The 55,124-nt window shown below is 61.1% G+C and carries 50 protein-coding genes and 1 pseudogene (2 of these 51 cut by a window edge); 23 read left to right on the plus strand and 28 right to left on the minus strand.

Annotated features, from left to right (window positions below):
• The 3 genes from AB8B31_RS21730 to gyrB form a co-directional block, all read left to right on the plus strand.
• Positions 1 to 286, plus strand: partial view of a Smr/MutS family protein gene (locus AB8B31_RS21730; protein ID WP_131605752.1) — the 3' portion only. It extends 281 nt beyond the left edge of the window; only the last 286 of its 567 coding nucleotides appear in the window; its start codon lies off the left edge, out of view; its stop codon occupies positions 284 to 286.
• On the plus strand, positions 283 to 660 hold the full coding sequence (locus AB8B31_RS21735; protein WP_018244167.1) for a helix-turn-helix domain-containing protein: 378 nt from the start codon (positions 283 to 285) through the stop codon (positions 658 to 660). Before AB8B31_RS21730 ends, AB8B31_RS21735 begins: the two co-directional genes overlap by 4 nt.
• A gap of 135 nt (positions 661 to 795) precedes the next feature.
• A complete protein-coding gene (gyrB, locus tag AB8B31_RS21740; RefSeq protein ID WP_047622505.1) occupies positions 796 to 3,231 on the plus strand; it encodes a DNA topoisomerase (ATP-hydrolyzing) subunit B in 2,436 nt (811 codons plus the stop codon).
• A gap of 63 nt (positions 3,232 to 3,294) precedes the next feature.
• Here gyrB and AB8B31_RS21745 read toward each other — a convergent pair whose 3' ends face one another.
• Both AB8B31_RS21745 and AB8B31_RS21750 read right to left on the minus strand, forming a co-directional pair.
• Entirely contained in the window at positions 3,295 to 3,894 is a 600-nt protein-coding gene (locus tag AB8B31_RS21745) for a nitroreductase family protein (protein WP_112905595.1), read from the minus strand.
• 46 nt (positions 3,895 to 3,940) lie between these two features.
• Positions 3,941 to 4,225, minus strand: coding sequence for a DUF2218 domain-containing protein (locus tag AB8B31_RS21750; RefSeq protein WP_018448416.1), 285 nt, complete (start codon positions 4,223 to 4,225; stop codon positions 3,941 to 3,943).
• A gap of 275 nt (positions 4,226 to 4,500) precedes the next feature.
• Between AB8B31_RS21750 and AB8B31_RS21755 the strand changes: the two genes are divergently transcribed.
• The 10 genes from AB8B31_RS21755 to AB8B31_RS21800 all read left to right on the plus strand — a co-directional run bounded on the left by AB8B31_RS21755 (position 4,501) and on the right by AB8B31_RS21800 (position 14,716).
• A complete protein-coding gene (locus tag AB8B31_RS21755; RefSeq protein ID WP_131605753.1) occupies positions 4,501 to 5,460 on the plus strand; it encodes a glutathione S-transferase family protein in 960 nt (319 codons plus the stop codon).
• 143 nt (positions 5,461 to 5,603) lie between these two features.
• Positions 5,604 to 6,446 carry a fumarylacetoacetate hydrolase family protein gene (locus AB8B31_RS21760; RefSeq protein ID WP_018448418.1) on the plus strand — a complete coding sequence of 281 codons (843 nt, stop codon included), beginning with the start codon at positions 5,604 to 5,606 and terminating at the stop codon, positions 6,444 to 6,446.
• A 204-nt stretch (positions 6,447 to 6,650) separates the two neighbouring features.
• The gene (locus AB8B31_RS21765; protein WP_018244173.1) at positions 6,651 to 7,928 is read left to right on the plus strand and encodes a polyhydroxyalkanoate depolymerase; all 1,278 of its coding nucleotides are present in this window, start codon (positions 6,651 to 6,653) and stop codon (positions 7,926 to 7,928) included.
• A 145-nt stretch (positions 7,929 to 8,073) separates the two neighbouring features.
• Complete coding sequence (locus AB8B31_RS21770) at positions 8,074 to 8,508, plus strand: DUF2852 domain-containing protein (protein WP_017962639.1); 435 nt, start codon at positions 8,074 to 8,076, stop codon at positions 8,506 to 8,508.
• 107 nt (positions 8,509 to 8,615) lie between these two features.
• A complete protein-coding gene (locus AB8B31_RS21775; RefSeq protein ID WP_131605754.1) occupies positions 8,616 to 9,374 on the plus strand; it encodes a M48 family metallopeptidase in 759 nt (252 codons plus the stop codon).
• A gap of 177 nt (positions 9,375 to 9,551) precedes the next feature.
• A complete protein-coding gene (locus AB8B31_RS21780; protein ID WP_027689457.1) occupies positions 9,552 to 10,220 on the plus strand; it encodes a phosphoribosylanthranilate isomerase in 669 nt (222 codons plus the stop codon).
• A 2-nt stretch (positions 10,221 to 10,222) separates the two neighbouring features.
• On the plus strand, positions 10,223 to 11,443 hold the full coding sequence (gene trpB, locus AB8B31_RS21785; RefSeq protein WP_018244176.1) for a tryptophan synthase subunit beta: 1,221 nt from the start codon (positions 10,223 to 10,225) through the stop codon (positions 11,441 to 11,443).
• Positions 11,444 to 11,446: 3 nt separating this feature from the next.
• Complete coding sequence (trpA, locus tag AB8B31_RS21790) at positions 11,447 to 12,286, plus strand: tryptophan synthase subunit alpha (protein ID WP_018244177.1); 840 nt, start codon at positions 11,447 to 11,449, stop codon at positions 12,284 to 12,286.
• A gap of 144 nt (positions 12,287 to 12,430) precedes the next feature.
• The gene (gene accD, locus AB8B31_RS21795) at positions 12,431 to 13,336 is read left to right on the plus strand and encodes an acetyl-CoA carboxylase, carboxyltransferase subunit beta (protein WP_018068910.1); all 906 of its coding nucleotides are present in this window, start codon (positions 12,431 to 12,433) and stop codon (positions 13,334 to 13,336) included.
• Positions 13,337 to 13,363: 27 nt separating this feature from the next.
• Positions 13,364 to 14,716 (plus strand): bifunctional folylpolyglutamate synthase/dihydrofolate synthase, encoded by a 1,353-nt coding sequence (locus tag AB8B31_RS21800; protein ID WP_205921836.1) that lies wholly within the window; start codon positions 13,364 to 13,366, stop codon positions 14,714 to 14,716.
• A 70-nt stretch (positions 14,717 to 14,786) separates the two neighbouring features.
• On the opposite strand, the gene trxA is transcribed toward AB8B31_RS21800, so the two are convergent.
• From trxA to AB8B31_RS21860, 12 genes are all read right to left on the minus strand, one after another.
• On the minus strand, positions 14,787 to 15,107 hold the full coding sequence (trxA, locus tag AB8B31_RS21805; RefSeq protein WP_008528748.1) for a thioredoxin: 321 nt from the start codon (positions 15,105 to 15,107) through the stop codon (positions 14,787 to 14,789).
• A 75-nt stretch (positions 15,108 to 15,182) separates the two neighbouring features.
• Positions 15,183 to 18,734, minus strand: a complete 3,552-nt coding sequence (gene addA / locus AB8B31_RS21810) for a double-strand break repair helicase AddA (RefSeq protein WP_131605756.1) — start codon at positions 18,732 to 18,734, stop codon at positions 15,183 to 15,185.
• Entirely contained in the window at positions 18,727 to 21,918 is a 3,192-nt protein-coding gene (gene addB, locus AB8B31_RS21815) for a double-strand break repair protein AddB (protein WP_168298860.1), read from the minus strand. The genes addA and addB overlap by 8 nt, the downstream gene beginning before the upstream one ends.
• Before the next feature lie 3 nt (positions 21,919 to 21,921).
• Complete coding sequence (locus AB8B31_RS21820; protein WP_018448424.1) at positions 21,922 to 22,653, minus strand: nucleotidyltransferase family protein; 732 nt, start codon at positions 22,651 to 22,653, stop codon at positions 21,922 to 21,924.
• 13 nt (positions 22,654 to 22,666) lie between these two features.
• Positions 22,667 to 24,184 carry a tRNA (adenosine(37)-N6)-threonylcarbamoyltransferase complex ATPase subunit type 1 TsaE gene (tsaE, locus tag AB8B31_RS21825; protein WP_130769226.1) on the minus strand — a complete coding sequence of 506 codons (1,518 nt, stop codon included), beginning with the start codon at positions 24,182 to 24,184 and terminating at the stop codon, positions 22,667 to 22,669.
• Positions 24,181 to 26,766, minus strand: coding sequence for a sensor histidine kinase (locus AB8B31_RS21830; protein ID WP_131605758.1), 2,586 nt, complete (start codon positions 26,764 to 26,766; stop codon positions 24,181 to 24,183). The genes tsaE and AB8B31_RS21830 overlap by 4 nt, the downstream gene beginning before the upstream one ends.
• Before the next feature lie 203 nt (positions 26,767 to 26,969).
• Positions 26,970 to 28,370 carry an adenosylhomocysteinase gene (gene ahcY, locus AB8B31_RS21835; protein WP_011649859.1) on the minus strand — a complete coding sequence of 467 codons (1,401 nt, stop codon included), beginning with the start codon at positions 28,368 to 28,370 and terminating at the stop codon, positions 26,970 to 26,972.
• A gap of 155 nt (positions 28,371 to 28,525) precedes the next feature.
• The gene (locus AB8B31_RS21840) at positions 28,526 to 28,801 is read right to left on the minus strand and encodes an HPr family phosphocarrier protein (protein ID WP_003544133.1); all 276 of its coding nucleotides are present in this window, start codon (positions 28,799 to 28,801) and stop codon (positions 28,526 to 28,528) included.
• Between the two features lie 9 nt (positions 28,802 to 28,810).
• Positions 28,811 to 29,212 carry a PTS sugar transporter subunit IIA gene (locus AB8B31_RS21845; RefSeq protein WP_003544139.1) on the minus strand — a complete coding sequence of 134 codons (402 nt, stop codon included), beginning with the start codon at positions 29,210 to 29,212 and terminating at the stop codon, positions 28,811 to 28,813.
• Between the two features lie 150 nt (positions 29,213 to 29,362).
• Complete coding sequence (locus tag AB8B31_RS21850; RefSeq protein WP_018448427.1) at positions 29,363 to 29,815, minus strand: HPr kinase/phosphorylase; 453 nt, start codon at positions 29,813 to 29,815, stop codon at positions 29,363 to 29,365.
• Complete coding sequence (locus AB8B31_RS21855; RefSeq protein WP_018244185.1) at positions 29,812 to 31,602, minus strand: sensor histidine kinase; 1,791 nt, start codon at positions 31,600 to 31,602, stop codon at positions 29,812 to 29,814. Before AB8B31_RS21855 ends, AB8B31_RS21850 begins: the two co-directional genes overlap by 4 nt.
• A gap of 131 nt (positions 31,603 to 31,733) precedes the next feature.
• Positions 31,734 to 32,468: a response regulator transcription factor gene (locus tag AB8B31_RS21860; RefSeq protein WP_003544146.1), complete on the minus strand. Its 735-nt coding sequence runs from the start codon at positions 32,466 to 32,468 to the stop codon at positions 31,734 to 31,736.
• Positions 32,469 to 32,808: 340 nt separating this feature from the next.
• Between AB8B31_RS21860 and AB8B31_RS21865 the strand changes: the two genes are divergently transcribed.
• The 3 genes from AB8B31_RS21865 to AB8B31_RS21875 all read left to right on the plus strand — a co-directional run bounded on the left by AB8B31_RS21865 (position 32,809) and on the right by AB8B31_RS21875 (position 35,677).
• Positions 32,809 to 34,419: a phosphoenolpyruvate carboxykinase gene (locus AB8B31_RS21865; RefSeq protein ID WP_018244186.1), complete on the plus strand. Its 1,611-nt coding sequence runs from the start codon at positions 32,809 to 32,811 to the stop codon at positions 34,417 to 34,419.
• Positions 34,420 to 34,626: 207 nt separating this feature from the next.
• Positions 34,627 to 35,064: an alternative ribosome rescue aminoacyl-tRNA hydrolase ArfB gene (arfB, locus tag AB8B31_RS21870; protein WP_018244187.1), complete on the plus strand. Its 438-nt coding sequence runs from the start codon at positions 34,627 to 34,629 to the stop codon at positions 35,062 to 35,064.
• A 1-nt stretch (position 35,065) separates the two neighbouring features.
• Complete coding sequence (locus AB8B31_RS21875; RefSeq protein ID WP_130653345.1) at positions 35,066 to 35,677, plus strand: alpha-ketoglutarate-dependent dioxygenase AlkB; 612 nt, start codon at positions 35,066 to 35,068, stop codon at positions 35,675 to 35,677.
• Positions 35,678 to 35,690: 13 nt separating this feature from the next.
• Here the strand turns inward: AB8B31_RS21875 and coaA are convergent, their stop codons facing one another.
• The 9 genes from coaA to hisB all read right to left on the minus strand — a co-directional run bounded on the left by coaA (position 35,691) and on the right by hisB (position 41,191).
• A complete protein-coding gene (coaA, locus tag AB8B31_RS21880; RefSeq protein WP_018244189.1) occupies positions 35,691 to 36,686 on the minus strand; it encodes a type I pantothenate kinase in 996 nt (331 codons plus the stop codon).
• Positions 36,683 to 37,006: a phosphoribosyl-ATP diphosphatase gene (locus AB8B31_RS21885; protein ID WP_017995608.1), complete on the minus strand. Its 324-nt coding sequence runs from the start codon at positions 37,004 to 37,006 to the stop codon at positions 36,683 to 36,685. Before AB8B31_RS21885 ends, coaA begins: the two co-directional genes overlap by 4 nt.
• Before the next feature lie 17 nt (positions 37,007 to 37,023).
• Entirely contained in the window at positions 37,024 to 37,812 is a 789-nt protein-coding gene (gene hisF, locus AB8B31_RS21890; RefSeq protein ID WP_011649867.1) for an imidazole glycerol phosphate synthase subunit HisF, read from the minus strand.
• On the minus strand, positions 37,812 to 38,558 hold the full coding sequence (gene hisA / locus AB8B31_RS21895; protein WP_131605759.1) for a 1-(5-phosphoribosyl)-5-[(5-phosphoribosylamino)methylideneamino]imidazole-4-carboxamide isomerase: 747 nt from the start codon (positions 38,556 to 38,558) through the stop codon (positions 37,812 to 37,814). The genes hisF and hisA overlap by 1 nt, the downstream gene beginning before the upstream one ends.
• 6 nt (positions 38,559 to 38,564) lie before the next feature.
• Positions 38,565 to 39,122, minus strand: a complete 558-nt coding sequence (locus AB8B31_RS21900) for a hypothetical protein (RefSeq protein ID WP_018244191.1) — start codon at positions 39,120 to 39,122, stop codon at positions 38,565 to 38,567.
• The gene (locus AB8B31_RS21905; protein WP_018244192.1) at positions 39,119 to 39,301 is read right to left on the minus strand and encodes a hypothetical protein; all 183 of its coding nucleotides are present in this window, start codon (positions 39,299 to 39,301) and stop codon (positions 39,119 to 39,121) included. The genes AB8B31_RS21900 and AB8B31_RS21905 overlap by 4 nt, the downstream gene beginning before the upstream one ends.
• Before the next feature lie 120 nt (positions 39,302 to 39,421).
• A complete protein-coding gene (gene hisH, locus AB8B31_RS21910; RefSeq protein WP_018244193.1) occupies positions 39,422 to 40,072 on the minus strand; it encodes an imidazole glycerol phosphate synthase subunit HisH in 651 nt (216 codons plus the stop codon).
• A 2-nt stretch (positions 40,073 to 40,074) separates the two neighbouring features.
• On the minus strand, positions 40,075 to 40,560 hold the full coding sequence (locus tag AB8B31_RS21915) for a DUF2628 domain-containing protein (RefSeq protein ID WP_131605760.1): 486 nt from the start codon (positions 40,558 to 40,560) through the stop codon (positions 40,075 to 40,077).
• 22 nt (positions 40,561 to 40,582) lie between these two features.
• Positions 40,583 to 41,191, minus strand: coding sequence for an imidazoleglycerol-phosphate dehydratase HisB (gene hisB, locus AB8B31_RS21920; RefSeq protein WP_018448434.1), 609 nt, complete (start codon positions 41,189 to 41,191; stop codon positions 40,583 to 40,585).
• 290 nt (positions 41,192 to 41,481) lie between these two features.
• Here hisB and hslV point away from each other — a divergent pair, with 290 nt between their 5' ends.
• From hslV to AB8B31_RS21950, 6 genes and pseudogenes are all read left to right on the plus strand, one after another.
• The gene (gene hslV / locus AB8B31_RS21925) at positions 41,482 to 42,009 is read left to right on the plus strand and encodes an ATP-dependent protease subunit HslV (protein WP_018244195.1); all 528 of its coding nucleotides are present in this window, start codon (positions 41,482 to 41,484) and stop codon (positions 42,007 to 42,009) included.
• A gap of 30 nt (positions 42,010 to 42,039) precedes the next feature.
• A pseudogene (locus tag AB8B31_RS21930) lies at positions 42,040 to 42,132 on the plus strand (GNAT family N-acetyltransferase); the annotation flags it as partial.
• Entirely contained in the window at positions 42,129 to 43,436 is a 1,308-nt protein-coding gene (gene hslU / locus AB8B31_RS21935) for an ATP-dependent protease ATPase subunit HslU (protein ID WP_011649875.1), read from the plus strand. The pseudogene AB8B31_RS21930 and the gene hslU, both read left to right, overlap by 4 nt.
• 189 nt (positions 43,437 to 43,625) lie before the next feature.
• On the plus strand, positions 43,626 to 44,573 hold the full coding sequence (locus AB8B31_RS21940) for a DUF1402 family protein (RefSeq protein ID WP_131605761.1): 948 nt from the start codon (positions 43,626 to 43,628) through the stop codon (positions 44,571 to 44,573).
• Between the two features lie 47 nt (positions 44,574 to 44,620).
• Entirely contained in the window at positions 44,621 to 46,033 is a 1,413-nt protein-coding gene (locus AB8B31_RS21945) for a cytochrome P450 (RefSeq protein WP_112905611.1), read from the plus strand.
• Positions 46,034 to 46,118: 85 nt separating this feature from the next.
• Entirely contained in the window at positions 46,119 to 48,290 is a 2,172-nt protein-coding gene (locus tag AB8B31_RS21950) for a malate synthase G (RefSeq protein ID WP_131605762.1), read from the plus strand.
• A 77-nt stretch (positions 48,291 to 48,367) separates the two neighbouring features.
• Here AB8B31_RS21950 and AB8B31_RS21955 read toward each other — a convergent pair whose 3' ends face one another.
• Complete coding sequence (locus AB8B31_RS21955; RefSeq protein WP_018244199.1) at positions 48,368 to 49,051, minus strand: L,D-transpeptidase; 684 nt, start codon at positions 49,049 to 49,051, stop codon at positions 48,368 to 48,370.
• 179 nt (positions 49,052 to 49,230) lie between these two features.
• Between AB8B31_RS21955 and AB8B31_RS21960 the strand changes: the two genes are divergently transcribed.
• A complete protein-coding gene (locus tag AB8B31_RS21960) occupies positions 49,231 to 49,725 on the plus strand; it encodes an MmcB family DNA repair protein (RefSeq protein ID WP_131605763.1) in 495 nt (164 codons plus the stop codon).
• Positions 49,726 to 49,748: 23 nt separating this feature from the next.
• Here the strand turns inward: AB8B31_RS21960 and AB8B31_RS21965 are convergent, their stop codons facing one another.
• The 4 genes from AB8B31_RS21965 to AB8B31_RS21980 all read right to left on the minus strand — a co-directional run.
• On the minus strand, positions 49,749 to 50,327 hold the full coding sequence (locus AB8B31_RS21965) for an ActR/PrrA/RegA family redox response regulator transcription factor (protein WP_025396545.1): 579 nt from the start codon (positions 50,325 to 50,327) through the stop codon (positions 49,749 to 49,751).
• Between the two features lie 67 nt (positions 50,328 to 50,394).
• On the minus strand, positions 50,395 to 51,723 hold the full coding sequence (locus AB8B31_RS21970; protein WP_018448440.1) for an ActS/PrrB/RegB family redox-sensitive histidine kinase: 1,329 nt from the start codon (positions 51,721 to 51,723) through the stop codon (positions 50,395 to 50,397).
• Between the two features lie 23 nt (positions 51,724 to 51,746).
• Positions 51,747 to 54,212: an ATP-dependent helicase HrpB gene (hrpB, locus tag AB8B31_RS21975; RefSeq protein WP_131605764.1), complete on the minus strand. Its 2,466-nt coding sequence runs from the start codon at positions 54,210 to 54,212 to the stop codon at positions 51,747 to 51,749.
• Positions 54,209 to 55,124 carry the 3' portion of an ornithine cyclodeaminase family protein gene (locus AB8B31_RS21980; RefSeq protein WP_028734071.1) on the minus strand. It continues 32 nt past the right edge of the window, so the window shows 916 of its 948 coding nt (coding positions 33-948); the start codon falls outside the window, past its right edge — the gene reads right to left on this strand; it ends in the stop codon at positions 54,209 to 54,211. Before AB8B31_RS21980 ends, hrpB begins: the two co-directional genes overlap by 4 nt.

The raw sequence follows: 55,124 nt of genomic DNA on the forward strand, positions 1-55,124 counted from the left end.
CGAAGCGCGGATCGACCTGCACGGGATGGTGCAGAGCCAGGCTCATGCCATCCTTCTCGATTTCCTGATCCGCGCCCACGAGCGCGGCATGCGCCACGTGCTCGTGATCACGGGCAAGGGCAGCTCGATGGGCAGCGAGGGCGCGCTGAAGCGGGCCGTGCCGCTCTGGTTCTCGAAGCCCGAATTTCGCTACCTGATCTCCTCCTATGAGCCGGCCGCACAGCATCATGGCGGTGAGGGCGCGCTCTACATTCGCCTGTCGCGGCGGCATGGGGAGAGGCCATGACACCCTTCGGAGAGGCGGTTCGCAGGCTACGGGCGCGCAAGGGCGTCTCGCAGAAGGAGATGGCGGAAGCGCTGAATGTCTCTCCCGCCTATCTTTCGGCGCTCGAACATGGAAAGCGTGGTTTGCCGACCTTCGATCTGCTGCAGCGCATCGCCGGTTATTTCAACATCATCTGGGATGAGGCCGAGGAACTGTTCCTGCTCGCCCGCTCGTCCGACCCGCGCGTCGTGATCGACACCTCCGGCCTGCCCCCCGAATATACCGAATTTGCCAACCGGCTGGCCCGGCAGATTCGCAACCTTGACAGCGCAGAGATAGGCCGGCTATCGGCTCTTCTCGAAAATGGCGGCAAAGGCGACGGAAAAGCGTCATAATCCCCTGTTTTATGCCTTGTTTTAGGGGCTTGCCATTGGGAAGTGGGTTCAAAAAACCTATATACGAGAGTGAAGAAAGCCGGTGATTCGCAAGGCGCGCCGCAGCTTTACGACAACAGGGAAAATCTCAACAGAATGAGCGATACATCCGCGACGGAAAACGGCGTAAGCACCGAATATGGCGCAGATTCCATCAAGGTTCTGAAGGGCCTCGATGCGGTGCGCAAACGCCCCGGCATGTATATCGGCGATACCGACGACGGCTCCGGCCTTCATCACATGGTCTATGAAGTCGTCGACAACGCGATCGACGAAGCGCTTGCCGGCCATGCCGACATCGTCACCGTCACCCTCAATCCGGATGGCTCGGTGACCGTCACCGACAACGGTCGCGGCATCCCGACGGACATTCACACCGGCGAAGGCGTGTCGGCTGCCGAAGTCATCATGACGCAGCTTCATGCCGGCGGTAAGTTCGACCAGAATTCCTACAAGGTTTCCGGCGGCCTGCACGGCGTCGGCGTCTCCGTCGTCAACGCGCTGTCCGTATGGTTGAAGCTGAAGATCCGCCGTCAGGACAAGATCCATGAAATGAGCTTCACCCATGGCGTCGCCGATGCTCCGCTGAAGGTTACGGGCGACGCGCCGAATGAGACCGGCACGGAAGTGAGCTTCATGCCGAGCACCGACACCTTCACCATGACGGAGTTCGACTACGGCACGCTGGAGCATCGCCTTCGCGAGCTCGCCTTCCTGAATTCGGGCGTCCGCATCCTGCTGACCGACAAGCGCCATTCCGATATCAAGCAGGAAGAGCTGCGTTATGACGGCGGCCTCGAGGCTTTCGTCGCTTATCTAGACCGCGCCAAGAAGTCGCTCGTCGACAAGCCGGTTGCCATCCGCGGCGAAAAGGACGGCATCACCGTCGAAGTCGCGATGTGGTGGAACGACAGCTATCATGAGAACGTGCTCTGCTTCACCAACAACATCCCTCAGCGCGACGGCGGCACGCATATGGCCGGTTTCCGCGCGGCGCTGACGCGCCAGGTCGTTTCCTATGCCGACAGTTCCGGCATCACCAAAAAGGAAAAGGTAACGCTGCAGGGCGAAGACTGCCGCGAAGGCCTGACGGCGGTTCTGTCGGTCAAGGTACCCGATCCGAAATTCTCCTCGCAGACCAAGGATAAGCTCGTTTCCTCGGAAGTCCGTCCTGTTGTCGAAAGTCTCGTCAACGAGGCGCTGAGCACCTGGTTCGAAGAACATCCAAGCGAAGCCAAGATTCTTGTCGGCAAGGTCGTCGAGGCCGCCGCCGCCCGCGAAGCAGCCCGCAAGGCACGCGAGTTGACCCGCCGCAAGGGCGCGCTCGATATCGCTTCGCTGCCGGGCAAGCTCGCCGACTGCTCCGAGCGTGATCCGACAAAATCCGAAGTCTTCCTCGTCGAGGGCGATTCTGCCGGCGGCTCGGCCAAGCAAGGCCGCTCGCGCGAGAACCAAGCGATCCTGCCGCTGCGTGGCAAGATCCTGAACGTCGAACGCGCCCGTTTCGACAAGATGCTGTCGAGCCAGGAAATCGGCACATTGATCACCGCGCTCGGCACCGGCATCGGCAAGGACGAGTTCAATGTCGAAAAGCTGCGCTACCACAAGATCATCATCATGACGGACGCCGATGTCGACGGCGCCCATATTCGCACCCTGCTGCTCACCTTCTTCTTCCGGCAGATGCCGCAACTGATCGAGCGCGGTCATCTCTATATCGCCCAGCCGCCGCTCTATAAGGTTTCGCGCGGCAAGTCGGTGCAGTATCTGAAGGATGAGAAGGCGCTCGAAGAATACCTCATCAGCCAGGGCCTGGAAGATGCTTCGCTGAGGCTTGGTAGCGGCGAGGTTCGCGCCGGCCAGGATCTGCGCGAGGTCATCCTCGATGCCCTGCGCATGCGCGCCCTGCTCGACAATCTCCATTCGCGCTACAATCGTTCCGCCGTCGAACAAGCGGCGATTGCCGGAGCGCTCAACGCCGAGCTCGCCAGCGACCCGGCTAGAGCGCTGGCGCTGGCAAACGAAGTGGCAGGGCGGCTCGACATCATCGCCGAGGAAACCGAGCGCGGCTGGCAGGGCGATGTGACAACCGATGGTGGGCTGCGCCTGGAGCGCATGGTCCGCGGCGTCAGGGAAATGGTCGTGCTCGACATGGCGCTGATCGGTTCCTCGGATGCCCGTCACATCGACCAGCTGACGGCACGACTCAAGGAAATCTATCAGACGCCGCCGTCGCTGCATCGCCGCGAAGGCGACGTCGAAATCTCTGGTCCGCGCGCCTTACTCGACGCGATCTTCGCAAGCGGCCGCAAGGGCCTCACCATGCAGCGCTACAAGGGCCTTGGCGAGATGAATGCCGAGCAGCTCTGGGAAACGACGCTCGATCCGAATGTTCGCTCGCTGCTGCAGGTCAGGGTCAATGACGCCACGGACGCCGATGGCCTCTTCGCCCGCCTGATGGGTGACGAAGTCGAACCCCGGCGCGAATTCATCCAGGACAATGCGCTGAGCGTTGCAAACCTTGATATCTAATTGATATTTCGAAAGTAAAAGCCCCGCCGCCCCTGGACGCGGGGCTTTTGTTTGCCTGAGGGCTCAATTCGCGACGAAGCGGCCGTTGAAGGCGACCTCGGAGAGCGGCTTGCGTTGGCTGGGGAATTCGCGCGCTTGATTGCGTTCGGAAAGAACGCTCTTGTCCGCCAGGCGGCCGACAGCGACGCCTGCTTCGACCCGGTATCCCTCGGGAACGGCGAAAGCCTGCCTGATCTCATCATGCTTGATGCCGCCCATGCCATGGGCGTAAAAGCCGGAGAGGCGCGCCTGGATCGCCAGATGCCCCCATGCCGCACCGGCATCGAAGGAATGGGTGTAGCTCGGCTTTTCCTCGGCTGAGCCGGCAGCCCCGGTGAAGGCGCGCGACACGACGAAGATCAGCGCCGATGCATTCCTGGCCCAGTCCTGATTGGAATCGTTGAGCAAGGCAACAAATTTCTCCCAATGCTCCGAACCCTTGAGGCCATAAATGAAGCGCCAGGGCTGGTGGTTGGCCGAGGACGGCGCCCAATGGGCGGCGTCGAGCAGACCGAGCAGCTGCGTTTCCTCAATGATTTCGCCGGTGAAGGCGCGCGGCGACCAGCGGTCGAGAAACATCGGATCGACCGGATATTCGGATTCGCGGTGATTGCTCTTCGTCATGCTTGTTCCAGGGTTTGGGGCAGAAAATTTGGATCGTGGGCTGGGCTTAGTCCGTCCAGACGATGTCGAGTTCTTCGCGGAAGGCGAAGCGCTTCAGATGATCGTCGATGACGTGCTGCATCCTTTCCTGTTGCGAGGGATCGGCGACGGAAAGCGTCATGGTCAGAGCCGCATCGTCGGCCGCAAACGTCACCTCGGCCGTATCGCTGAACGGCACCCGCCCCTTCAGAGGATCAAAATCGACGCTGAACTTGTGGCTCCAGTGTTTGCAGAGCTGCTGCAGGTAGCGGCTTGCATGTTCGGTCCGCACGATGGCCTTCGAGAGATGCATTTCGAACTCCACGTCATCTTGACTAAAGCATGTCGCGCAAGAGTGTGTAGCGGTTTTGCGATAACGACATGCGGCGAAATAAAAAACTAAAGCGCGAGGAGCGAAGCTGAAAGATTGCGACACGCTTTAGCGCAGTCATATTTCCTGCTTCACCGGCTTGGCAAGCGCAGCATCGTCGCAGTTTGGGTGTACAGACTGTCTTCATAAAAGCGGCCTCACGCCGGCGTCGAAGCAGGATAATGAACCGTTTTAGTCAATTGGTCGGGGAGTTGTGCATGCTGGTGAACGGAAAGTGGACGGAAGACTGGCAGCCCGTTCAGGCAAAGGACGAGAAGGGCGGCTTTGTCCGTCAGACCTCGAGTTTCCGCAATTGGGTAACCCCGGATGGCAGCGCCGGGCCGACGGGCGAAGCTGGCTTCGAAGCCAGCGCCGGCCGTTACCATCTCTATGTCGCCTATATCTGCCCCTGGGCCTCGCGCACCCTGATCGGCCGCAAGCTCAAGGGCCTGGAAGATGTCATCTCCGTCTCGGTCGCTGAACCGCTGCTGGGCAAGCAGGGCTGGCGCTTCGGTGATTATCCTGGCGCGACGGAGGATCACGTCAACGGCGTAACCTATATGCATGAAATCTATACCAGGGCGGCGCCGGATTTCACCGGCCGGGCCACCGTGCCGGTTCTCTGGGACAAGCAGAGAAACACCATCGTCAACAATGAATCCGCCGATATCCTGCGCATGCTGAACGGCGGCTTTGGCGCCCTGGCAAAAAGTCCGATCGATCTTTACCCGGCGGAGAGGCGCACCGAGATCGATGCTTTCAACGACCGCATCTATCCCGATCTCAACAACGGCGTCTACCGCGCCGGTTTCGCCACCACGCAGGTCGCCTACGAAGAAGCCTTTGCCGATGTCTTTTCCTGCCTCGACTGGGTCGAGCAGCAGTTCGAGGGCCGGTCTTTTCTCTTAGCCGATCATCCCACCGAGAGCGATATCCGGCTTTTCGTGACGTTGGTGCGCTTCGACGTCGCCTATCACGGCATCTTCAAATGCAATCTGCGCCGGCTTTCCGACTACGCCAAGCTGCGCGCCTTCTGCCGCCGCATGCTGGATTGGCCGGGCATCGCCGAAACGGTGAACCTCGATCACATCAAGCGCGGCTACTATTCGATCGAAAGCCTCAATCCGACGAAGATCGTTCCCGTCGGCCCTGATCTGGCGGAAATTTTTAGAGCTTGATGCCGAAAGATACGGGCGGTTTTCGGCAGAAAATCACCCAAATCGCGGAAAAGCCGTACCGCTTCCCGGCAAAGCCGTAATGACACCGATGAATAATTCGTTCATAGGTGGTTGCAAATCCGTTTTCGATGAGGAGGAATTCCATGAAGCTGATGCGTGTTGGCGAAGCAGGCAGTGAAAAACCCGCACTTCTCGATGCCGATGGCAAGATCCGCGATCTCTCCGGTCATGTCGCCGATATCGGCGGCGAAGCGATCACACCTGCCGGCCTTGCAAAGATAGCGGCCATCGATCCGAAGAGCCTTCCGGAAATCGCGCCCGGCCGCATTGGCGCCTGCGTCGCGGGCACTGGCAAGTTCATCTGCATCGGCTTGAATTATTCGGATCATGCTGCCGAAACCGGTGCGACCGTGCCGCCCGAGCCGATCATCTTCATGAAAGCAACATCGGCAATCGTTGGACCGAACGACAATGTCATCATTCCCCGCGGTTCGGAAAAGACCGATTGGGAAGTCGAGCTCGGCGTCGTCATCGGCAAAACCGCCAAATATGTGACAGAAGCCGAAGCGCTGGATTATGTCGCCGGTTATTGCGTCTCCAATGACGTTTCCGAGCGCGCTTTCCAGACCGAGCGCTCCGGTCAATGGACCAAGGGCAAATCCTGCGACACCTTTGGCCCGATCGGCCCCTGGCTCGTGACCAAGGATGAAATTCCGGAACCGCAGAACCTCGGCATGTGGCTGACGGTCAACGGCCAGAAGATGCAGAACGGCTCATCGAAGACGATGGTTTACGGGGTTGCGTTCCTCGTCTCCTATCTTAGCCAGTTCATGTCGCTGCATGCCGGTGACGTGATCTCGACCGGCACGCCTCCGGGCGTCGGCATGGGCCTCAAGCCGCCGCGTTATCTCAAGGCGGGAGACGTGGTCGAACTCAGCATCGAAGGTCTCGGCACGCAGAAGCAGACCTTCGTAGCGGATCGTTAACGACGCTTCTTGCTGAGAAACTTAAGTTTTCAGCTCGATTATGATGCCGGAGGTCAATTCTCCGGCATTTCTTGTGTGGGTTTGGTTCGTCCATGTTGCTGTGCAACAGAAACCTGTTAGTCTGCGTTACGTGCCCGCATTACGGAAAGACTCGATGCCTCTCAATCAGCGTCATCTTTTCGATAGAGAAAGGTGGCGCCTTCCATGTTTTATCAGCTTTATGAATTGAACCATGCCGCCATGGCGCCGTTTCGCGCCGCGGCCGATATCATGCGATTTGCCTATGCCAATCCGCTGAACCCGTTCTCCCATACGCCATTCGGCCGGACGATGGCGGCAAGCCTCGAAATGTTCGAACGCACGACACGCCGCTACGGGAAGCCGGAATTCGGACTGAAGCAGACGACGATCGGTGACCGGACGGTGTCCGTCCGCGAAGAGGTCGTCTGGTCGCGACCCTTCTGCAATCTCCTGCATTTCGCGCGCAGTGTTCCCGCCGCGCGCGGCAATGATCCGCGCATCCTGATTGTCGCGCCGATGTCCGGCCACTATGCCACGCTGCTGCGCGGCACGGTCGAGGCGCTGCTGCCGAGTGCGGATATCTACATCACCGACTGGATCGACGCCCGCATGGTGCCGATGACGGAAGGCACGTTCGATTTCGACGATTACGTCGACTATGTCATCGAGATGCTGCATTTCCTCGGTCACGACACCCATGTCATCGCCGTCTGTCAGCCTTCTGTTCCGGTGCTGGCAGCCGCTGCGGTGATGGAAGAAGCCAGGGATCCGCTTTCGCCGGCGTCGATGACGCTGATGGGCGGCCCGATCGACACGCGCATCAACCCGACGGCAGTCAATAAGCTCGCCCAGGAGCGATCGCTGCAGTGGTTCTCCGACAATGTCATCATGAACGTGCCCTGGCCGCAGCCGGGCTTCATGCGCCCGGTCTATCCGGGATTCCTGCAGCTCTCGGGCTTCATGTCGATGAATCTCGATCGCCACCTCGTCGCGCACAAGGAATTCTTCATGCATCTCGTGAAGAACGACGGCGAGCCGGAAAGACATCGCGATTTCTACGACGAATATCTCGCCGTTATGGATCTGACCGCCGAATTCTATCTGCAGACGGTGGAGGAGGTCTTCATCAAGCATTCACTGCCGAAGGGCGAACTGATGCATCGCGGCAAACGCGTTGATCCGGCGGCAATTCGCAATGTGGCGCTTCTGACCGTCGAAGGTGAGAATGACGATATCTCCGGGGTCGGGCAGACAAAGGCGGCTCAGACCATCTGCGTGAACATTCCCGAAGATATGCGCATGCACTATCTTCAGCCGGATGTCGGCCATTATGGTGTTTTCAATGGTTCGCGTTTCCGCCGCGAGATCGCGCCGCGCATCATCGATTTCGTCCGCCAGCATTCGCGTTCTGCCATTAAGCCTCCGGTCCCGCGTGTCATCAAGGGCGGCCGGGCGGGCTGAATCAGGGATAGCTGAATTAGCAAAACGGATTCAAGGCCTTGTCCGATTTCGCGGGCAATCGTCTTGAAGGCGGTTATTGTGGTAACCACATCGATTTCAGCGTTCGGTATTCTGCCGGGCGCGGAAAGCGAGGGATACCCGCACGATGAACCAGTCAGCATTGCTTCGACCGGATTGGACTCCGGCTACCATTGCCCTGATGATTCTCGGCTTCATGGTTTTCTGGCCTCTGGGTCTTGCCATGCTTGCCTACATCATCTTCGGCGACCGTCTGCGCGGCTTCAAGCGTGACGTCAACCAGGCGACCGATGGCTTCTTTGCCTCCTGCCGCCGCCCGCATGGCCGTCACCGCCCGCACTTCTCGACCGGCAACGTCGCCTTTGACGACTGGCGCAAGGCCGAACTCGACCGGATGGAGGAAGAGCGCCGCAAGCTTGACGAAATGCGCGAGGAATTCGACTCCTATCTGCGTGAGCTCCGCCGCGCCAAGGATCAGGAAGAGTTCGACCGTTTCATGCGCGACCGCAGGAACGCCAAGCGCGATGATAACGGCCCGGTCGCTGAATACCAGACGCCGTAAACACCTGAACGATGAATTGATGACCGGCATCTCGCGATGCCGGTTTTTCCATGTCCGCCCTTCCGACGATCATTTAGATCTGCCGGCGAATCGTATAGAAAACACGCATGTTCTCGCTTCTGAAAACAAGGTCGAAGGCGCGAAAGCCGGCTCCGCCCGAAATGCGGACGCTCGACGTCGCTGGCCGGCTCATGCCGCTGACGATCAAGCAGCATGACCGGGCGACACGCATCACGCTGCGCATCGAACCGGGTGGCCGCGCCTTGAAGATGACGGTGCCGAAAGGCCTTGCGGCGCGTGAGGTTAATGCCTTCCTCGATCGTCACCAGGGTTGGCTCCTCACCAAGCTTGCGAAGTTTTCGACCGATGCCGGCCTGCGTGACGGCGCCGAAATCCTTGTTCGCGGCGTTTCCCATCGCATTCAGCATAGCGGCAGCTTGCGCGGGCTGACCGAGGCGGTGTCCATAGATGGCAGGGCGGTGCTGCGCGTCAGCGGCATGCCGGAACATGTCGGACGGCGCATTGCGGCCTTTCTCAAGAAGGAGGCGCGCTCCGATCTCGCAAGACTGGCGACGATGCATGCCGCAACGATCCGGGCGCCGATCCGCTCGATCTCGATGAAGGATACACGCAGCCGGTGGGGCTCGTGCTCGTCGGAAGGAAATCTGAGCTTTTCCTGGCGTATCGTCATGGCGCCACCTTCGGTGATCGATTATCTCGCCGCCCATGAGGTCGCTCATCTCAAGGAAATGAACCACGGTCCGCACTTCTGGGCCCTCTGCCGTAAGCTTTGCCCCGGTATGGAGGAGGCGAAGTCCTGGCTCAAACGGCATGGAAGCCAGCTGCATGCCATCGATTTCGACTAGCGCACAACCCGAAAACCGGAATCGATTTTTCGGAAAGGATTATGCGCAGATTTAAAGTGATAGAGCGTCCCTAGCGCGTCGTTTGGACGCGCGGCGCTCTAGCCGAGAGCCGCGCTAAATTCAGTGTCCGTCGCAAATTGGCTCGACTCTTTCCGCATTTCGTGTCACTTCGCTGCCATGAGACCGGATATCAAGATCTGTGGCTTGAAGACGCCCGACGCAGTCGATCGCGCGCTGAAACGCGGCGCGACCCATATCGGTTTTATCTTCTTCGAAAAGAGCCCGCGCTATATCGAGCCGGACCTGGCGGCAAAGCTTGCCGAACCTGCGCGTGGCAAGGCGAAAATCGTCGCCGTCGTCGTCGATCCGACCAATGACGAACTCGACGAGATCGTGTCGTTGTTGAAGCCGGATATGCTACAGCTTCACGGCAACGAGAGCCCCGAACATGTGCTGACCATAAAGGCGGTCTATGGTCTGCCCGTGATGAAGGCCTTTTCGGTCCGCACGGCAGACGACCTGAAGCGCGTCGAGGCCTATATCGGCATCGCCGACCGTTTCCTCTTTGACGCCAAAGCGCCGAAGGGTTCGGAACTGCCTGGCGGCAACGGTATTTCCTTCGATTGGAGCCTTCTCAGCTGGCTTGACGGCAACGTCGACTACATGCTTTCCGGCGGGCTGAACAAGGACAATGTCGCAGAAGCGCTTTTCATCACCAAGGCACCGGGTATCGACGTCTCGTCGGGAGTCGAAACTGCGCCTGGCGTGAAGAGCGTCGCGAAGATCGATGAATTTTTTGACGCGGTCGAAAAGGCGAATGCGCCGATGATGGCCTCAGGGAGTTGAGAGTGAACGAGACGCCTAAACCGAATTCCTTCCGTTCCGGCCCCGATGAAGATGGCCGTTTCGGCATTTATGGCGGTCGTTTCGTCGCCGAAACATTGATGCCGCTGATCCTTGATCTGCAGGACGAGTGGAACAGGGCAAAGAACGATCCGGCATTCCAGGCCGAATTGAAGCATCTCGGCGCGCATTATATCGGCCGCCCGAGCCCGCTCTATTTCGCCGAGCGGCTGACGGCCGAACTCGGCGGCGCGAAGATCTATTTCAAGCGCGAGGAGCTGAACCATACCGGCTCGCACAAGATCAACAACTGCATCGGCCAGATCCTGCTCGCCAAGCGCATGGGCAAGACCCGCATCATCGCCGAAACCGGTGCCGGCCAGCACGGCGTCGCCTCCGCAACCGTTGCCGCCCGCTTTGGCCTTCCCTGCGTCGTCTATATGGGCGCCACCGACGTCGAGCGTCAGGCGCCGAACGTTTTCCGCATGAAGCTGCTCGGCGCGGAGGTCAAACCGGTCACGGCAGGCAGCGGCACGCTGAAGGACGCCATGAACGAGGCGCTTCGCGACTGGGTCACCAATGTCGAGGATACCTATTACCTGATCGGAACGGCAGCCGGTCCGCATCCCTATCCGGAGATGGTCCGCGATTTCCAGTCGGTGATCGGTATCGAAGCGAAAGAGCAGATGCTGGCAGCCGAAGGCCGCTTGCCGGATCTCGTCATCGCTGCCGTCGGCGGCGGCTCGAACGCCATCGGCATTTTCCATCCTTTCCTGGATGATCCCTCTGTGAAGATCGTCGGCGTCGAAGCCGGCGGCAAGGGTCTGCAGGGCGACGAACATTGCGCCTCGATCACCGCCGGTTCGCCCGGCGTGCTTCACGGCAACCGCACCTATCTGCTGCAGGATGGTGACGGTCAGATCAAGGAAGGCCATTCGATCTCGGCCGGTCTCGATTATCCCGGCATCGGCCCCGAACATTCCTGGCTGAACGATACCGGCCGCGTCGACTATGTGCCGATCATGGATCACGAAGCGCTCGAGGCTTTCCAGACGCTGACCCGCCTCGAAGGCATCATCCCGGCGCTCGAGCCCTCGCATGCCATTGCTGAGGTGATCAAACGCGCACCGATGATGGACAAGGACGAGATCATCCTGATGAACCTCTCCGGGCGCGGCGACAAGGATATCTTTACCGTCGGCAAGATTCTGGGAATGGGACTGTAAGACATGACCGCACGCATGGACAAACGCTTTGCCGAGCTGAAGGCCGAGGGCCGTCCGGCGCTTGTGACCTATTTCATGGGCGGCGATCCTGATTATGACACCTCGCTCGGCATCATGAAGGCGCTGCCGGAGGCGGGCTCCGACATCATCGAGCTCGGCATGCCCTTTTCCGATCCGATGGCCGACGGCCCGGCGATCCAGCTGGCCGGCCAGCGCGCCTTGAAAGGCGGCCAGACGCTGAAGAAGACGCTGCAGCTGGCGGCCGATTTCCGCAAAACCAACGATGCGACGCCGATCGTGATGATGGGTTACTACAACCCGATCTATATTTATGGCGTCGAGAAATTCCTCGATGACGCGCTCGCCGCCGGCATCGACGGCCTGATCGTCGTCGACCTGCCGCCCGAGATGGATGACGAACTTTGCATTCCGGCCATCCGCAAAGGCATCAATTTCATCCGCCTGGCGACGCCGACGACCGATGAGAAGCGCCTGCCGAAGGTACTGAAGAACACCTCCGGCTTCGTCTACTACGTCTCGATGAACGGCATCACCGGTTCGGCGCTGCCTGATCCGTCGCTGGTTTCGGGCGCTGTCGCCCGCATCAAGCAGCATACCAGCCTGCCCGTCTGCGTCGGCTTTGGCGTCAAGACGGCGGAACATGCAAAGGTCATTGGCGGTTCGGCCGACGGCGTCGTCGTCGGTACCGCGATCGTCAATCAGGTCGCGACCAGCTTGACGAATGACGGAAAGGCAACGGCGGATACCGTTCAGGCCGTTGCCACGCTGGTGCGTGGCCTTTCCACAGGAACACGTTCGGCGCGCCTTGTTGCTGCCGAATAGTTTGCCCACATTGGCGCTAAAGCATGTCGCGCAAAGGTGTGCAGCGGTTTTGCGGCAACGACATGCGGGAAACCAAAGACCTAAAAGCGTGGCAAGCAAATCTGAAAGATCGCGACGCGCTTTTGTCAATCAGGAGTATTCGAGTTGAACTGGATCACCAACTACGTTCGCCCGCGGATCAATTCCATGCTGGGCCGTCGCGAAGTGCCGGAGAACCTCTGGATCAAGTGCCCGGAAACGGGCGAGATGGTCTTCCACAAGGACCTGGAAGGCAACAAATGGGTCATTCCAGCGTCCGGTTATCACATGAAGATGCCGGCCAAGGCCCGGCTGGCCGATCTCTTCGACAATGGCGAGTTCGAATCGCTGCCGCAGCCGAAGGTCGCGCAGGACCCGCTGAAGTTCCGCGATTCGAAGAAATATAGCGATCGCCTGCGTGACAGCCGCCTGAAGACCGAACAGGAGGATACGATCCTCGCCGGTGTCGGAAAGGTGCAGGGACTGAAACTCGTGGCCGTCGTGCATGAATTCAACTTTATCGGTGGTTCGCTCGGCATGGCCGCCGGCGAGGCGATCGTTAAGGCTTTTGAGCGTGCGACGTCTGAAAAGTGCCCGCTGGTGATGTTCCCCGCTTCCGGCGGCGCGCGCATGCAGGAAGGCATCCTGTCGCTGATGCAGTTGCCGCGCACGACGGTTGCCGTCGACATGCTCAAGGAATCCGGCCAGCCCTATATCGTCGTGCTGACCAATCCGACGACCGGTGGCGTCACGGCCTCCTATGCCATGCTTGGCGATATTCATCTGGCAGAACCCGGCGCCGAAATCGGCTTTGCCGGCAAGCGCGTGATCGAGCAGACGTTGCGTGAAAAACTGCCCGAAGGCTTCCAGACCTCCGAATATCTGCTGGAGCATGGTATGGTCGATATGGTCGTTAAACGTCACGATATTCCGGAAACGCTGGCGCGCCTCTTGAAGATCCTGACGAAGAAGCCGGTTTCTGCGGCGAACGACATGAATGGCGGCGCGATTGCTCTAGCGGCGAGCGCCTGATAACCGACAAGCAGGCGGGGTGCCGAATTGATACCCAGAGGCCAAACCGCGGTGAGTGAGGCAGCACAGGAGATCGACAAGCTTATGGGATTGCATCCCAAGGGCTTTGATCTGTCTCTCGATCGCATCACTCGCCTTCTCGATGTGCTCGGCAATCCGCACAGGAAGCTGCCGCCGGTGATCCATGTCGCCGGCACCAATGGCAAGGGGTCTGTCACCGCCTTCTGCCGCGCCCTGCTCGAAGCCGGCGGCTACAGCGCCCATGTCCACACCTCGCCGCATCTCGTCAATTGGCACGAGCGTTATCGCATTGGCGTCAAGGGCGGACGCGGGCAGCTTGTGGACGACGCCGTTTTTGCCGAGGCCGTGCGTCGCGTGGCCGATGCCAATGCAGGACAACACATTACCGTCTTCGAAATCCTGACTGCGGTCACCTTCATCCTGTTTTCCGAACATCCGGCCGATGCCGCGATCATCGAAGTCGGTCTCGGCGGCCGGTTCGACGCCACGAATGTCATTTCCGATCCGGGCGTCTCGGTCATCATGCCGATTTCGCTGGATCACCAGCCCTATCTCGGCGACAGGGTCGAGCTGATCGCAGCCGAAAAGGCCGGCATCATGAAGCCGGGATTTCCCGTTGTCATCGGTCATCAGGAATATGACGCAGCACTCGACGTGCTGATGTCGACGGCCGAGCGGCTGCATTGCCCGAGCGCGGTCTTCGGGCAGGATTTCATGGCGCATGAGGAATATGGCCGGCTCGTCTACCAGGACGAATTCGGGCTTGCCGACCTGCCGCTGCCGCGCCTTCCCGGCCGGCATCAATATGCCAATGCCGCCGCCGCCATTCGTGCCGTCAAGGCGGCGGGTTTCACGGTCACCGAGACGATGATGGAAAAGGCGATGAGTTCGGTCGAATGGCCGGGCCGGCTGCAGCGTCTGAGCGAGGGCCGGCTGCTGTCGCATGCGCCCGCCGGCGCCGAGATCTGGATCGATGGCGGACACAATCCCGGTGCAGGCGAGGTGATCGCCGAAGCCATGGCCAATTTCGAGGAACGCCAGTCTCGGCCGCTTTTCCTGATTACCGGCATGATCAACACCAAGGATCCGGTCGGCTATTTCAAGGCCTTTACCGGCCTGGTCGAGAAAGTTTTCTGCGTGCCGATCCGCGGCAGCGAAGCGATGATCGACCCCGTGATATTGTCGAATGCCGCTTATGATGCCGGTTTGGTTGCCGAACCGATGTTGACGGTCGGCGATGCGCTGGAAGCAATAAAAGCCGTTCTCGATCCAGAGGCTTTGCCGCCGCGCATTTTGGTCGGCGGCTCTCTCTATCTTGTCGGCGATGTCCTCGCCGACAACGGCACGCCCCCGAAATGAAGGCGGTAAGATGAAAAAAAGCCCGGTCGAACCGGGCTTTTTTCATTGTGATGCAAATTGATGATATCAATCAGGCAGCGTTCGAAATCCAGTTCGAAAGGGCCGTCTTCGGCTTTGCGCCAACCGAGATGTCGGCAACTTCGCCGCCCTTGAAGATCGCAAGCGTGGGAATGGAGCGCACACCGAACTGTGCAGCGAGTTCCGGGTTCTCATCGATATTCAGCTTGGCCACCTTGACCTTGCCTTCCATCTCGACGGCGATTTCTTCGAGGCTCGGAGCAATCATCTTGCACGGGCCGCACCATTCAGCCCAGAAATCGACGACGACGGGTTCTGCGGATTCCAGAACTTCTGACTGGAAGTTATTGATATCGACTTTCACGGTAGCCATGGGCTGCTCCTTTAACCGAATTGGGTGTTGAACCACATGTGATGGTGCGGTGCCGAATTTTCAATGTCCGGTATTTCACTTTGTCTTGACCGCTGCAAGCGCCAAACCGAGCGCCTTTTCGCTCAGTGTGAAGAGCGAGGCGTTCTCGGTATAGACAAGCATGCAATCGATACGCTTCTCAGGATAGAGCGGCGCCAGGATCTCGCGATAGATCGCCAGCTGCGCCCGGTGCGCGAAGGGGATGGTCTCTTCTGTTGTCGGCGGCACCCGATTGGTCTTGTAGTCGAGAATGACGACGCGATCGGTAAGGACGGCAAGCCGATCGATACGGCCGGAGACAGCATAGCGCCTGTCTTCCAGCGTCAATGTTCCCATGATCGAGACCTCTGGCTGGGCCTGCGCACCGAGGACGACCTGCAGACCCTCCTCGTCCAATAGTTTCAGAACCGAATCGACAAGCTTGCGCCGTTCCGCTTCCGGCCAGAATCGCGCCGCTCGTTCTGCATAGCGGCTTGCCGCATCAGGCCGTTCGCCAAGTGGAATTTCGGGAAGCGCCTGCAGCATGCGATGGATCAGCCTGCCCTTCTCCAGTGAACGATCGCTGCGCTCCTTCTCGCCGAACAGCGGCGAAATGACGAGCAGACTGCCCTCGTCTTCATCGACGATCGTCCCGGCACCGGAAGGGCTGAGCGGCCGAGGCAGCTCAGCCTGCGGCGGCAATGGCCGCAACAGGCCGTCCGGCAAGGTCTCCTCGCTGTCGCGCTCTTCGTTGCGATCGGTACGCTCGAAGCTTCGTTCTACCCGCGGCACGCGCCATTTGATGCCCGGCCATTCACCATCGGGGCCGGAGAATGTGGTCGCCTCCACATGCGGATGGTCGTCGTGCAGTGCCGTCGAAATCATCATATGCCAGGTGTCGTTGTTCACCCGCACGCCACGATAGCCGCAGACGACCAGCCGGTCGGCCGCGCGCGTCATGGCGACATAGAGCAGCCGGCGATATTCTTCTTCCGCCAGCATCTGGATACGCGCCGCATCGTCCTGGGTCAGCGAATTGGCGAGATCGGAGACAGGAACCCAGACGGGCATCGACGGCTCGTCGGGGCCGGTCTCGATCAGGCGAAGCTTCGGCAGATGGGTATGGGTGAAGGCCTTCGAACCGCCGTCGACGAGGAAAACGATCGGTGCTTCAAGACCCTTGGAGGCATGCACCGTCATGATCCGCACCTCGTTGCGCCCCTTATCCTGCTCGCGTTTCATCACGGGTGCTTCGAGCTCCAGCGTCGAGATGAAGGATTGCAGACCGGGAAGACCGGAGCTCTCGTGGTCGAGCGTGAAGGTCAGGAATTCGTCGAGAATATCGCTGACCTCGGTGCCGAGACGGGCAAGGAATTGCCGCCGTCCGCCATAACTACCCAGCACGCGCGCATAGAAATCATGGACCGACAGGCTCCTGGATTGCCGGAGAAACAGCTCCAGCCTCTCGACGGCAGCACGGAAACGTTCGGTGCCGTCGGCGGCGAAGCTTTTGAGATGGCTCCAGACGCTCTGATTGTCGCCGCGCAATGCGGCGATCGCAAAGATGTCGTCTTCGGAGAGATCGAAAAGCGGGCTCTTGAGCACGGCGGCGAGCGACAGGTCGTCTTCCGGCAGAAGCAGGAAACGACCGAGCGCCAGCAGATCCTGCACGGCGATATGGCTGGTCAGCACCAGCCTGTCCGCACCGGCGACCGGAATATCGCCGCGGCGTTTCAGCGCCCGCGTCAACGCATTGACGAAGGCGTCGCGCTTGCGCACCAGCACCAGGATGTCGCCGGCCTCGATCAGGCGCTCCTTACCTTTGTCGACGATCGTTTCGCGGCCGACGAGCGTGCCGATCGAATGGGCGATCCGCCGCGCGAGGATTGCGGCCGGCGCGCTTTCCGGCGTCGCGTCGAAGGGCGCCGTCCAGTCTTCCTCCTTCACCACGGCTTCCGGCGCGACCATCTCCCAGAGGTCGACAGCGCCGGGATGTCCGATGCGGCTGGAACGATGCACGACCGGTTCGCCGAGCGCGCTCAGGCCGCGCGCGTTGTCGGGTGCCTTGAAAATGTGGTCGACGGCCTCGAGCACGTCGGCAGTCGAGCGGAAGGAAAGCGGCAGCCGCACCGAGGAAAAGCTCTGCCCGCTGTCGGAAACGCGCCGCCGCGTCCGGTCGCTCTCCTCGGAAAAACGCTCAGGCCGCGCCCCCTGGAAGGAATAGATCGACTGCTTTTCGTCGCCGACGGCAAAGAGGGTGCGCACGATCGGCCGGGCGCTTTCGCCGGAGAAGAAATCTTCGGCGAGCGACTGGATGACGCTCCACTGGATCGGGCTGGTATCCTGCGCCTCGTCGACGAGGATATGATCGATGCCTCGATCGAGCTTGTAGTGGATCCAGGGGCCGACGCCACTTTTCGTTAGCAGGTCGGCGGTGCGGGTGATCAGGTCCTCGAAATCGAGCTGGCTGCGCTGCTTCTTCAACTCCTCATAGTCGTGATTCAGCCGGTCGGCGAGCACGAGTGCTGCATGTGTGGCGCCGTACATCCGCATCAGTTTCAGCCGGTCGCGGCTTGTTGCGACATGCGCGCGGGCAATGGCGATGGCGCTCGCCAGCTGCGGTGCCTCGGCAAGCATGGCCTTGACGAAGAATTGCGAGTCCGCCTTGGGCTCGCCCTTCACGGTCAGAAAGATTTTCTCGAGAAACTCAGCGCGCCTTGCCTCATCGCGCTCCCGCCCAGCGAGCCTGAGGCCGTAGGCAACCTCCTGCGCCTTCGCACCGCCCTTCTGGTCGGCAAGCGAGAGATAAAGCTCCAGCGTGCCGCCCGAAAGCTCCGGCAAAGGCCAATATTGCGCTGCGATCCGGCTTTCGGTGTCACCAGCGGCGAGACCCAGCCTCTTGCGCAGGACCTTCTCCACACCGCCCTGCTGTTCAGCCGTCGCCGTGAAACGACGAATGGCGTTGCGGTTGGCGACGATGTCGCCGAGCAGGTTCTCCAGTCCGGATTCGTCGCCGAGATTGAGCACATAGGCGAATGCCTCGGCAAGCGCGCTGTCTTCCTCCGGCGCTGTTGCCGTCAGCAGCGCCCGGCGCGCATCGGAAAGCAGTGCCACCGCCGCGCGATCGTCGAGAACCGAGAAATGTCCGGCAACGTTGGCTTCCAGCGGGAACTGATGCAGCAGCGCCTCGCAAAAGGCATGGATCGTCTGGATCTTCAGTCCGCCGGGTGTCTCCAGCGCCTTGGCAAACAGCCGGCGAGCTTCGGCGAGCTTCAGTCCGTCGGGAGCCGTACCCTCGATCTGCGTGATCCGCCGGCCGAGGTCTTCATCGTCAAGCACCACCCATTCCGCCAGCCGTTCGAAGACGCGGTTCGACATTTCGGACGCCGCGGCCTTGGTATAGGTGAGGCATAAAATGGCGGAAGGCCGCGCACCAGCAAGCAGCAGCCGGATGACGCGCTGTGTCAGGACATGCGTCTTGCCGGAACCGGCATTGGCTGAGACCCATGCCGAACGCAGCGGATCAGAGGCAATCGCCTGCTGGATCGTCGTCCAGCCGATCCACGCGCCCGGATCGTCGTCGTTGGGAAGGGCGGTCACATCACTCATCACCGCCCTCTTCGGTTTCGGCCGTCGACCATTCGGAGACGCGGGCAAGATGATCGTAGTCGCCGCCGAAATCGAATTGCTGGGCCGGGATCAGCCGGGAGGTAAAACCCCTTTCGTTGGATTGCAGCAACCCCACGAATTTGACCAGCTGATCGATCGATTCGGCCGCGAGATTCATCGCCGATTTCGCCTTGTCGCTGCGGGCAGAGCTCTCGTTGTTGACCGTATCGACCTGGAAGCGGCTACCTGGACGCAGACGCACATAGAGAAGGTCCTGCGGCACGAGGCTGCCGGCATCGCGGAAGGCGCCGGCGCTCAAGGCGGCCGCTTCGAGCGCAAGCTGCGGATCGAGAAGCACGCGTGCCTGTGCCGGCGAGGGATTGTAGCCGGTCTTGTAGTCGATGATATCGGCGGCGTTCGGTCCGGTGACGTCGATCCGGTCTGCGACGCCGGTGAGCCGGATATTGATCGCCTCCAGCTCCATGCCGCCCCGCACTTCCGTCAGCGTTTTCCGGATGCCATGTCGCCGTCCGGCCTCCCATTCGAGGAAGACGCCGGCCACCGCGCGAAAGCGCGGCCGCCACACGGCATCGATATGCGGCGGCAGCTGCTCCATGTCGAAAAGCTCGGAAAGGATGCGCTCCATGGCCGCTGCCGCATCCGGCGTGCCGGCGATGTGAGCCTCGCGAATGAACCGGTCGATGATCTTGTGGTAGAGCGTTCCGCGTTCGGCCGCCCCTGGATCGCGATTGAACGGGTCGACGGGGTCGAGCCGCAGCACACGGCGGGCATAGATGGCATAGGGATCACGGCGCAGCCGGCCGACTTCGCTGAAGGAATAGGATTTTGGTTGCAGGGCCAGCGGCGGTTTCGGCGAAGGTCGCAGCGCCGGCGCCTGACCATCTCCCCGATCAATGAGACCGGCCCATTGGAGAAACCGGTTGCCGCGTCCCTTCAATTCCGCTTCGAACGCCTCTCCGCCGAGCGCCAGCAGCCGCTGCAGCCAACGCGAGGCGACGGTCGGCGTCGAACCTTGGCGCAGCGCGCGCGCATAGATCAGATGGCGCGTGCCGTTTGCCATCTCGAAATCATGCGCCAGCTGGCCGATGCGCCGCTCCGGCGGCTCCAGGCCGATCTCCGTCTTCATCATTCGCGGAATGAAGGGATTGTTGGCGGTCTGCCCCGGCCAGGTGCCTTCGTTCAGGCCGCCGAGTATCAACGTATCGACGCTCTGCAGTCGGGCTTCCAGCGTGCCGAAGATGAAGAGCCTGGGATGGCTGAGCGCCCGCGGCTTCACCGCATGACCGGCGGCAAGGGCTGCCATGATGTCGATCCATTGCGGCCCGTCGGCCTCCATCTGGCCGTCCGTGTCGATCACTTCACCGAGCAGGGCAGCGAGTGCATCTCCTGCTTCACCAGACCAGAGATCGGCGAGATTGCCTTGCGGATCGACCGCGACCGCCTCAAGCGAACGGCCGGTGCGCTCCGCCCATTCGGACAATGTGAAGCGCACTGTTCTTCCGCGATCTTCCGGCCGGTGCCGGATCAGCGCCGAAGCCAGCGGCTCGGTCGCTTGTGCGACCCGCCGGGCGAGGCCGTATGCGCCGTCGGCGGCCTCAGGCGAAAGCGCTTTTCGCCATTGCGGCGCATGCCTATCCAGGGCCTGTTCGGCAAGTTGGTGAGTGAGCAGCGGTTCCAGCGTGCTGATATCAACCTCTGCCACGCCGCCGCGCAGCGCCAGCAGCTCGAGCGCCTCGGTAGCGGAAATCAAGGCGTCGCGTTCCAGCCCGAAGCGGGCAAGCGGATGTTTGAGCAACGAGATGATCGCCACTGGATCACCCGGCCGCAGCGCTGCCTCCAGCAACAATTGCAGCAAGGTGCCCTGCGGCATGGCCGAAAGTGGCGTGCCCGCCGAATCATCGGCGAGGATGCCGAAGCGGGAAAGCTCGGCCATCACCCGCCGCGCGAGATTGCGGTCCGGAGTGATGAGTGCCGCCCGGCTTTCACCATCCTGTCCAGGTCTTTCCAACGCCAGCCGGAGTGCGATGGCAATTGCGGTTGCTTCCTCGCGCTCATTGGCGGCTTCGATCAGCGAGACATCGGAGAAGGCCGAAGACAGCGCGCCTGCCGGCAGGTCGTTCTTCCATGCTCCCCAGTCGCTGGTCGCCTCCGCCGGCGCAAGTGCCCGCGACAGGATTTCGGCGCGCCGGTCGAGATCAGCCTCCGACCTATCGAGGAGCATGACGTCGGCCCGTGTCAGCTTCAGCCGCTTAAGCAGCGACGACAGGCCATATTGCGAGTGGCTCCGGCTTGCCGGATTGGCATGTTGGCCGGGCGCCGGTTCCGGCGCGACCATCTGCCAGTGCTTCTCGGGCATGGAGAGATCGAGACCGGGAAGCACGATCACGCCTTCCGGCAGATGGGCGACGGCGGCGATGAGGTCGGCGGTGGCGGGAACGGACCCTGTCGAACCGGCGATGATGATCGGTCCGGTGGGTTTCGTCGCCGAAAGCCGGCTTGCTTCGGCCCGGAGAATGGCGTTTCTGTGCCGTGCCGGCGAGGATTTGCCGAGTTCGGACAGCCGCTCCGGCCAGAATGCGCTGGCGATCTGCAGAAATTCCGCCGTCAGCTGCCACCAGGCGGCATAGTCGCCGGTGTCGAGTTTCGACAGTTCCGCCCAGTCGAGATCCTCGGTCTCGATGGAATCGATCAGCTCCGCAAGGTTGCGGGCGAGCCAGATGGCATCCGCCGGACTTGCCGGCGCAACGAGCGGCGAGTCCGAATGGATGTGGCGGACGATCTCCGGCAGCTTGTTTCGCCAGGCAAGGATCAGGCGCGCCAGCTCCAGCAGACGGGCGGTATTCGACAGCGGCTGGGCGAGATCGATCGTTGCCGGCAGCACCTCGTCGAAATAGCCGCTATCGTCGTCGGTTTCGCCGAGTGGACGGATGACCGGCAGGATGGCTGAGCGGCCGCCGAGCAGGTCGACGAATTCCGAGCGCAGCACACGCACGGCGCGCCGGGTCGGCAGGTAGATCGTCACCTTGGCGAGCGACAGCGGATCATCGGCCTCGTGCCGGAAAAGCGGCGTCAGTCGGCCATCGCAAAGCGTCGTCGCCAGCATTTTCAAGAAGGGGAGGCCCGCCGGGATTGTCAGGATGCGTGGCTGGTGCCGCTCTGCCATGGCTCAGGCAAACGCCCGCAACCTGCGGATCGTTTCCTCCGCCTCGCCGATTGCCTCCGGCGTTCCCACAGTCAGCCAATGGCCTTCGAGCACCATGCCGAAAAGCCGTCCGCGCGCGATCGCCTTGTCGAAATAGATATTGAGGTTGAAGGCATCCTTCGGTGCATCGTCGAGCAGCGACGGGTTCATGACGATCGCTCCGGCATAGACAACGGGATTGGACGGATCGTCGCGATAACGCGTCAGCCGGCCATCGGTTGCGAGGCTGAAGTCATTCTTGCCGTTGTGACCTGTCGTATCCTCGATCCCAACGCAAAGCAGCGCCATGTCCATGCGTTCACTATCGAAGAATCCGGCTAAGCGTTGCAGGTTGGTCGGTCGCCCCGGCTGCTCGCCGATCCAGAAGAGATCGGCATTCATGACGAAGACATTGTTGCGGTTAAGTAATGTCAGGCCCTTCGCCAGCCCGCCGCCGGAATTCATCAGAGCGTCCTGCTCGTCGGAAATGATGATGTCGAGGCCGCGGTAGTTCCTGAGATGGTCGAGCATCTGATCGGCGAAGTGGTGGACGTTGACGACGGCCCGTTCGACGCCGGCCGCCACCAGTGAATCCAGCGCGTAGTCGATCATCGGCTTGCCGTCGATCTTCACCAGCGGCTTCGGGATCGTATCGGTGATCGGGCGCATGCGGGTTCCGAGACCCGCGGCCAGTACCATGGCTTGTCTGATGGTCATTCTGATCCGGAACTTATGATTCGCTCTGGCCTATTCCAGCCCTTGTGCACCAATCGCGCAAGGGGGCAAGCGTTTCATGCTCTAGCGCGACGTTCAGATAGGCAAGCGTGCGCGGCATGTGTTTCAGATAGCCCGGCTTGCCGTCGCGCTGCAACAAGCGCACCCAGAGACCGGCAAGCTTGCAATTGCGCTGCGCCGACATGATTGCCCAGGCCCTCATGAAGCCGGCTTCGTCGAAACCGCCCTGTGCGCGGCGAAGCCCCAGATAATCATCCATCAGTTGCCGGAAGAGGCCCGGCTCGATCGTTACGCGCGCATCCTGGACGATCGAGGCGAGATCATAAGCCGTGGGGCCGATCATGGCGTCCTGGAAGTCGATGAGGCCGATCCGTTCGACGCCCTTCGCATGCGGTCTCCAGATGATATTCGGCGAGTGGAAGTCGCGCAGCAGCAGGTTCTTCTCGGCCGTTGCGAGTTCGTCGATGAGTGTATCCCAGATCGCCAGATAATCCGCGCGTTCGGCTTCGGTTGCGGGTGCGCCCTGGCGCTTCCAGGGCAGGTGCCAGTCGAGCACCAGCCGCACCTCCATCTTCATCGCCGTACGGTCGAAATCAGGAATATGATGGACATGCCTCTTTCCAACTGGGATGTCGTGCGGAAATTTCAGAGCGTGCAGTCTGGCCAGGCAGGCAACGCTTTCGCGATAGCGTTCGATAATAGGCTGTCCATGGGCGTCCAGCACGCCGTCACTGCCGAGATCTTCGATCAGCAGGATACCCTTGTTATAATCCACCTTATAGACTTCGGGCGCCGCAAAGCCGTCCTTGCGCAGCGCATCGGCGATCGCCACGAAGGGATAGGCGTTTTCGGCAAGATGCGCGACTTTGGGATAGGGTTTACCGTCGAGAACCGGCGGGCCTTCGGCAAGAGGCGGCCAGTCCATCAGGATGATGCGCTGGTTTTCGGCCTTCGGATAGATCGCCTCATAGGCGCGCAGCGAGGCATCGCCGGTCAGGAAGCGGCGTTTCGCTTCGGGGTAACCTGCAGCGTCAAGGAAATCGCGGATCGCCAGGACACGGCGGATGCGTGTAATTTGCGCGCCCGCGGCTCTGATTGTCGCCCGCCGGCCGTTGCCCTCATGTTCCAGCGTCAGCGCGATGCGCTGAACGGGCAGTTCGCTCTCCGCCATCTCCGGCCATTCGACGAGACAGATGCCGTTCTGCAGAGCCTCGTCGAAGCCGAGTTCGGTCAGTTCGGCGGGATCGCCGAGCCGGTAGAGATCGAAATGCGAAATGGGGATGCGCAGATCGTAGGACTGGACCAGCGTGAAGGTCGGGCTCGGGACCTCGAGCTCTTCATCATCGGCCATGGCGCGCAGGATCGCCCGGGCGAGCGAGGATTTCCCCGCGCCGAGATCGCCGGAAAGGGCAAGGCAATCGCCGGCCTTCAGGGCCAGTGCCAGATCTTCGCCGAGGCGGATGGTAGCCGCCTCGTCTTTCAGGAAAAGCGAGATCGCATGGCTGGTCGTCATTCGGCGGCGGCGGAATGCGGTACATCGACCGAGGGGATACGGCAGACGACGGTCGTGCCCTTGCCCGGCTCGCTGTCGATCGTCACGTCGCCATGATGCAAACTGACGAAGCTGTCGACGATCGAGAGGCCGAGGCCGGCGCCGCCGCGTTTACCGCTTTTAGCCCCCGTGGCAAAACGGTCGAAGACGGTCGCGATCATATCAGGTGAGATGCCGGGGCCGCGATCGCTGACGGAGAAGACGAAATCCGTGCCTTCGCGATGGCATTCCAGCGAGATCGAGGTGCCTTCGGGCGAGAAATTCGCCGCATTGGAAAGAAGCTTCAGAAGGATCTGCTTCAGCCGCTGCGGATCGGCAATGATCGAGCCGAGATAGGCGGGTGCGGTGATTTCAAGCGCCACGCCGCTTTCGTGCAGGCGATCGGCGATCTGCATCGAGACGTCGTCGAGCAGGTCGTTGAGATCGATATCCGCATAGTTGAGGCGCATGATGCCGGCGTCGACGGTCGCAAGGTCGAGGATATCGTTGACGAGCGTCAAGAGAACCGAGGACGAGGTCGAGATGTGGTCGATATATTCGGCCTGCCGTTCGTTCAGCGGCCCGACACCCGGCGTGCGCAGGAGATCGGTGAAGCCGATGATATTGGTCAGTGGCGAACGCAGTTCATAGGAAACGTGCTGGACGAAGTCGTTCTTCAGCTCGTCGGCCTTGCGCAGTGCTTCGTTCTTCTCGGTCAGCGCGCGCTCGGCACGCACGCTGTCCGTCATGTTGACGAAGGTCAGCATGGTCTGCGCGTTGGGCAGCGGAATGACGGCGTAGTCGAGCACGAGGCCGGAGAAGAGTTCCAGCGTTCCCTGACCCGAGCGGCGTTCGTCGTCGAAGCTGGTGATCAGCTCCGCGAAGGTCTTCCATCCATCCGGCCGGTCATAGGACGGCGCGCAGGCCTCGCCCAGCGCACGGATATGGGTGCCGGGCTTGGCTTCGGTTTCGGTGATTCCCCAGAGCGCGCGGAAGGCCGGGTTCGAAAGGCGGATGCGTCCATCAGGGCCGAACACCGCCACACCTTCGGAAAGATGGTCGATCGTTTCGCCCTGCACCTTGACCAGCGTGTTGTAGCGCGTTTCGAGATCGACCTGCTCGGTCAGGTTTTCGAACACCCAAGTGGCGCCGCCCTGCGGATGGGCGGTTGCAAAGACGCGCAACGTCTGTCCGTTCGGCAGGTGCCAGAGATCGGATTGCGTGTCGAGCGCGCGATAAACGGAAAGTGCGGCTTCCTTCCAGCTTTTCCAGTTGAGCTGGTCCGGCAGCTTCTTGGCCGCCCGCAGCCGCTCGAGCAGCTCGCTATTGTCAGGTCGGCCTTCGAGGAAGGCGATATCCAGCTCCCAGAGCGCGACGAAGGCCTGGTTGTAAAATTGCAGCCGGCGGTCGCCGTCGAAGATGGCAACCGGCGTGGCGAGATGGTCGAGCGTTTCGGCATGGCTCTTCAGCGTCCGTTCCAGCTCGGCGCGCACTGCCTCTATGTCGGACACATCGATCGCGATGCCGGCCGAGCCGCCGGGAACCCTGACGTCGACGACGTCGAAGAAAGTGCGGTTGCCGTGAACGACCGTCGAAATCTTGTCGTGGAAGGGCGATTCCGGCGTCGTCGTCGCGCGAATGCGTTCGCGCGCCACGGTCGTCAACATCTCGCGGCCTTCATTGATCGCCTGCTGCGGCGATCGCGCCTCGACCGCCTCGCCATAAGCCTGGTTGACCCAGGTGAGGCGGCCCACCGGGTCACGCTGCCAGGCCGGCATGTCGATCGCGTCGAGCATGGTCTGGAAGGCCGAGATCGAGGTCATCAGCCGGTCGCGCTCGATCCTGAGCTCTGCGAGCTCGGCGCGCAGATTGTTGAGCGCCACGAAACGGACGAAGGCCCGCCCGCCGGAAACCCGGCCCTGCGCCTCGAGGATTTCGTCGCGGATGGTTTCGACCACCATGTCGAAGCTCTGCGCCTCGTCGCGCAGCCGGTCGATCGCCTTTTCCAGCTCGGAAGCCGAACGTGACTTCAGCCACAGGCCGAAGGCCAGGAATTCGCCGTCCTGCGGCGCGCCGGTCTCAGGTGGAAGTTGGCCGAGCAGTTCGGGGCGCGCATTGCCGTCCCAGATGACGATCCGCCGGTTCTTGTCGGCGATCAGAGCCTGGTATTGCGAAATACGCTGCTGGGCATCGGAGAGCGCCGAGCGGATTTCCCGGCTCTCGTTTTCCAGGTTGCCGCGCTGGCGCACGAGCCACAGCGTCGACAGCAGTGCTGCCGATATGACGCCGATGACGACGGAAACACCGATCACCTGCGAGGATGTGAAGAGGTGAGCCGAAGCCGCCGCTTGCTGCTCCGCCTGCGCCAGAGCCGGCCGCGCCAGCGCGGCAAGCGCCGTGCCGGCAGCGCAGCTTTTCAGGAAGCGCGCCAATGGTCCGTGCCCTTGCTTTGCGGCCTCGTGTGCCGTTGCAGATTTATATCCTTGGCCTGCCATGAGCGGGCGGCGATCGGCGCGAGCGCCATCATCCGCCTGACCGGGCAGGCTGCTTTTCATTTCCGACATCCGCGGTATGTCTCCGTCCTTCAATGTGCCGCATTACGACAAGACATCCCATTTTCGCAGCGGTCGGACAGAGTCCGGCGCCACGAATCAAGTCTTAAAACAATACTTCGGAAGGGAATCGGCGGGAAGGGAGCGTCCAAAAAATAAGCCGCGACATTTGTCAATGCCGCGGCTTCTACATCTTGTGGATATTAACGATCAGATCAATATCTGTAGTGGTCAGACTTGAACGGCCCCTTCGGCGAGACGCCGATATAGGCAGCCTGCTCCTCAGAAAGCTCAGTCAGCTTCACGCCGAGCTTGTCGAGATGCAGGCGTGCGACCTTTTCATCGAGATGCTTCGGCAGGATATAGACCTGGTTGGAATACTGGTCGGGCTTGGTGAAGAGCTCGATTTGCGCCAGCGTCTGGTTGGTAAACGAAGCCGACATCACGAAGGACGGATGGCCGGTGGCGTTGCCGAGGTTGAGCAGACGGCCTTCGGAAAGAAGGATGATGCGGTTGCCCTTGGGGAATTCGATCAGGTCGACCTGTGGCTTGACGTTGGTCCACTTGAGATTGCGCAATGCAGCGACTTCGATTTCGTTGTCGAAGTGACCGATATTGCCGACGATGGCCATATCCTTCATCGCCCGCATATGATCGATGCGGATGACGTCCTTGTTGCCGGTGGTGGTGATGAAGATATCGGCCGAGGAAACGACGTCCTCGAGCAGAACGACTTCATAACCGTCCATCGCAGCCTGCAATGCGCAGATCGGATCGGCTTCGGTCACCTTGACGCGGGCGCCGGCACCGGAGAGCGAAGCGGCAGAACCCTTGCCGACGTCGCCATATCCGCAAACGACGGCAACCTTGCCGGCCATCATGACGTCGGTGCCGCGGCGGATGCCGTCGACCAGCGATTCCTTGCAGCCATACTTGTTGTCGAACTTCGACTTGGTAACCGAGTCGTTGACGTTGATCGCCGGGAAGGGCAACAGGCCCTTCTGGCTGAGCTGGTAAAGACGGTTGACGCCGGTCGTCGTTTCCTCGGTGACGCCCTTGATCGCGTCGCGCTGCTTGGTGAACCAACCCGGGGAAGCGGCAAGGCGTTTCTTGATCTGTGCGAAGAGGATTTCCTCTTCTTCGGAATGCGGATGAGACAGCACGTCCTCGCCGGCTTCTGCGCGGGCGCCAAGCAGGATGTACATGGTGGCATCGCCGCCGTCATCGAGGATCATGTTGGAAAGGCCGCCATCGGCCCACTGGAAGATCTTGTCGGTATAGACCCAGTAATCCTCAAGCGACTCGCCCTTGATGGCGAAGACAGGCACGCCGGAAGCGGCGATCGCGGCAGCGGCATGATCCTGCGTCGAGAAGATGTTGCACGAGGCCCAGCGGACTTCGGCGCCGAGCGCGACCAGCGTTTCGATGAGCACGGCCGTCTGGATAGTCATGTGCAGCGAGCCGGTGATGCGCGCGCCCTTCAGCGGCTTAGTCTGGCCGAATTCGGTGCGGCAGGACATCAGCCCCGGCATTTCCGTTTCGGCGATCGTAATTTCCTTGCGGCCGAAATCCGCAAGCCCGATATCGGCGACGACATAATCTTTTTCAGTGCTCATAGAGGCCTCCAGGCTGAAAAACGTCTCAAAATTGGCGCAGGCGCGAAGATGACCGCGTGCAAGCGCACGGCATGTCCGCCGTTTAGCAGGCTTCGCCCGGGATGGCAATAAGGATATAAAGAAGTCTTTATATGTTTATATGAGCTCGCCGGCGCTCACATTTCTTCGCCGAACCTATTCTGGATCAGCTGGTCCAGCGCCTCCAGCGCTTCCTCGGCCTGGCTGCCGCTCGCCGAGACGACGACGCTCGAGCCGGGGCTTGCCGCAAGCATCATCAGCCCCATGATGGAGGTGCCACCGACCGTCATCCCGTCCTTGGAAACGGTAATGGCGGCATCGAAGGTCTCGACCATCTGCACGAATTTGGCGGAAGCGCGCGCGTGAAGACCGCGCTTGTTGATAATGAGGAGTTCCCGGGAGAGCGATGTCATGAAGGCTCGTTATTTTCCGCTGAGCACACGGCTTGCGACATTGATATATTTCCGCCCGGCTTCGGAAGCCTCCACCAACGCCTTCTCCATGTTGTTCTCGCCGCGCACGCCGGCAAGCTTGATCAACATCGGCAGGTTGACGCCGGCAATGACTTCGGTATGGCCGCTGCTCATGACTGATATGGCAAGATTGGACGGCGTGCCGCCGAACATGTCGGTCAGGATGACGACGCCATGGCCATCATCGGCACCGGAAACGGCTTCCAGAATATCCTGCCGTCTCTGGTCCATGTCGTCTTCGGGGCCAATACAGACCGTCTCGATAAATTTCTGAGGACCGACGACGTGCTCGACAGCATGACGAAACTCTTCAGCCAGCTTGCCATGAGTGACAAGCACAAGTCCGATCATGATATTACTGCTCCCATAGACGCAAACGGTGGACCCAATATCGCAATGCAGCAATTACGTCCACCGGTGGGGGCACATCTTGGCTATGAAAAGCCGAAGTGCAAGATAAAAATGCGACTATATAAGGCAGATTGACCAATCCGGAAGGCCCTAGCGCCCGATATCCGGCACTTTTGCCATCAGGATCGCAAGGGGTGAGGAAACGCCCGCGAGCAACCGCAATGCGGGAAGCGACAAACCGGCGGCAAGGCTCACCATTTCGCCCTCGGGAGGCACCCGGTTTTCGCCGGTGGCACTGCCCGGGAGCACGGCATAATGCATGGCCGCCCTGGGAATATGCTCCTGATGAACGATACCGGTGCCACGAAGCTCCATCAGCCCGGTGATCGACGGCGGGCACGCGGCAATCACCGCGCCGGCCTCTCCTGAGAGAAGAACTTGGTCGTCGGCGACCAGCGCCGTGAACAGTCCGAGGCGGCGCGCCTCCGTCATGCAGGTGAAGGCCAGCATCGATTTGCCCCAGCCGGAAGGCCCGCTGAACAGCAATCCCGTCTTGCCGACCACGATCGCCGTCGCATGGATGTTGAAAGCTGCCTCGGTCATGCCGCGGTGCCGACTGGCAAAGAGAGGATGAAGCGCGCGCCGAGCACATGCCCGCCTTCGGCATCGGTGATGTTTTCAGCTCTCAGCGAACCGCCATGCGCTTCGGCAATTTGCCGGCTGATCGAAAGGCCGAGACCTGAATTCTGGCCGAAGCCTTCCGATTCCGGCCGGTCCGTATAGAAGCGCTCGAAGATACGGTCGATATTTTCCGCCTGGATGCCGGGGCCGTTGTCTTCGATAGTGGTGACGCAGCGCGAACGCGTCCGCACCAGCCGCACGGTAATCTTGCCGCCCTTTTCCGGCACGAAAGAGCGGGCATTCTCGATCAGGTTGGCGATGATCTGGCCGATGCGCAGATCGTGGCCATTGACGACGAAGCGCGTCTTGATGTTCGGCTTGCGCTCGATCGCATATTCGATCTCCACCTGCTTCTTGCTGCTCCTGACCTGGCGCGAAACCTCGATGAGGTCACGCAGCAGCACTTCCATATCGACGGAGCCGGCATCGACGCGTGCGAGTTCGGCATCGAGACGGGAGGCGTCTGAGATATCGCTGATCAGCCGGTCGAGGCGGCGGACATCGTGCTGGATGACGTCCATCAGCCGCTTCTTGGAATCGTCGGATCGGGCAAGCGGCAGCGTTTCCACAGCGCTGCGCAGCGAGGTCAGCGGATTCTTGAGCTCGTGGCTGACATCGGCCGCGAAACTCTCGATCGCATCGATGCGGTCGTAGAGCGCCGTCGTCATCTCGCGCAACGCGATGGAAAGGTTGCCGATTTCGTCCTGGCGGGCGGAGAAGTCGGGGATCTCCTCGCGTGCCTTGGCCCCCCGGCGCACACGGATGGCGGCCGCCGAAAGACGGCGCAGCGGATTGGCGATCGTCGATGAAAGCACCAGCGAAAGCAGCACGTTGACGAGAGTCGCGACGCCGAAGACGCGCATGATGGCAAGCCGCTCGGCATGGACGATATTGTCGATGTCGCCCGCCTGCGTCGACAGCAGCAAAACGCCGAGCACGGCACGGAAACGCTGGATCGGCACGGCGACGGAAACGATGAGCTCGCCTTTCTCGGTGGTGCGCACGACCGCGCCGCGCACGCCGGTGAGCGCATTCATCACCTCGGGATAAATCGAGCCGTCGCCGCCCGGCGCTTCCTTATAGAGCGGCAGATTGCCGGGCTGCAGCGCCTTGTTGAACAGGGTGGCGAACCACTCGCTCCAGGTCTGTTTCTCCTCTTCAACAGGCGGCAGGTCGAAGCGCAGCACCTGGCCGCGCGAATAGAGATGGCGCGAATCGAGCAGCAGATTGGCGTCGGCATCGAAGATGCGGGCGCGCGTGCGCGTCGGAGAAATCAGCCGGCGCAGGACGGGCGCGACCTTCTCGGGATCGATCGGGAATTCGAGATCCTCGTCATTCGGCACCGGGGTGATGCTCTGGCCGGCCTGCAGCTCGAGCAGTTTCTGCGGATCGATGGTGATCGAGTTGGTATCGACCGAAGCGGAGGCCGAAACGGCGCCGGCAATGATCTCGCCCTGCGTCAGCAGGCTCTCGACGCGGGCGTCGATCAGCCCCTCGCGGAACTGATTGAGGTAGAGAATGCCGCCGACGAGCACCAGCAGTGCGGCAAGATTGAAGAACAGGATGCGCCGCGTCAGGCTCGAAAAGACCGCATTGCCGAAGATGCGGCGGATCAGGGTGAAGGGATGCGACCAACGCCGGCCTCGGACGCGACGGGTGCTTACGCCCTCCGCATCGTCGAGATCCCTTTCCTGCACCAACTGTGCCAATGACAGGCCCTTTCGAAGGGCGGGGCCGGATGAACCGGCCCGCAGCCCTTAATATTTCCTACAGCGCCGCGCGTCTTTTCAGACGCGCAAAGGACGCTGTAACATTTTGACTGCTGCTGCGCCGCTTGGGCTCAGGCTGCTTCGCGGAAGCGGTATCCCACTCCGTAAAGTGTTTCAATCATATCAAAGTCGGTGTCGACCATCTTGAATTTCTTGCGCAGCCGCTTGATGTGGCTGTCGATGGTTCGGTCGTCGACATAGACCTGTTCGTCATAGGCCGCGTCCATCAGCGCGTCGCGGCTTTTGACGACGCCGGGGCGCTGCGCCAGCGAATGCAGGATCAGGAATTCGGTCACCGTCAGCGTCACCGCCTCGCCCTTCCAGGTGCAGGTGTGGCGTTCCTGGTCCATGACCAGCTGACCGCGCTCCAGCGAGCGGGCCTGCTGCACCGCGCCGGTCTTCGGCGCGCCGGTGGGGCTGGTGCCGGCGGCGGCGGCTTCACGGCTTGATGCGCGGCGCAGGACGGCGCGCACGCGCTCCACCAGCAGACGCTGCGAAAAAGGCTTGGTGATGAAATCGTCGGCGCCCATCTTCAGACCGAAGAGTTCATCGATCTCCTCGTCCTTGGAGGTGAGGAAGATGACGGGAATATCCGACTTCTGCCGCAGGCGGCGCAGCAGTTCCATGCCATCCATGCGCGGCATCTTGATGTCGAAGATCGCCAGCTGCGGCGGTCGTGCCAGAAGGCCGTCGAGCGCCGAGGCACCGTCCGTATAAGTCTCGACCTTGTATCCTTCGGCCTCCAGCGCGATCGACACCGAGGTGAGGATGTTGCGGTCGTCATCAACGAGCGCGATTGTCGGCATGGTGTTGGTCTCCGTCATCAGTGCGCAATCTCCCGGATTTTGCTCTCCCCAGGCGGTCTCAATGACCGGATGCGCTTATGGAGGATAAAGGTGGAACAAATTGTGGCAAAGATAAAGGGGGAGGATTGTCGTAAAATTCGCAAAGCAATCTCAGGTGGCATATCAAAATAGTTAAACGCAGACTTTTCAAACGATTTAAAATTGAGGGTATAAATTTAAATCGATTAATTATTTGATATCACTGCATTTTCTCAAGTTTTCCATCTTGTGTTTTAAAATTTCTGCCCGTATTTTCGTGCTCAGTTTTAACGGCAACGAGCCTGAGCGAAGGGAACTAGCCATGGAAATGTTCGGAGTTCATAACCCGGCAATAGAGCTGGCAACGGTGGGATTGGGCGGCGCAGCCAGCGTTCGTTACAACTTTTCCGCCGCCGCGCTCTATGAAGAAGCGATCCGCCGGGGCGAAGCCGAACTGACCGCTCAGGGCGCGCTGCGGGCTATCACCGGCCAGCACACGGGCCGTTCGCCGCGCGACAAGTTCGTCGTTCGCGACATCAATACCGATGGCGAAATCTGGTGGGACAACAACAAGCCGATCTCGCCGGAACATTTCGCCTTGTTGCGCGACGATATGCTGGCGCATGCCGCGGGCAAGGAGCTTTTCGTCCAGGACCTCGTCGGCGGCGCCGAGGAAGGCCATGCCCTGCCGACCCGCGTCGTGACCGAGTTCGCCTGGCATTCGCTGTTCATTCGCAATCTGCTGATCCGCCCCGACACCGCAGCGCTGTCCAGCTTCGTCCCGAAGCTGACGATCATCGATCTGCCGAGCTTCAAGGCCGATCCGGCTCGCCACGGCTGCCGTTCGGAAACGGTGATCGCCTGCGATCTCACCAATGGTCTCGTCCTGATCGGCGGCACGTCCTATGCCGGCGAAATGAAGAAATCGGTCTTCACCGTGCTCAACTACCTGCTGCCGGCCAAGGGCGTGATGCCGATGCACTGCTCGGCCAATGTCGGTCCGGACGGTGACGCGGCGGTCTTCTTCGGCCTTTCCGGCACCGGCAAGACGACGCTTTCGGCCGATCCGGCACGGACGCTGATCGGCGATGACGAACACGGCTGGAGCGAAAACGGCATCTTCAACTTCGAAGGCGGCTGCTACGCCAAGACGATCCGCCTCTCGGCTGAAGCCGAGCCGGAAATCTATGCGACGACGCAGCGCTTCGGCACCGTGCTGGAAAACGTCGTGCTGAACGAAAGCCGCGAGCCGGATTTCAACGACGGGTCGCTGACCGAAAACACCCGTTGCGCCTATCCGATGGACTTCATCCCGAACGCTTCGGAAACGGGCCGCGCCGGGCATCCGAAGACGATCATCATGCTGACCGCCGATGCCTTTGGCGTCATGCCACCGATCGCCCGCTTGACGCCTGACCAGGCGATGTATCACTTCCTCTCCGGCTACACCGCCAAGGTGGCCGGCACGGAAAAGGGTGTCGTCGAACCGGAAGCGACCTTCTCCACCTGCTTTGGCGCACCCTTCATGCCGCGGCATCCGGCCGAATATGGCAATCTGCTCAAGGAGCTGATCAGCCGTCATGGTGTCCAATGCTGGCTCGTCAATACCGGCTGGACCGGCGGCGCCTACGGCACCGGCAAGCGTATGCCGATCAAGGCGACGCGCGCACTTCTCGCCGCCGCCCTGACCGGCGAACTTGGACAGGCCGAATTCCGTGCTGACACGAACTTCGGCTTCGCCGTGCCCGTCTCCGTCGACGGCGTCGACAGCAGCATTCTCGATCCGCGCTCGACCTGGGCCGACAAGGCAGCCTATGACGCGCAGGCCGAAAAGCTGGTCTCGATGTTCATTGCGAACTTCGCCAAGTTTGAAAATCATGTCGACGGCGGTGTTCGCGATGCCGCCCCCGGCGTGAAGGTTGCCGCCGAATAAGGCGAACAAGCAATTCCAGCAAAAGTGCGCAGCGGTTTTGCGTCCGGAATTGCGTGAAAACAAAAAGCTAGAGCATTCCGTACTTCCAAAAAGAACGGAATGCCCCAGTCTCTGACTCACGTGAAACCCGGCATCGCGGGATTGCCGGGTTTTTCTTGATCATGGCCGATATTTTCAATTCGCCATTGATGTGAGATAGAACGCCGCATGGCCAGCGACGCGCTCTATATCGATGACAGGATCACCATCGCGGGATGGGAGCTGACGGAACAGTTCGTTCTGGCGGGCGGCCCCGGCGGGCAGAATGTCAACAAGGTCTCGACCGCGGTCCAGCTGTTCTTCAACATCCCGAATTCGCCGTCCCTGAATGATCGTGTCAAAACCAATGCGATCAAGCTGGCCGGCCGGCGCTTGTCGAAGGACGGCGTGCTGATGATCGAGGCGAGCCGGTTTCGCAGCCAGGATCGCAACCGCGAGGATGCGCGCGACCGGCTAAAGGAGCTGATCCTGGAGGCCGCCAAGCCGCCACCGCCGCCTCGCAAGAAGACCAAGCCGACCAAGGGTTCGGTCGAACGCCGCCTGAAAGAAAAATCCGGCCGCTCGGAAGTCAAGAAAATGCGCGGCCGCCCCGGCGGTAGTGAATGACATGGTCGCGCTCTTGAACGGCATCCGCCATCTCCCCGGCTATCTCGACCGCGCGCGTCAGGAGGCATTGGTCGAGGTGATCCGCACCATCGTCGCCGAAGCGCCGCTTTACGTGCCCGTCATGCCCGGCACCGGTAAGCCGATGTCGGTGCGCATGACCAATTGCGGGCCGCTCGGTTGGGTGACGGACAAGGAGCGCGGCTATCGCTACCAGCCGACGCATCCGGCAACCGGCAGGCCCTGGCCTGATATGCCGCAGCAATTGCTCGATATCTGGAATGACGTTTCGGGTTGCGACAAGCTGCCGGAAGCCTGCCTCGTCAATTTCTACTCCGACGAAGCCCGCATGGGCCTGCATCAGGACAAGGACGAACAGGATCTCAAGGCCCCGGTCGTCTCGATCTCGCTCGGCAACAGCTGCCTCTTTCGTGTCGGCGGCCTCAGCCGCAATGATCCTACGCTGTCTTTCAAACTTTCAAGCGGTGATCTGGTGGTGCTGGGCGGCGAGGGGAGGCTTTGTTTCCACGGCGTCGACCGTATCCATCCGGCGACTTCGACGCTGCTGAAGAATGGCGGCCGCATCAATCTGACGCTGCGCTGCGTCAATCCCTGAAATAGAGACGTCGCTATAGTTTTCGCAGCGCGACCTGTTCGATCAGGTGATCCTTGCCCTTTTTCAGGATGAGATCGGCGCGCGGACGCGTCGGCAGAATGTTCTGGCGCAAGTTTTTCAGGTTGATGTTTGCCCAGAGATCCTCGGCGATTTCGAGCGCTTCCGCGTCGCTGATCGAGGCATAGCGATGGAAATAGGAATTCGGATCGCGGAAGGCGGTCTCGCGCAGCCGCATGAAGCGCGTGACATACCAGTTGTGGATCTCGTCTTCCGCGGCATCGATATAGATCGAGAAGTCGAAGAAGTCGGAGACCATCGGCACAATTCTGCCGCCGGCAGGCAGGTCGCGCGACTGCAGCACGTTGATGCCCTCGAAGATCAGGATGTCGGGCCGGTCGACGATCTTGTATTCGTCCGGCAGCACGTCGTAGACGAGGTGCGAATAGCTGGGCGCCTTCACATCCGGCTGTCCGGCCTTGATGGCCGAGAGGAAGCGCAGGATCGCAGCCGTGTCGTAGCTTTCCGGAAAGCCCTTGCGCTGCATCAGCTTTTCCCGCTGCAGCACGGCGTTCGGATGAAGGAAGCCGTCGGTGGTGACGAGATCGACCTTCGGACTGGAGGGCCAGCGCCCCAGAAGCTCCTTGAGGATGCGGGCGGTGGTCGATTTTCCCACAGCGACCGAGCCGGCGATGCCGATGACGAAGGGCGTCTTCGTCACATCGGACAGGCTGAGGAAGCGGTTGCGCTGTTCGAACAGCATCTGCGAGGATTCGACATGCGCCGACAGCAGCCGTGACAGCGACAGATAGATGCGCCGGACCTCGTCGAGATCGATCGGATCGCCCATCGAACGCAGCCGTTTGACCTCGTCGCTCGTCAGCGTCAACGGCGTGTCGGCGCGGAATTTCGCCCATTGTTCGGAAGAGAAGAAGTGGTAGGGGGAATAGGATTCCGACTGGAAGTGATCCAACGTTTCCGGCACCCCGATAATCTCAGTCGCGATACTCATGAACTCTGCCGGCTGGCCTTTTCCTTGAGGCCGGACTGCGCGGTTCTGCGCTCGAGCTCGGCCATGACATTCTCTAACGGTATTTCAGCAATCTTCAATACGACCAATAGGTGATAGAGCACATCCGCAGCCTCATAGGTCAGATTGTCGCGGTCGCCCGTCACCGCCGCCATCACGGCTTCGATCGCTTCTTCGCCGAGCTTCTTTGCCGCTTTCGGCTGGCCGGCGGCCACGAGCTTGGCGGTCCAGGATTGCTCCGGCGAGGCTTTCGATCGCTCTTCGACGATGCTCTCGAGATCGGAAAGGGAAAATCCGCTCATAGGTCCGCTTTCAAGGTTCAGTCGAGACGCATGTCGATGCCGCACTTCGACATATAGTGCTTTGCCTCGCTGACGGAATAGGTGCCGAAGTGGAAGATCGACGCGGCGAGGACGGCATTGGCATGGCCCTCCTTTACCCCGGCGACGAGATCGTCGAGATCGCCGACGCCGCCGGAGGCGATGACAGGCACACGCACCGCATCGGCGATCGCCCGCGTCAGTTCCAGATCGTAGCCGACCTTGGTGCCGTCGCGGTCCATCGAGGTGACCAGCAGCTCGCCGGCGCCGCGCGCCACCATCTTCTGGGCGAATTCGACGGCATCGATGCCGGTCGCGTTGCGGCCGCCATGGGTATAGATTTCCCAGGCGCTGAGATTGTCGCCGCCGACCGCCTGGGTGCGCCGGCGCTTGGCGTCGATCGAGACGACGATGCACTGGTCGCCGAACTTGTCGGCCGCCTCAGTGACAAAGTCGGGATTGCTGACGGCCGCCGAATTGATCGAGACCTTGTCGGCACCGCACAGCAGCAGCTTGCGGATATCGGCGATAGTACGCACCCCGCCGCCGACCGTCAGCGGCATGAAGCATTGGTCGGCCGTGCGCGACACGACATCGAAGATCGTCTCGCGATTGTCCGAGGAAGCGGTGATGTCGAGGAAACAGAGTTCGTCGGCACCGGCCGCATCATAGGCCTTCGCGGCTTCGACGGGATCGCCGGCATCAACGAGGTTGAGGAAGTTGACGCCCTTGACGACGCGGCCGTCCTTGACGTCGAGGCAGGGGATGACACGGGCCTTGAGGGTCATTACGCGGTCTCCTTGGTCCGGGCCGCCTTGATCAGCGCCAGCGCTTCCTTGGGGTCGATACGGCCATCATAAAGCGCACGGCCGGAAATCGCCCCTTCCAGCTTTCGCGCATCGGGCTCCAGCATGCGCCTGACATCGTCGAGAGAGGCAAGGCCGCCCGAGGCGATGACGGGAATGGAAACCGCGCCGGCAAGTTCCAGCGTCGAGGTCCAGTTGATGCCGGCCAGGATGCCGTCACGGTCGATATCGGTGTAGATGATCGCGGCGACGCCGGCCCCCTCGAATTTTCTGGCGAGCTCGATGATACCGAGTTCGGAGGCCTCCGCCCAACCCTCGACGGCCACCTTGCCCCCCTTGGCATCGATGCCAACGGCGACATGACCAGGAAATTTCCGGCAGGCCTCGATGACCAGCGCCGGATTTCTGACCGCCACGGTGCCGAGAATGACGCGTCGCAGCCCGCGCGACAGCCAGGCCTCGATATGATCGAGCGTGCGAATGCCGCCGCCGAGCTGCACCGGATTTTCAGTTGCCTTGAGGATCGCTTCGACGGCATCGCCATTGGCCGAATGTCCCGCGAAGGCGCCGTCGAGATCGACCACATGCAGCCATTCGAAACCCTGATCTTCGAAGGATCTCGCCTGGGCGGCCGGATCGGTGTTGTAGACCGTCGCCTGCTGCATGTCGCCGAGCTTCAGGCGGACGCATTGGCCGCCTTTCAGGTCGATCGCGGGAAAAAGGATCATGTCGTCTTACGTCCGTAGAGTGGTCGGTACCATCAGCGCATTCCACGCATCTACGATATCCGAGCGGAAAAAGACAGCGGCAATGGTAGCCGCGCCGAAAAGCAGAAGAAGCAGCAGGATGACGGCAAAGCCGGCCCGGACCTGACGCCAGAAGCCCAGGCGCCTCTTGATCGATTTCTCGATGTTTCGCACCTGGCGCAGCGCATCGTTGTTGACGGCAGTGAGCCGGATCTGCGGCTCCATCGCCTCGACATAGGTTTCGGCATAACTCGAAAGGATCTGCGAGGCGCGGTCGCGCAGCGTATTGCGCAGGTCGGTCGAGAGATAATTGCTGTTGACGGCGGCAAGTTCGGCCTCATCGGGCGAACGGCCGGCATTTCGCTTGCGATGGCTGAGAACGAAATCGCGCTTTTGACGCTCGTAGAGTGCGTAGGCGAGCAGGCCGATCAGATCGTCCTCACCTTCGATATAAAATTCCAGCACGGCCTCGGCGATGTCGCTGGCGCTGACCCCATTTTGCCGCCGGCTCGCACTGTCGTTTGCGGGGAACGATTCATGGATCATCGGTCCAGCCTTTCTTTCAGCGCCTTGGCTGCATTGGAAAGCGCTTGTCTGTGGATGGCTTCGTCGACACGGCGGATGATCGTGCCGCCGGGAAGCTTGATATCAGAAAAGGCAGGCAAGCCTTCCCTGGAGGGCCGCAACGTGTAGAACACCTTGCCTGATTTCCGTGAAGCCGGCATCGAGTGCGCTCCTGTTCCGCCGTTTCCATACAGAGGAAATAAGGCGGCTGTATTAAAAGCCAGCCCTTGGAGCAATTCCAGCAAAACTGCGCAGCGATTTTGCGTCCGGAATTGCGTGAACTATGGGTTCCAGCGCAGGAAATTGCCGATCAGGGCCAGGCCGAGCTTCTGGCTCTTTTCGGGGTGAAACTGTGCTCCGACCATGTTGTCGCGCCCGACGAAAGCGGTCATCGGACCGCCATAGTCGGCCGTCGCAATGACATCCTCGGCGTTTTCGGCAGCAAGATGGTAGGAATGCACGAAATAAGCATGTAGCCCCTGCGACCCTGTCGGAATTCCCTCGAAGAGCGGATGTTCGCGCTTCAGGTCGAGCGTGTTCCAGCCGATCTGCGGGATCTTCAGCGCGGGATCGTCAGGCGTCATCTCGACGACGTCACCGGGAATCCAGTTAAAGCCGTGCGTCACGGTTTTCTCAAGGCCGCGCGAGGACATGAGCTGCATGCCGACGCAAATGCCGAAGAACGGCCGCGCCTTCTTCTCGACAGCCTCGATCAACACCTCGGCCATCCCAGGCACGGCATCGAGGCCGCGCCGGCAATCGGCATAGGCGCCGACACCGGGAAGCACGATACGATCGGCCGCGGCAACATCCTCCGCCCGGTCGGTAAGATCGATATGGGCATCGATGCCCGCTTCGCGGGCGGCACGCTCGAAAGCCTTGGTCGCCGAACGCAGGTTACCGGAGCCATAGTCGATAATCGCGACGCGCATCGTCAGCGTCCTCCATCAAAACCAAAGAGACCAAGCGATGTGCCGTGGCCGCGCGGGCTGTTCGGACGGGCCCTGTTCTGCCAGTCCGGTGCCGCGGCGTCGTCGCTATCCGCGATTACAGCCCTGTCCGAGAAATAGATCTGCTCTGCAATGCCGATCGTATCGGCTGCAATGAGTGCGTCTTCGTTCCATCCCTTGGCGGCAAGCTTGCGGACACGGAAATTCTGGCCCTCGAGACCGGCCAGCATATTCACGCCCAGGAGGATTGCCGCTCCCGCCGGCCCGAGGCCCGGTTCGTCCATCAGCGCACCACCAATCCCCTGCAGCAGAAAGGCGGCGGCGGCGTGCAGCCAAAGCCGATGCGCCAGCAGCCAAGCCCATGGAAACAGGAAGCCGAGCAGCGTGAAGCCGTCGCGGATGGTTCGCGTCTCGTCGGCCGTGGCGCTCGTGCTGCCGGGCGGTGTCAGGAAGATATAGCTGGATGTCATTGTCGCCGCTCCCTCTAAGGGCTCAGACGAGCGTGCCCTTGGTCGAGGGAACACGGCCCGCCTGTCTCGGATCGATCTCTGTCGCCGTGCGCAATGCGCGGGCAACGGCCTTGAAGCATGTCTCGGCAATATGGTGGTTGTTGGCACCATAATGGTTGAGAATATGCAAGGTGATGCCGGCATTCTGGGCGAGCGCATGGAAGAATTCGCGAACGAGTTCGGTGTCGAAAGTGCCGATCTTCGGCGCGCTGAAGGCGACATTCCAGACGAGGAACGGCCGACCGGAAAGATCGACAGCAGCCTTGGTCATCGTCTCGTCCATGGCGAGATCGATCGAGGCGTAGCGGGTGATGCCGCGCCGGTCGCCGAGCGCCTTGGAGATCGCCTGGCCGATGGCGATGCCCGTATCTTCGACCGTATGGTGGTCGTCGATATGCAGGTCGCCCTTGGCATCGATCTCCATGTCGATGAGGGAGTGTCGCGAAAGCTGGTCGAGCATATGGTCGAAGAAGCCAACGCCCGTCGAAATCGTCGATTTGCCGGTGCCGTCGAGATTGACGGAAACGGAAATCGAGGTTTCGTTGGTCCTGCGGGAAACGCTGCCCGTGCGGCTTGCTGCGGTCTCGGCCATATGGCCCTCCATCGGGAATAAGGCCGTTCCTTATCAGGCGCATCGGGAAATATCCAGAAGCCGGGCAAGAGAAAAGCCGGCCCATTTGCAATCTGCCTCGGCCCACTTACATAGGGCTCAACAAGGCCGGTGTACGGCTTAGATCCGGATGATCTCAGGCTCTTCGGCCTAAGATCTGAATCCGGATCTAAATTGAAGAAATAGAGCATGATGTCGTCCGAAAACCGCTTCACACTTTTCGGCATCATGCTCTAGCGTAACGGCCCGCGTCATGGGCGGACAGGTGTTTTATGACAACAATCATTACAGTTCGAAAAGGCGGCAAGGTAGTGATGGCGGGCGACGGCCAGGTGAGCCTCGGCCAGACCGTCATGAAGGGCAATGCCCGCAAGGTGCGCCGTATCGGCAAGGGCGAAGTCGTCGCCGGTTTCGCCGGCGCCACTGCCGATGCCTTTACACTGCTCGAAAGGCTCGAAAAGAAGCTTGAGCAATATCCCGGTCAATTGATGCGTGCCGCCGTCGAGCTCGCCAAGGACTGGCGCACCGACAAATACCTGCGTAATCTCGAAGCCATGATGCTCGTCGCCGACAAGTCGATCACGCTGGCGATCACCGGCAACGGCGACGTCCTGGAGCCTGAGCATGGCACGACGGCGATCGGTTCGGGCGGCAATTTTGCCTTGGCCGCCGCCCGTGCGCTTATGGATACTGACAAATCGGCCGAAGAGATTGCTCGCCGCGCCCTCGATATCGCAGCCGACATCTGCGTCTACACGAACCACAATATCGTGGTGGAATCCTTGGATGTTGAAGGCTGAACCCCATGCCTTCCGGCCGCTTGGCCTAGACGAACAGGCCTTCGAGGACTTGGCGAAACAACGACGAATTACGGCCGGGCGCTGCTAATGGCCCTGGACCGCCAGGAGAATAACACCCAATGACGACCTTTTCCCCCCGCGAGATCGTTTCCGAACTCGACCGCTACATCATCGGCCAGCATGATGCCAAACGCGCCGTCGCAATTGCGCTGCGCAACCGCTGGCGCCGCCAGCAGCTCGACCCGAGCCTGCGCGATGAAGTCATGCCGAAGAACATCCTGATGATCGGCCCGACCGGTGTCGGCAAGACCGAGATCTCCCGCCGCCTGGCAAAACTTGCCGGAGCACCCTTCATCAAGGTGGAAGCCACCAAGTTCACCGAAGTCGGCTATGTTGGCCGCGATGTTGAGCAGATCATCCGCGATCTGGTCGAGGTCGGCATCGGTCTGGTGCGCGAGAAGAAGCGGGCCGAGGTGCAGGCCAAGGCGCATGTGAGCGCCGAGGAGCGTGTTCTCGATGCGCTGGTCGGCACCACCGCTTCGCCCGCCACCCGCGAAAACTTCCGCAAGAAGCTGAGAGATGGCGAGCTCGACGACAAGGAAATCGATATCGAGGTGGCCGATGCCGGTTCCGGCATGGGTGGCTTTGAAATTCCTGGCATGCCGGGCGCCAATATCGGCGTGCTGAACCTGTCGGAAATGTTCGGCAAGGCGATGGGCGGCCGCACCAAGAAGGTCCGCACCACAGTCAAGGCCTCCTACAGCGACCTGATCCGCGACGAATCCGACAAGTTGATCGACAACGAAGTGATCCAGCGCGAAGCCGTTCGCTCCACCGAGAATGACGGCATCGTCTTCCTCGACGAAATCGACAAGATCGCCGCCCGCGACGGTGGCATGGGCGCCGGCGTTTCGCGCGAAGGCGTCCAGCGCGACCTCTTGCCGCTCGTTGAAGGCACGACGGTTTCGACCAAGTACGGACCGGTGAAGACAGACCACATCCTCTTCATCGCCTCCGGCGCCTTCCATGTCTCCAAGCCCTCGGATCTTTTGCCGGAGCTGCAAGGCCGCCTGCCGATCCGTGTCGAATTGCGTCCGCTGAACAAGGATGATTTCCGTCGAATCCTGACCGAGACGGAAGCGAGCCTTATCCGTCAGTACCGCGCACTGATGGAAACCGAAAGCCTGAGCCTCGAATTCACCGACGACGCGATCGACGCGCTTGCCGATGTCGCCGTGCATCTTAACTCTTCCGTCGAAAACATCGGCGCACGCCGTCTGCAGACGGTCATGGAGCGGGTGCTCGACGATATTTCCTATAACGCGCCGGATCGGGGCGGGACGGCCGTGACGATCGATGCCGCCTATGTGCGCGAGCATGTCGGCGATCTCGCACAGAACACGGATTTGTCGCGCTTCATTCTGTGATATCGGCGCACCGGTTCATGTCTTTCCCGGTATGAATGCCGGATTGTGACGAACTCGACTCTCGACAGCGGGCCTTTTACTTTCTAGTGAAGGCCCGTCTTGTTTTCTGCTCCGGCTTTATTCGGCCAAGATTCTGGTCCAGGCAGCCGCATCGCAAACAGGACGATGGAACGGACGGGATAACGGATCGTGCGACGCCTTTTGACAAGCCTTATGATTGCCGTTGCCCTGGTGAATTCGGCGCCTGCCTTCGCGATGCAGACGGTGCCGGCGGGCAATCGTCACGCTGAGCAGCCCGATATTCCGGGCGCTTCCATCAGGCGCACCAAGGGCACCAAGAGCAGCTTCGATCTGAAATACGAAAAGGTTCATGAACTTCTGGCGACCGATCGCGAGTTGATGGGCAAGATCCGGAAGATCTCCAGCGCCTACGGCATCAATCCCATCCATGTCGTCGGCGCGATCGTCGGCGAGCACACCTATAATGTCGACGCCTATGACCGGCTGCAGGCCTATTATGTCAAGGCGGCCTCCTATGCCGGAGAAAGCTTCCGCTTCGCCTATGACGGCGAAAGCGTCGACGAATTCGTGGCGCGGCCGCAATTTTCCGAATGCAAGGGCAAGAGCGATTCCTACACGCTCTGGTCCTGCCGCGAAGATGTGTGGGAAAGCGATTTCCGCGGCAAGACGGTAGGCGGCAAGAGTTTCCCCAACAACCGCTTCAGCGCGGTCTTCTTCCAGCCTTTCTACGCCGGCCAGACCTTCGGCCTCGGCCAGGTCAATCCGCTGACGGCACTGATGCTCTCCGATCTCGTGACCCGCGTGTCGGGTTATCCGAAGCTGAATGAGAAGGATGCCGGCGCCGTCTACAAGGCAATCATGGATCCCGATATCTCGCTCGCCTTCGTCGCGGCTTCGATCCGCAGGTCGATCGACGACTACAAGGAGATCGCCGGCATGGATATCTCGGGCAATCCCGGCCTGACGGCGACGCTTTATAATGTCGGCAATTCGCGCCAGCGCGCCGCAGCACTTGCTGCGAAGAACCGGGGCGCCGGTACGACCGTCTGGCCGGAAGAGAATTATTACGGCTGGCTGATCAACGACAAGCTGGACGAACTTAAGGGCCTGCCCTAGCTTCAAGCTTGCCGGGAAGCTTAGATCTTCCCCGAAAGGCTTTTACGATGGACATGCGTCCGGACCCCTTCGTTCCGCCAGCACCGCTGCCGCGTACCGTGCCGCCGAGCCGGCTGGAAATCATTCGCATCATCCTGCGCAATCCGCTCGAACTCTGGGGCGAGCCGTCCTACACGCTTCCCTGGATCCGTACCAATTTCTTCGGGCAGCGGACGCTGATCGTCAACGATCCCGGCCTTATCAAACATGTGCTGGTCGACAATGCCAATAATTACCGCATGTCGGATGTGCGCCAACTCGTCCTGCGTCCGATCCTCCGCGACGGCCTTCTGACCGCCGAAGGTTCGGTCTGGAAAAGATCGCGCAAGGCGGTGGCGCCTGTCTTCACGCCTCGCCACGCCCAAGGCTTCGCCGGGCAGATGCTGCGCCAGTCCGAAGACTATGTCCGTAAATATGAGAGTGCAGACGAGGCAGGCGCAATTTTCGATATCAGCACCGACATGACCGAGCTGACCTTCGCGATTCTCGCCGATACGTTGTTCTCCGGTGAAATCGTCACCTCGAGCGGCCATTTCGCCGACGATGTCAATGAACTCCTGCATCGCATGGGCCGCGTCGATCCGATGGATCTGATGCGCGCTCCGTCTTGGGTTCCACGTGTGACACGCATCGGCGGTCAGAAAGTGCTGGAGAAATTCCGCGCCATCGTGCGCAACACGATGGATATGCGGCTCGCAAAGATGAAGGCGAATCGCAGCACCGCGCCCGAGGATTTCCTGACCCTGCTCCTGGAACAGGCCGGCCCTGAGGGGCTGACGAAGGAGGAGATCGAAGACAATATTCTGACCTTCATCGGCGCCGGGCATGAGACCACAGCCCGGGCATTGGCCTGGACGCTGTATTGCGTATCAAACAGCCCGCATATCCGCGAAGCGATGGAAGAAGAAATCGACGCGGTGCTCGCCACCGGGGCTGAACCCGTGGAATGGCTGGATATGATGCCGCAGACGCGCGCCGCCTTTGAGGAGGCTTTGCGCCTCTATCCGCCGGCGCCATCCATCAATCGCGCCGCCATATCGAATGATTCCTGGACAAGCCCCAAGGGCGAGCGGGTCGAGATCGAGGCCGGTGTCACGGTGCTGATCATGCCCTGGACGTTGCATCGCCACGAACTTCATTGGGACAGGCCACGTGCCTATATGCCCGAACGCTTCCTGCCGGAAAATCGCGGCTCGATCGGCCGTTTCCAGTTCCTGCCTTTCGGCGCCGGTCCGCGTGTCTGCATCGGTGCAACATTTGCACTTCAGGAGGCGGTGATCGCCCTTGCCGTCCTGATGCATCGCTATCGTTTCGATTCCACCGATCAGACCAACCCCTGGCCGGTGCAGAAGCTGACGACGCAGCCGCAGAATGGCCTGCCGATGCGCGTGACACCGCGCATAATTTCCACGAAGGCATAAATCTTTCGAATTATTGCAGAATTGACTGTGAATGAAAGCCGGGCAAAGTGGCAGCATTCAAAGTCGTTGCCAGGGAGAATGTCGCATGAGCCGCGTTGATAAGAACGGTCTTGCCATCGAAACCGTCCTTCATGATTTCCTCGTCAAGGAGGTGCTGCAGAGTCTGGCGGTCGATGCAGACAAGTTCTTTGCCGATTTTTCGGCGATCGTCCACGATCTCGCCCCGAAAAATCGTGCGCTGCTGGCAAAACGCGACGACCTGCAGGTGAAGATCGACGAGTGGTATCGCCGGCATGGCGCCCCGGCGGATATGGACGACTACCAGTCCTTCCTCCGCGAAATCGGCTATCTCCTGCCGGAAGGCTCGGACTTCCAGGTTTCGACCCAAAATGTCGATCCGGAGATCGCCTCGATCGCCGGCCCGCAGCTCGTCGTTCCCGTCATGAACGCCCGCTATGCTCTGAACGCCGCCAATGCCCGCTGGGGCTCGCTCTACGATGCGCTCTACGGCACGGACGCGATTCCCGAGAGCGACGGCGCCGAGAAGGGCAAGATCTACAATCCGAAACGCGGCGAGAAGGTCATCGCCTGGGTGCGCGATTTCCTCGATACATCAGTGCCGTTGCAGGACTGCCGCTGGAAGGATGTAGGAAGCTTCGCCGTCAAGGATGGAGCGTTGGCCGTCAGATCGATCGATGGCGAGCAGGCAATGCTGACGGACGACAAACATTTTGCCGGCTATCGTGGTGACGCCGCCGCTCCCACGCATATTCTTCTGAAGAACAATGGTATTCACATCGAAATCGTCATCGATGCGACGACGACGATCGGAAAAGCCGATCCGGCCGATATTTCCGATGTCTGGCTGGAGTCGGCAATCACGACAATCATGGACTGCGAGGATTCGATCGCCGCTGTCGATGCCGAGGACAAGGTCGTCGTCTATCGCAACTGGCTCGGTCTGATGAAAGGCGACCTGCAGGAAGAGGTGGCAAAGGGCGGAACAAGCTTCATCCGCAAGCTCAACCCGGATCTGCAATATGCCGGTCCGGACGGCACCTCCTTCGAGGTGCATCGCCGCTCGCTGATGCTGGTGCGCAATGTCGGCCACCTCATGACCAATCCGGCGATCCTCGACCGCTACGGCAACGAAGTGCCTGAAGGCATCATGGATGCTGTGATCACCGGCTTGATCGCGCTTTATGATATTGGCCCGGCCGGCCGGACGAAGAATTCCCGCACCGGCTCCATGTATGTGGTCAAGCCGAAGATGCATGGGCCCGAAGAGGTCGCCTTCGCCGTCGAAATCTTCTCGCGGGTCGAAGATGCGCTTGGCCTGCCGCGCAATGCCATCAAGATGGGCATCATGGATGAGGAACGCCGCACGACCGTCAACCTCAAGGAATGCATCCGCTCTGCCCGCGAGCGCGTCGTCTTCATCAATACCGGCTTCCTCGATCGGACCGGTGACGAGATCCACACCTCGATGGAAGCCGGTCCGATGATTCGCAAGGGCGACATGCGTCAGGCGGCCTGGATTTCCGCTTATGAGAACTGGAACGTCGACATCGGCCTCGAATGCGGTCTTTCCGGCCACGCCCAGATCGGCAAGGGTATGTGGGCGATGCCCGATCTGATGGCAGCGATGCTCGAACAGAAGATCGCCCACCCGAAGGCTGGCGCCAACACCGCCTGGGTGCCGTCGCCGACGGCCGCAACCCTGCATGCCACCCATTATCACCGGGTCAATGTCGCCCGTGTTCAACAGGGACTGAAGGACCGCGCTCGCGCCAAGCTCTCCGACATTCTCTCCGTGCCGGTTGCGGTGCGGCCGAACTGGACGCCGGAGGAAATCCAGCGCGAGCTCGATAACAATGCCCAAGGCATCCTTGGCTACGTCGTGCGCTGGGTCGATCAGGGTGTCGGCTGCTCGAAGGTGCCCGACATCAGCAATGTCGGCCTGATGGAAGATCGCGCGACGCTGCGCATTTCGGCCCAACACATGGCGAACTGGTTGCATCACAAGGTCGTCACCGAAGCTCAGATCGTCGAGACCATGAAACGCATGGCCGCCGTCGTCGACGGGCAGAATGCGTCGGATATCGCCTATCAGCCGATGGCCGGCAATTTCGACGATTCGATTGCCTTCCAGGCCGCCCTCGATCTCGTCCTGAAGGGTAGGGAACAGCCGAACGGTTACACCGAGCCGGTGCTTCACCGCCGTCGCCTCGAGCTCAAGGCGAAACAGGCCGCCTGATGGCGTGAGGGAGGATGCGAAAAGGCCGCCGGTACGACAGTCCGGCGGCCTTTTTTATACCGAATTCGGCAATTAGCTTACTGGATGACGACGACCTTGGACGTGCCCTTGCCGGGACGGACGCGGCTGTACAGGTCGATGACATCCTGGTTCATCAGGCGAATGCAGCCCGAGGAAGCGGCGGTGCCAATCGAGGCCCATTCCGGCGTGCCGTGCAGGCGGAAGAGCGTGTCCTTGCCGTCTTCGTTGAAGAGATACATGGCGCGTGCGCCGAGAGGATTGGTGAGGCCCGGGCCCATGCCGTCTTCGACGTACTTGGCGAGATCAGGCCGGCGGACGGCCATCTCCTTTGGCGGGTGCCAGTTCGGCCATTCCTGCTTCCAGGCGACGTAGGCGGTGCCGGCCCATGCGAAGCCCTGCTTGCCGACGCCGATGCCGTAGCGCATCGCCTTGCCGTTGGCCAGGATGTAATAGAGGAAGCGCTCGCGCGTGTTGACAATAATCGTACCGGGGCGCTCGGTGGTCTCGTAGCTGACGACCTGGCGGCGGAACTGCGGCTTGACCCTATCAATCGGGATCGCCGGCAGGGAGTATCCGGCATCCTTCGTCACGCCGTAGGCGTCATTGAAGATCTGTGCTGTCTGCACCGTTGGGCCTGCGCCCTTGTCGTCGACGGATGCGCTGTCTGATGTCGTGGAGCAACCGGCCAGAGCGAGCGTCGCCAGCAGGCCAAATACAGGGAATGCATTGCAGATGCGCATGGATGACTCTTGAAGTTTTGGGGCAAGGAGAACGGTCTTTCGACCATCGTTGATTATGGTTTATTTTCGATTAACTTGCGCTTTGCAAGGCTACTGCAGCGCGACAAATCCGTCTGCCGCGCAAATTAGAAGCGCATGGTTTTTTTGCAACAACACGCCAGCCCCTCTGATGGTTATCCATGACGATTTTGAGCGTTTACAATAACAATCCGTTAATCGATGGCCGGCAATCGGACAGGGCCATGATGGTACGGCGCGGAACGCAGATGTTGCTGCATGAAATGCGCCACGCCGTGCTGCCCGAACTGCCGCTAGCCAGCGGCCGCCGCGCCGATCTGATCACTCTTTCGGACAAGGGCGAGGTCTGGATCATCGAAATCAAGACGTCGATCGAGGATTTCAGGGTGGATCGCAAATGGCCGGAATATAGGCTGCATTGCGACCGTCTATTCTTTGCGACTCACAAGGATGTGCCGCTGGAGATCTTTCCCGAGGAATGCGGACTGTTCCTGTCGGATGGTTATGGCGCCCATATGATTCGCGAGGCGCCGGAACACCGCATGGCGCCGGCCACGCGCAAATCCGTCACGCTCAACTTCTCGCGTGCCGCCGCCCAAAGGCTGATGATGGCCGAATGGGCGAGCGGAAAACCGTTCACTGTGGACGACGTCTGATTATAAGCGCGCGAGGTGTTCGTCTATTTCGGCGCGCGTTTGGCAAGGATACGCTGCAGCGTCCGCCGGTGCATGTTGAGCCGGCGCGCCGTTTCGGAAACATTGCGCTCGCACATTTCATAGACCCGCTGGATGTGTTCCCAGCGCACGCGGTCGGCCGACATCGGATTTTCGGGAAGCTCAGCCTTTTCGCCCGGCCGCTGTGTCAGCGCCGAAAACACGTCGTCGGCATCTGCAGGCTTTGCAAGATAATCGACGGCGCCGAGCTTCACGGCCGTTACCGCCGTTGCGATATTGCCGTAGCCGGTCAGCACGATGATCCTGGTGTCGTCGCGCCGCTGACGGATCGCCTCGATGACGTCGAGCCCATTGCCGTCGCCGAGCCGAAGGTCGACCACCGCATATTTCGGCGGCCTGCCTTTCGATTTCGCAACGCCCTCCGCCACTGATTCGGCCGTCTCCACCTGGAAGCCGCGCGTCTCCATCGCCCGTGCCAGGCGGCGCAGGAACGGCCCGTCGTCGTCGACGATCAGCAGGCTGGCGTCGGGACCGATATGATCCTCGTCCGACGCGGCGAAATTGTCATGATTCTGTTCTGTCATCGTCTCGGTCCCGGCGGTTGAGCGCCCGATCTGCGTCAACCGCTATATCCTGTTTATGCCGACAAAGTCATTTTGTCGAATTTGCGTCAATCAGCATGCGCGGCCATTCGATTCGGATACGCGCGCCCGCACTTTCCGGATCGCGGTTCTCGAAAACCAGCGATGCGCCGGAGCGCTCCAGCAGCGTCTTGGCGATGAAAAGTCCAAGCCCGAGGCCGCCCGCCGTATCCTCCTTCTGCCGCTTGGTCACATAGGGTTCGCCGATCCGCGTCAGAATGTCAGGCGCATAACCGTTGCCATCGTCCTCGATGACGATCAGCACTTTGTCGTGATCGTGCTCGACAGTAACGATCACTTTCTCCCGCGCATAATCGACGGCGTTTTCGATCAGGTTGCCGAGCCCGTACATGATGCCGGCATTGCGGTCGGTGACCGGCTCACCCTTGCGCGGGCTCTTTTCGATGAGCTCGAGAGCGATACCGAATTCCCGGTGCGGGGCGACGATCTCCTCGATCATCGACGAAAGCGGCAGGCGGCGCATATGCGCCTCGCCTTCGGAGGAAAGCGTCGTCAGCCGCCGCAGGATGTCACGGCAGCGTTCGCTCTGGCTGCGCAGCAGCATCACGTCCTCGCGGAAACGATCGTCATCCTTGAGTTCGCGCTCCATTTCCTTGGCGACGACGCTGATCGTTGCAAGCGGCGTACCGAGCTCATGGGCGGCCGCAGCCGCCAGGCCGTCGAGCTGCGACAGATGCTTTTCCCGCTGCAGCACCAGTTCGGTCGCAGCCAGCGCATCGGCAAGCTGGCTCGCTTCCATCGAGACCCGATAGGCATAGAAGGCGGCGAATGCCATCGTCGAGGCGATCGAGCACCAGACACCGAACTGCATGACGTTGTGCACGTTGATCTCGACCCCGTCGAACCAGGGCAGGGGAAAGGGCGAAAAGGCAAGCACCGTGATGCAGACCATCGCAAAGCCGATCAGCGCGGTGCTGTATCGGATCGGCTGCGAAGCAAAGGAGATGATGACGGGCACGCAGACGAGTGCCGCGAAAGGATTGGCAAGGCCACCGGTGATGAAGAGCAGAGCGCAGAGCTGCAAGAGATCGAAGCCGAGCAGCGCAAAGGCGGCTGGAGGTTCCAGCCGATGGGTCGGTGGATAGCGGATCGTCAGGTAGAAATTCACCCAGGCAAGGGCGGCGATCAACGAAGAGCTGGCAATCAGCGGCAGAGGAAATTTCAGCCAGAAGGCAACGATGAAAACCGTCAGCGCCTGTCCGCCGACGGCAAGCCAGCGCAGCCGCACCAATGTCTGCAGACGCAGCCTGCGGCTGTTGTGCCGGTCCTCCAGCGTATAGCCTTCCGTGTTGTCGATCATGCTAGGCTTGTCGATCATGCCGGGGGCTCCTTGAATGGCCCTCATGTACCACGCGGTTTTGCCCGTGTCGTCGGCAACGCATCCTCCGGCCGCTCCGGCCAGGGATGCCGGGGATAGCGGCCGCGCATATCAGCCCGCACATCCTTCCACGAGCCGGCCCAGAAGCCCGGCAGGTCGCGTGTCGTCTGGATCGGCCGGTGCGCCGGCGAGGTGAGCTCGAGCAGCAGCGGCAGGCGGCCACCGGCAATGGCTGGATGCTGCTTCAGTCCAAACAGCTCCTGTACGCGGATCGTCAGCACCGGCTCCTCACCCTCATACTGGATCGGATGCCTTTGGCCGGTCGGCGCTTCGAAATGCGTTGGCGCAAGCCGGCTAAGGTCGCGCTGCAATTCGTGCGGTACCAGCGCTATCAGCCCGTTCGAAAGGCCGGCTGCGGAAATCTCGGAAAGGCCGCGGGCCTCGGTCTGAAAGGGTGCGAACCACTCGTCCAGCCGGGAAAGCAGGGCGCCGTCGCTGACATCGGGCCAGGGCTCGCCGATCGTCCGATGAAGGAATCCGATCCGCTCGCGAAGCTGCACGGCCTCTTTCGAGAAGGCAAGCTGATCGAGCCCCAGCTCGCGCACTCCCTCCACCAGTGCCTGGGTGACTGCTGCCCCGGAAGGTCGTGGCAACGGCGTCTCTTCGAAGACGATCGCGCCGAGTCGGGTTGCCCGCCGCGCTCTGACTTGCCGGCTCTGTCGGTCGAAGAATATCTGGTCTCCGGTTTTGATTTCGCCGGGCAACTCTGCTTCAATGTCGCCGCGTGTCACCTCGGCAGCTGCCAGAATCCGCGCCTGGGCTGCCCGTCCGGTCAGGTCGGCAATCACCAGCATCTGGCTGCCGGCCAGCCTCTCGGTTTCCGGTAGCTCCGCTCCACGCCCGTTCGCCATTACGAATCGGCCGCGCCCGCCGCGCTGAAGTGCGATTCGATCTGGGAACGCATGCAGCAGCAGCTGGCCTGCAAGCGCCGGCGCCGTTGAGGCAACGCTGTCGAGACCGCTTGCCAGCCGTCCTGCCAGCCGCCTTGAAGCCTCCGCTCTCTCGCCCCGCTCGGCCTTGAAGCGTCGCAGCCGCTCCTCGATATCGATACTCGTTCCGCCAAGCCCCTGCTCGGTGAGAAGCACGGCGATCATCGCCGCATCCCGTGCGTGTCCCGCTTCTCCGGCCGAGACGACCATGGCGGCAAGCCGCGGCGGCAAAGCCAGATCGCGCATGACCTTGCCCCGCGCTGTCAGCGCTCCGTCCTTGTCGAGCGCTCCGAGCTGGCCAAGCAGAACCCGCGCCTCCCTCAGCGTCGTTTCCGGCGGCTGATCGACGAAGGCAAGCGATGCAGGATCTTGGACGCCCCAATGCGCGAGGTCGAGCACCAGCCCCGAGAGATCGCTGGAAAGGATCTGCGGCGGTGTGAAGGCCGGCAATGCCGCCGTCTGTCCCTGGTGCCACAGCCTGACCGCGATGCCAGGCTCCGTTCGTCCGGCACGACCCGCCCGCTGATCGGCGGAAGCCCGCGACACGCGCACCGTCTCCAGCCGCGTGATTCCGGTCGACGCCTCGAACACCGGCAGACGCTGCGAGCCGCTGTCGATCACGATCCTGACGCCGTCGATGGTGATCGATGTTTCGGCGATAGACGTTGCAAGCACGATCTTGCGTGTCCCCTGGGATGCCGGCCGGATCGCCGCATCCTGCTCCTTCTGGCTGAGATTGCCGTAGAGCGGCGCAATCAGCGTCTCGGCTCCGAATCGTCCCTGCAGGCGTTCTACGGTTCGCGTGATTTCCGCCTGGCCGGGCAGGAAGGCAAGGATCGAGCCGGCCTCATTGGCATGCGCATCGAGTATTGCCCGCGTGACCGCATCCTCGATGCGCTCGCCGCCCGGCCGATCCTGGTAACGGACATCGATCGGAAAGCTGCGCCCGAGGCTTTCGATCACCGGTGGGTGGTCGAGCAGGGCAGCCACGCGTTCGACGTCGAGGGTCGCCGACATCACGAGGATACGCAGATCGTCGCGCAGCGCCGACTGGACGTCGAGCGCCAGTGCGAGTCCGAAGTCTGCGTCCAGCGAACGCTCGTGGAACTCGTCGAAGATGACAACCGAGACACCGGTCAGTTCCGGATCGTCGAGGATCATCCGGGCAAAAACCCCTTCGGTCACCACCTCGATCCGTGTCGCTGCCGATATCCTGTTGTCGAGGCGCATGCGGTAGCCGACCGTCTCGCCGACCTGTTCGCCGATCAGCGATGCCATCCGGCCTGCCGCCGCCCGCGCCGCCAGCCGACGTGGCTCCAGCAGGATGATCTTGCCGTCGCCGCGCCAGGCCTGACCAAGCAGGTGGAGCGGCACCAGCGTCGTCTTGCCGGCGCCGGGCGGGGCGGAAAGAACGGCGCGCATTTGCTCTTCCAGCGCAGCAGCGACGGCCGGCAGGACATGTGAAACCGGAAGTTCCGGCAAGGATGCACTGATTGTCACTTTCGGCCCGTCACTGTCTCATAGGCAAGAATGGCGCCGGCGAGATCCTCCAAAGCCGCGCCGACCGACTTGAACAGCGTGATCTCCGCGTCATGGCTTCGTCCGCCATGGACACCGCTGACGAGTTCCGCAAGCTCAGCCCTGATGTCGCCTTCCTTCAGCACGCCACTTTTCAGCGGCTGGACGATGTCGCCTGCCTCGCTGATGGCGCCGGCGCGGGTATCGACATAGACCGAAGCACGACGGATGGCCTCGTCGTCGCTTTCGCGCATGCTCGGCTTGAAGGCGCCGACGAGATCGAGATGGGCGCCGGGCTTCAGCCATTCGCCTGATATCAACGGCTCGTTGGAAAGCGTGGCGCAGGAAATGATGTCCGCTGTCCGCGCTGCGGCTTCAGCATCCGCGACCGCTTCGGCATTCAGCCCGAGCGCCCGTGCTTCGGCTGCGATCTTTTTCGCCGCTTGGCCGTTGCGGCCCCAGACCCGGTACCTCTTGATCGGCCGGGTCGTGCCGTGGGCCAGCATCAGGTTGAGCGACAGCCGCCCGGTTCCGCAGACGAGCAACTCTTCCGCGTCGGGGCGGGCGAGATGACGGGCCGCCAGCGCCGATGCCGCCGCCGTCCGCCGCGCGGTCAACTCGCCGCCGTCGATTGCAGCAAGCATTTCGCCGGTAGTGCCGGAGGAAAGAAGATAGGTTCCGAAGATCGCCGGCAGGCCCCGCCGCACATTGCCTGGAAAGACCGAGACCGTTTTCACCCCGGCATAGCGTCCGGGAACCCAGGCCGGCATTAGCAGCAGTGTGGCGCTTTCCTCATCCGGCACATCCATTTCATGGTGATGGCGCACCGGCATCACGCATTCGCTCTGGAACATGCGGGCGATCGCCTCGATCAATTCCGGCCAGGGCAGGGCC

It is taken from the genome of Rhizobium sp. 62_C5_N11_2, from assembly GCF_051811185.1.
Classification (GTDB): Bacteria; Pseudomonadota; Alphaproteobacteria; order Rhizobiales; family Rhizobiaceae; genus Rhizobium; species Rhizobium leguminosarum.

What these genes read in the sequence shown, in the direction of transcription:
- AB8B31_RS21735 (WP_018244167.1), top strand. Translation starts at nt 283, where the DNA reads ATGACACCCTTCGGAGAGGCGGTTCGCAGGCTACGGGCGCGCAAGGGC.
- gyrB (WP_047622505.1), top strand. Translation starts at nt 796, where the DNA reads ATGAGCGATACATCCGCGACGGAAAACGGCGTAAGCACCGAATATGGC.
- AB8B31_RS21745 (WP_112905595.1), bottom strand. Translation starts at nt 3,894, where the DNA reads ATGACGAAGAGCAATCACCGCGAATCCGAATATCCGGTCGATCCGATG.
- AB8B31_RS21750 (WP_018448416.1), bottom strand. Translation starts at nt 4,225, where the DNA reads ATGCATCTCTCGAAGGCCATCGTGCGGACCGAACATGCAAGCCGCTAC.
- AB8B31_RS21755 (WP_131605753.1), top strand. Translation starts at nt 4,501, where the DNA reads ATGCTGGTGAACGGAAAGTGGACGGAAGACTGGCAGCCCGTTCAGGCA.
- AB8B31_RS21760 (WP_018448418.1), top strand. Translation starts at nt 5,604, where the DNA reads ATGAAGCTGATGCGTGTTGGCGAAGCAGGCAGTGAAAAACCCGCACTT.
- AB8B31_RS21765 (WP_018244173.1), top strand. Translation starts at nt 6,651, where the DNA reads ATGTTTTATCAGCTTTATGAATTGAACCATGCCGCCATGGCGCCGTTT.
- AB8B31_RS21770 (WP_017962639.1), top strand. Translation starts at nt 8,074, where the DNA reads ATGAACCAGTCAGCATTGCTTCGACCGGATTGGACTCCGGCTACCATT.
- AB8B31_RS21775 (WP_131605754.1), top strand. Translation starts at nt 8,616, where the DNA reads ATGTTCTCGCTTCTGAAAACAAGGTCGAAGGCGCGAAAGCCGGCTCCG.
- AB8B31_RS21780 (WP_027689457.1), top strand. Translation starts at nt 9,552, where the DNA reads ATGAGACCGGATATCAAGATCTGTGGCTTGAAGACGCCCGACGCAGTC.
- trpA (WP_018244177.1), top strand. Translation starts at nt 11,447, where the DNA reads ATGACCGCACGCATGGACAAACGCTTTGCCGAGCTGAAGGCCGAGGGC.
- trxA (WP_008528748.1), bottom strand. Translation starts at nt 15,107, where the DNA reads ATGGCTACCGTGAAAGTCGATATCAATAACTTCCAGTCAGAAGTTCTG.
- addA (WP_131605756.1), bottom strand. Translation starts at nt 18,734, where the DNA reads ATGAGTGATGTGACCGCCCTTCCCAACGACGACGATCCGGGCGCGTGG.
- addB (WP_168298860.1), bottom strand. Translation starts at nt 21,918, where the DNA reads ATGGCAGAGCGGCACCAGCCACGCATCCTGACAATCCCGGCGGGCCTC.
- AB8B31_RS21820 (WP_018448424.1), bottom strand. Translation starts at nt 22,653, where the DNA reads ATGACCATCAGACAAGCCATGGTACTGGCCGCGGGTCTCGGAACCCGC.
- tsaE (WP_130769226.1), bottom strand. Translation starts at nt 24,184, where the DNA reads ATGACGACCAGCCATGCGATCTCGCTTTTCCTGAAAGACGAGGCGGCT.
- AB8B31_RS21830 (WP_131605758.1), bottom strand. Translation starts at nt 26,766, where the DNA reads ATGTCGGAAATGAAAAGCAGCCTGCCCGGTCAGGCGGATGATGGCGCT.
- ahcY (WP_011649859.1), bottom strand. Translation starts at nt 28,370, where the DNA reads ATGAGCACTGAAAAAGATTATGTCGTCGCCGATATCGGGCTTGCGGAT.
- AB8B31_RS21840 (WP_003544133.1), bottom strand. Translation starts at nt 28,801, where the DNA reads ATGACATCGCTCTCCCGGGAACTCCTCATTATCAACAAGCGCGGTCTT.
- AB8B31_RS21845 (WP_003544139.1), bottom strand. Translation starts at nt 29,212, where the DNA reads ATGATCGGACTTGTGCTTGTCACTCATGGCAAGCTGGCTGAAGAGTTT.
- AB8B31_RS21850 (WP_018448427.1), bottom strand. Translation starts at nt 29,815, where the DNA reads ATGACCGAGGCAGCTTTCAACATCCATGCGACGGCGATCGTGGTCGGC.
- AB8B31_RS21860 (WP_003544146.1), bottom strand. Translation starts at nt 32,468, where the DNA reads ATGCCGACAATCGCGCTCGTTGATGACGACCGCAACATCCTCACCTCG.
- AB8B31_RS21865 (WP_018244186.1), top strand. Translation starts at nt 32,809, where the DNA reads ATGGAAATGTTCGGAGTTCATAACCCGGCAATAGAGCTGGCAACGGTG.
- arfB (WP_018244187.1), top strand. Translation starts at nt 34,627, where the DNA reads ATGGCCAGCGACGCGCTCTATATCGATGACAGGATCACCATCGCGGGA.
- AB8B31_RS21875 (WP_130653345.1), top strand. Translation starts at nt 35,066, where the DNA reads ATGGTCGCGCTCTTGAACGGCATCCGCCATCTCCCCGGCTATCTCGAC.
- coaA (WP_018244189.1), bottom strand. Translation starts at nt 36,686, where the DNA reads ATGAGTATCGCGACTGAGATTATCGGGGTGCCGGAAACGTTGGATCAC.
- AB8B31_RS21885 (WP_017995608.1), bottom strand. Translation starts at nt 37,006, where the DNA reads ATGAGCGGATTTTCCCTTTCCGATCTCGAGAGCATCGTCGAAGAGCGA.
- hisF (WP_011649867.1), bottom strand. Translation starts at nt 37,812, where the DNA reads ATGACCCTCAAGGCCCGTGTCATCCCCTGCCTCGACGTCAAGGACGGC.
- hisA (WP_131605759.1), bottom strand. Translation starts at nt 38,558, where the DNA reads ATGATCCTTTTTCCCGCGATCGACCTGAAAGGCGGCCAATGCGTCCGC.
- AB8B31_RS21900 (WP_018244191.1), bottom strand. Translation starts at nt 39,122, where the DNA reads ATGATCCATGAATCGTTCCCCGCAAACGACAGTGCGAGCCGGCGGCAA.
- AB8B31_RS21905 (WP_018244192.1), bottom strand. Translation starts at nt 39,301, where the DNA reads ATGCCGGCTTCACGGAAATCAGGCAAGGTGTTCTACACGTTGCGGCCC.
- hisH (WP_018244193.1), bottom strand. Translation starts at nt 40,072, where the DNA reads ATGCGCGTCGCGATTATCGACTATGGCTCCGGTAACCTGCGTTCGGCG.
- AB8B31_RS21915 (WP_131605760.1), bottom strand. Translation starts at nt 40,560, where the DNA reads ATGACATCCAGCTATATCTTCCTGACACCGCCCGGCAGCACGAGCGCC.
- hisB (WP_018448434.1), bottom strand. Translation starts at nt 41,191, where the DNA reads ATGGCCGAGACCGCAGCAAGCCGCACGGGCAGCGTTTCCCGCAGGACC.
- hslV (WP_018244195.1), top strand. Translation starts at nt 41,482, where the DNA reads ATGACAACAATCATTACAGTTCGAAAAGGCGGCAAGGTAGTGATGGCG.
- hslU (WP_011649875.1), top strand. Translation starts at nt 42,129, where the DNA reads ATGACGACCTTTTCCCCCCGCGAGATCGTTTCCGAACTCGACCGCTAC.
- AB8B31_RS21945 (WP_112905611.1), top strand. Translation starts at nt 44,621, where the DNA reads ATGGACATGCGTCCGGACCCCTTCGTTCCGCCAGCACCGCTGCCGCGT.
- AB8B31_RS21950 (WP_131605762.1), top strand. Translation starts at nt 46,119, where the DNA reads ATGAGCCGCGTTGATAAGAACGGTCTTGCCATCGAAACCGTCCTTCAT.
- AB8B31_RS21955 (WP_018244199.1), bottom strand. Translation starts at nt 49,051, where the DNA reads ATGCGCATCTGCAATGCATTCCCTGTATTTGGCCTGCTGGCGACGCTC.
- AB8B31_RS21960 (WP_131605763.1), top strand. Translation starts at nt 49,231, where the DNA reads ATGACGATTTTGAGCGTTTACAATAACAATCCGTTAATCGATGGCCGG.
- AB8B31_RS21965 (WP_025396545.1), bottom strand. Translation starts at nt 50,327, where the DNA reads ATGACAGAACAGAATCATGACAATTTCGCCGCGTCGGACGAGGATCAT.
- AB8B31_RS21970 (WP_018448440.1), bottom strand. Translation starts at nt 51,723, where the DNA reads ATGATCGACAAGCCTAGCATGATCGACAACACGGAAGGCTATACGCTG.